The 57,671-nt window shown below is 45.7% G+C and carries 59 protein-coding genes, 5 pseudogenes and 1 riboswitch; of the genes and pseudogenes, 59 read left to right on the forward strand and 5 right to left on the reverse strand.

All coding sequences use genetic code 11. The features are described from left to right. Nucleotides 1–232: 232 nt before the first annotated feature. A complete protein-coding gene (locus BQ7367_RS09345) occupies nt 233–565 on the reverse strand; it encodes a transposase (RefSeq protein WP_072524275.1) in 333 nt (110 codons plus the stop codon). 117 nt (nt 566–682) lie between these two features. Here BQ7367_RS09345 and BQ7367_RS09350 point away from each other — a divergent pair. The 7 genes and pseudogenes from BQ7367_RS09350 to BQ7367_RS09380 form a co-directional block, all read left to right on the forward strand. Next, nucleotides 683–952 (forward strand): annotated as a pseudogene (locus BQ7367_RS09350) (DEAD/DEAH box helicase family protein); the annotation flags it as partial. Between the two features lie 709 nt (nt 953–1,661). Beyond that, nucleotides 1,662–2,918, forward strand: a complete 1,257-nt coding sequence (locus BQ7367_RS09355; RefSeq protein WP_072525201.1) for a hypothetical protein — start codon at nt 1,662–1,664, stop codon at nt 2,916–2,918. Continuing rightward, nucleotides 2,919–3,437, forward strand: a complete 519-nt coding sequence (locus tag BQ7367_RS09360; RefSeq protein ID WP_072525202.1) for a hypothetical protein — start codon at nt 2,919–2,921, stop codon at nt 3,435–3,437. Then, complete coding sequence (locus BQ7367_RS09365; RefSeq protein ID WP_072525203.1) at nt 3,425–5,353, forward strand: AAA family ATPase; 1,929 nt, start codon at nt 3,425–3,427, stop codon at nt 5,351–5,353. Before BQ7367_RS09360 ends, BQ7367_RS09365 begins: the two co-directional genes overlap by 13 nt. A 451-nt stretch (nt 5,354–5,804) precedes the next feature. Further along, nucleotides 5,805–6,128, forward strand: a complete 324-nt coding sequence (locus tag BQ7367_RS09370; protein ID WP_072525204.1) for a helix-turn-helix domain-containing protein — start codon at nt 5,805–5,807, stop codon at nt 6,126–6,128. 49 nt (nt 6,129–6,177) lie between these two features. Continuing rightward, complete coding sequence (locus BQ7367_RS09375) at nt 6,178–6,990, forward strand: ImmA/IrrE family metallo-endopeptidase (RefSeq protein ID WP_159431647.1); 813 nt, start codon at nt 6,178–6,180, stop codon at nt 6,988–6,990. After that, the gene (locus tag BQ7367_RS09380; protein ID WP_072525206.1) at nt 6,983–7,474 is read left to right on the forward strand and encodes a hypothetical protein; all 492 of its coding nucleotides are present in this window, start codon (nt 6,983–6,985) and stop codon (nt 7,472–7,474) included. Before BQ7367_RS09375 ends, BQ7367_RS09380 begins: the two co-directional genes overlap by 8 nt. Here BQ7367_RS09380 and BQ7367_RS09385 read toward each other — a convergent pair. Continuing rightward, nucleotides 7,450–8,319: an IS3 family transposase gene (locus BQ7367_RS09385; RefSeq protein ID WP_235837510.1), complete on the reverse strand. Its 870-nt coding sequence runs from the start codon at nt 8,317–8,319 to the stop codon at nt 7,450–7,452. The genes BQ7367_RS09380 and BQ7367_RS09385 overlap by 25 nt on opposite strands. Nucleotides 8,320–8,348: 29 nt before the next feature. Continuing rightward, complete coding sequence (locus BQ7367_RS09390) at nt 8,349–9,026, reverse strand: helix-turn-helix domain-containing protein (RefSeq protein WP_072523737.1); 678 nt, start codon at nt 9,024–9,026, stop codon at nt 8,349–8,351. A gap of 90 nt (nt 9,027–9,116) precedes the next feature. Between BQ7367_RS09390 and BQ7367_RS09395 the strand changes: the two genes are divergently transcribed. The 43 genes and pseudogenes from BQ7367_RS09395 to BQ7367_RS09600 all read left to right on the forward strand — a co-directional run bounded on the left by BQ7367_RS09395 (nt 9,117) and on the right by BQ7367_RS09600 (nt 48,233). Beyond that, complete coding sequence (locus tag BQ7367_RS09395; protein WP_143142978.1) at nt 9,117–9,368, forward strand: hypothetical protein; 252 nt, start codon at nt 9,117–9,119, stop codon at nt 9,366–9,368. Nucleotides 9,369–9,425: 57 nt separating this feature from the next. After that, the gene (locus BQ7367_RS09400; RefSeq protein WP_072525208.1) at nt 9,426–9,620 is read left to right on the forward strand and encodes a hypothetical protein; all 195 of its coding nucleotides are present in this window, start codon (nt 9,426–9,428) and stop codon (nt 9,618–9,620) included. A 406-nt stretch (nt 9,621–10,026) separates the two neighbouring features. Continuing rightward, nucleotides 10,027–10,296 (forward strand): annotated as a pseudogene (locus tag BQ7367_RS09410) (DEAD/DEAH box helicase family protein); the annotation flags it as partial. A gap of 175 nt (nt 10,297–10,471) precedes the next feature. After that, nucleotides 10,472–11,698, forward strand: coding sequence for a hypothetical protein (locus tag BQ7367_RS09415; RefSeq protein WP_072525210.1), 1,227 nt, complete (start codon nt 10,472–10,474; stop codon nt 11,696–11,698). A gap of 125 nt (nt 11,699–11,823) precedes the next feature. Then, nucleotides 11,824–12,651 (forward strand): ParA family protein, encoded by an 828-nt coding sequence (locus BQ7367_RS09420; RefSeq protein WP_072525211.1) that lies wholly within the window; start codon nt 11,824–11,826, stop codon nt 12,649–12,651. After that, on the forward strand, nt 12,605–13,543 hold the full coding sequence (locus BQ7367_RS09425) for a ParB/RepB/Spo0J family partition protein (protein WP_072525212.1): 939 nt from the start codon (nt 12,605–12,607) through the stop codon (nt 13,541–13,543). Before BQ7367_RS09420 ends, BQ7367_RS09425 begins: the two co-directional genes overlap by 47 nt. 226 nt (nt 13,544–13,769) lie before the next feature. Continuing rightward, nucleotides 13,770–17,984: a SpaA isopeptide-forming pilin-related protein gene (locus tag BQ7367_RS09435; RefSeq protein ID WP_235837584.1), complete on the forward strand. Its 4,215-nt coding sequence runs from the start codon at nt 13,770–13,772 to the stop codon at nt 17,982–17,984. Nucleotides 17,985–18,136: 152 nt separating this feature from the next. Continuing rightward, the gene (locus tag BQ7367_RS09440; RefSeq protein ID WP_235837625.1) at nt 18,137–18,346 is read left to right on the forward strand and encodes a hypothetical protein; all 210 of its coding nucleotides are present in this window, start codon (nt 18,137–18,139) and stop codon (nt 18,344–18,346) included. Next, nucleotides 18,343–18,609, forward strand: coding sequence for a hypothetical protein (locus BQ7367_RS09445; protein ID WP_072525216.1), 267 nt, complete (start codon nt 18,343–18,345; stop codon nt 18,607–18,609). Before BQ7367_RS09440 ends, BQ7367_RS09445 begins: the two co-directional genes overlap by 4 nt. Continuing rightward, entirely contained in the window at nt 18,596–18,952 is a 357-nt protein-coding gene (locus BQ7367_RS09450) for an LPD28 domain-containing protein (RefSeq protein WP_072525217.1), read from the forward strand. The genes BQ7367_RS09445 and BQ7367_RS09450 overlap by 14 nt, the downstream gene beginning before the upstream one ends. Nucleotides 18,953–19,823: 871 nt before the next feature. Next, on the forward strand, nt 19,824–20,177 hold the full coding sequence (locus BQ7367_RS14610) for a TnpV protein (protein WP_072526160.1): 354 nt from the start codon (nt 19,824–19,826) through the stop codon (nt 20,175–20,177). A gap of 1,460 nt (nt 20,178–21,637) precedes the next feature. Then, nucleotides 21,638–26,467 (forward strand): annotated as a pseudogene (locus tag BQ7367_RS09460) (N-6 DNA methylase); the annotation flags it as partial. Nucleotides 26,468–26,565: 98 nt separating this feature from the next. Then, the gene (locus BQ7367_RS09465; protein WP_072525219.1) at nt 26,566–26,934 is read left to right on the forward strand and encodes a hypothetical protein; all 369 of its coding nucleotides are present in this window, start codon (nt 26,566–26,568) and stop codon (nt 26,932–26,934) included. A 78-nt stretch (nt 26,935–27,012) separates the two neighbouring features. After that, nucleotides 27,013–27,348 (forward strand): DUF6664 family protein, encoded by a 336-nt coding sequence (locus BQ7367_RS09470; protein WP_072525220.1) that lies wholly within the window; start codon nt 27,013–27,015, stop codon nt 27,346–27,348. Between the two features lie 342 nt (nt 27,349–27,690). Continuing rightward, complete coding sequence (locus BQ7367_RS09475) at nt 27,691–28,236, forward strand: type III toxin-antitoxin system ToxN/AbiQ family toxin (RefSeq protein WP_072525221.1); 546 nt, start codon at nt 27,691–27,693, stop codon at nt 28,234–28,236. A gap of 123 nt (nt 28,237–28,359) precedes the next feature. Continuing rightward, nucleotides 28,360–28,485, forward strand: coding sequence for a hypothetical protein (locus BQ7367_RS14895; RefSeq protein ID WP_268874769.1), 126 nt, complete (start codon nt 28,360–28,362; stop codon nt 28,483–28,485). Between the two features lie 34 nt (nt 28,486–28,519). After that, the gene (locus tag BQ7367_RS14835; RefSeq protein ID WP_235837585.1) at nt 28,520–28,648 is read left to right on the forward strand and encodes a DUF6019 family protein; all 129 of its coding nucleotides are present in this window, start codon (nt 28,520–28,522) and stop codon (nt 28,646–28,648) included. A gap of 93 nt (nt 28,649–28,741) precedes the next feature. Next, entirely contained in the window at nt 28,742–29,257 is a 516-nt protein-coding gene (locus tag BQ7367_RS09480) for a YcxB family protein (RefSeq protein WP_072525222.1), read from the forward strand. A gap of 156 nt (nt 29,258–29,413) precedes the next feature. Beyond that, on the forward strand, nt 29,414–30,385 hold the full coding sequence (locus BQ7367_RS09485) for a DUF3991 and TOPRIM domain-containing protein (protein ID WP_171900602.1): 972 nt from the start codon (nt 29,414–29,416) through the stop codon (nt 30,383–30,385). 14 nt (nt 30,386–30,399) lie between these two features. Then, nucleotides 30,400–30,804, forward strand: a complete 405-nt coding sequence (locus BQ7367_RS09490) for a hypothetical protein (protein WP_072525224.1) — start codon at nt 30,400–30,402, stop codon at nt 30,802–30,804. A 176-nt stretch (nt 30,805–30,980) separates the two neighbouring features. Then, nucleotides 30,981–31,097 (forward strand): DUF3789 domain-containing protein, encoded by a 117-nt coding sequence (locus BQ7367_RS09495; RefSeq protein ID WP_083582483.1) that lies wholly within the window; start codon nt 30,981–30,983, stop codon nt 31,095–31,097. Between the two features lie 93 nt (nt 31,098–31,190). Then, nucleotides 31,191–32,168, forward strand: coding sequence for a DUF5688 family protein (locus BQ7367_RS09500; RefSeq protein ID WP_072525225.1), 978 nt, complete (start codon nt 31,191–31,193; stop codon nt 32,166–32,168). Further along, nucleotides 32,165–32,515: a plasmid mobilization protein gene (locus tag BQ7367_RS09505; protein WP_070088312.1), complete on the forward strand. Its 351-nt coding sequence runs from the start codon at nt 32,165–32,167 to the stop codon at nt 32,513–32,515. Before BQ7367_RS09500 ends, BQ7367_RS09505 begins: the two co-directional genes overlap by 4 nt. Further along, nucleotides 32,493–33,974 (forward strand): relaxase/mobilization nuclease domain-containing protein, encoded by a 1,482-nt coding sequence (locus BQ7367_RS09510; RefSeq protein ID WP_235837586.1) that lies wholly within the window; start codon nt 32,493–32,495, stop codon nt 33,972–33,974. The genes BQ7367_RS09505 and BQ7367_RS09510 overlap by 23 nt, the downstream gene beginning before the upstream one ends. Then, a complete protein-coding gene (locus BQ7367_RS09515; protein WP_072525226.1) occupies nt 33,958–34,872 on the forward strand; it encodes a PcfB family protein in 915 nt (304 codons plus the stop codon). Before BQ7367_RS09510 ends, BQ7367_RS09515 begins: the two co-directional genes overlap by 17 nt. Nucleotides 34,873–34,877: 5 nt before the next feature. Next, complete coding sequence (locus BQ7367_RS09520; protein ID WP_072525227.1) at nt 34,878–35,912, forward strand: hypothetical protein; 1,035 nt, start codon at nt 34,878–34,880, stop codon at nt 35,910–35,912. A 16-nt stretch (nt 35,913–35,928) separates the two neighbouring features. Further along, nucleotides 35,929–36,132, forward strand: coding sequence for a hypothetical protein (locus tag BQ7367_RS09525; protein ID WP_072525228.1), 204 nt, complete (start codon nt 35,929–35,931; stop codon nt 36,130–36,132). Next, nucleotides 36,119–37,942, forward strand: a complete 1,824-nt coding sequence (locus tag BQ7367_RS09530) for a VirD4-like conjugal transfer protein, CD1115 family (RefSeq protein WP_072525229.1) — start codon at nt 36,119–36,121, stop codon at nt 37,940–37,942. The genes BQ7367_RS09525 and BQ7367_RS09530 overlap by 14 nt, the downstream gene beginning before the upstream one ends. Before the next feature lie 49 nt (nt 37,943–37,991). After that, entirely contained in the window at nt 37,992–38,267 is a 276-nt protein-coding gene (locus BQ7367_RS09535; protein WP_442855401.1) for a glutamyl-tRNA amidotransferase, read from the forward strand. Between the two features lie 76 nt (nt 38,268–38,343). After that, a pseudogene (locus BQ7367_RS09540) lies at nt 38,344–38,574 on the forward strand (hypothetical protein); the annotation flags it as partial. A gap of 436 nt (nt 38,575–39,010) precedes the next feature. Then, complete coding sequence (locus BQ7367_RS09545; RefSeq protein ID WP_072525231.1) at nt 39,011–40,051, forward strand: AAA family ATPase; 1,041 nt, start codon at nt 39,011–39,013, stop codon at nt 40,049–40,051. Between the two features lie 425 nt (nt 40,052–40,476). After that, on the forward strand, nt 40,477–41,442 hold the full coding sequence (mobV, locus tag BQ7367_RS09550) for a MobV family relaxase (RefSeq protein ID WP_072525232.1): 966 nt from the start codon (nt 40,477–40,479) through the stop codon (nt 41,440–41,442). A gap of 8 nt (nt 41,443–41,450) precedes the next feature. Next, nucleotides 41,451–42,305, forward strand: a complete 855-nt coding sequence (locus BQ7367_RS09555) for a ParB/RepB/Spo0J family partition protein (protein WP_072525233.1) — start codon at nt 41,451–41,453, stop codon at nt 42,303–42,305. Nucleotides 42,306–42,349: 44 nt separating this feature from the next. Then, entirely contained in the window at nt 42,350–42,574 is a 225-nt protein-coding gene (locus BQ7367_RS09560) for a YdbC family protein (protein WP_072525234.1), read from the forward strand. A gap of 22 nt (nt 42,575–42,596) precedes the next feature. Beyond that, nucleotides 42,597–42,788, forward strand: coding sequence for a hypothetical protein (locus BQ7367_RS09565; protein ID WP_072525235.1), 192 nt, complete (start codon nt 42,597–42,599; stop codon nt 42,786–42,788). Further along, the gene (locus tag BQ7367_RS09570) at nt 42,789–44,477 is read left to right on the forward strand and encodes a recombinase family protein (protein ID WP_072525236.1); all 1,689 of its coding nucleotides are present in this window, start codon (nt 42,789–42,791) and stop codon (nt 44,475–44,477) included. After that, nucleotides 44,452–44,619, forward strand: coding sequence for a hypothetical protein (locus BQ7367_RS14615; protein WP_173829251.1), 168 nt, complete (start codon nt 44,452–44,454; stop codon nt 44,617–44,619). The genes BQ7367_RS09570 and BQ7367_RS14615 overlap by 26 nt, the downstream gene beginning before the upstream one ends. Nucleotides 44,620–44,633: 14 nt before the next feature. Further along, nucleotides 44,634–45,023: a TnpV protein gene (locus BQ7367_RS09575; protein WP_072525237.1), complete on the forward strand. Its 390-nt coding sequence runs from the start codon at nt 44,634–44,636 to the stop codon at nt 45,021–45,023. Between the two features lie 82 nt (nt 45,024–45,105). Continuing rightward, nucleotides 45,106–45,221: riboswitch (FMN riboswitch) on the forward strand. Nucleotides 45,222–45,320: 99 nt separating this feature from the next. After that, nucleotides 45,321–45,965 carry an ECF transporter S component gene (locus tag BQ7367_RS09580; RefSeq protein ID WP_072525238.1) on the forward strand — a complete coding sequence of 215 codons (645 nt, stop codon included), beginning with the start codon at nt 45,321–45,323 and terminating at the stop codon, nt 45,963–45,965. 9 nt (nt 45,966–45,974) lie between these two features. Next, nucleotides 45,975–46,721 (forward strand): riboflavin kinase, encoded by a 747-nt coding sequence (locus BQ7367_RS09585; protein WP_072525239.1) that lies wholly within the window; start codon nt 45,975–45,977, stop codon nt 46,719–46,721. Between the two features lie 108 nt (nt 46,722–46,829). Beyond that, on the forward strand, nt 46,830–47,420 hold the full coding sequence (locus tag BQ7367_RS09590; RefSeq protein ID WP_072525240.1) for a TetR/AcrR family transcriptional regulator: 591 nt from the start codon (nt 46,830–46,832) through the stop codon (nt 47,418–47,420). Between the two features lie 11 nt (nt 47,421–47,431). Then, nucleotides 47,432–48,019, forward strand: a complete 588-nt coding sequence (locus tag BQ7367_RS09595; RefSeq protein WP_072525241.1) for a nitroreductase family protein — start codon at nt 47,432–47,434, stop codon at nt 48,017–48,019. Between the two features lie 40 nt (nt 48,020–48,059). Further along, nucleotides 48,060–48,233, forward strand: a complete 174-nt coding sequence (locus BQ7367_RS09600) for a cysteine-rich KTR domain-containing protein (protein WP_072526162.1) — start codon at nt 48,060–48,062, stop codon at nt 48,231–48,233. Here the strand turns inward: BQ7367_RS09600 and BQ7367_RS14620 are convergent. Beyond that, nucleotides 48,214–48,408, reverse strand: a complete 195-nt coding sequence (locus BQ7367_RS14620) for a hypothetical protein (protein ID WP_072525242.1) — start codon at nt 48,406–48,408, stop codon at nt 48,214–48,216. The two genes, BQ7367_RS09600 and BQ7367_RS14620, sit on opposite strands and share 20 nt — an antisense overlap. A 454-nt stretch (nt 48,409–48,862) precedes the next feature. Between BQ7367_RS14620 and BQ7367_RS15015 the strand changes: the two genes are divergently transcribed. The 3 genes and pseudogenes from BQ7367_RS15015 to BQ7367_RS09625 all read left to right on the forward strand — a co-directional run. Continuing rightward, nucleotides 48,863–49,126, forward strand: a complete 264-nt coding sequence (locus BQ7367_RS15015; protein ID WP_442855373.1) for an RNA polymerase sigma factor — start codon at nt 48,863–48,865, stop codon at nt 49,124–49,126. 86 nt (nt 49,127–49,212) lie between these two features. Further along, nucleotides 49,213–49,686, forward strand: coding sequence for an RNA polymerase sigma factor (locus BQ7367_RS09620; protein ID WP_072525244.1), 474 nt, complete (start codon nt 49,213–49,215; stop codon nt 49,684–49,686). Nucleotides 49,687–49,749: 63 nt separating this feature from the next. Next, nucleotides 49,750–50,367, forward strand: a pseudogene (locus tag BQ7367_RS09625) (hypothetical protein); the annotation flags it as partial. 25 nt (nt 50,368–50,392) lie between these two features. On the opposite strand, the gene BQ7367_RS09630 reads toward BQ7367_RS09625, so the two are convergent. After that, a complete protein-coding gene (locus BQ7367_RS09630; RefSeq protein WP_070088305.1) occupies nt 50,393–50,773 on the reverse strand; it encodes a hypothetical protein in 381 nt (126 codons plus the stop codon). A 98-nt stretch (nt 50,774–50,871) separates the two neighbouring features. Here BQ7367_RS09630 and BQ7367_RS09635 point away from each other — a divergent pair, with 98 nt between their 5' ends. From BQ7367_RS09635 to BQ7367_RS09660, 6 genes are all read left to right on the forward strand, one after another. After that, nucleotides 50,872–51,279: a PrgI family protein gene (locus tag BQ7367_RS09635; protein ID WP_070088304.1), complete on the forward strand. Its 408-nt coding sequence runs from the start codon at nt 50,872–50,874 to the stop codon at nt 51,277–51,279. Beyond that, complete coding sequence (locus BQ7367_RS09640) at nt 51,230–53,593, forward strand: VirB4-like conjugal transfer ATPase, CD1110 family (protein ID WP_072525245.1); 2,364 nt, start codon at nt 51,230–51,232, stop codon at nt 53,591–53,593. Before BQ7367_RS09635 ends, BQ7367_RS09640 begins: the two co-directional genes overlap by 50 nt. Nucleotides 53,594–53,662: 69 nt before the next feature. Then, a complete protein-coding gene (locus BQ7367_RS09645; RefSeq protein ID WP_072525246.1) occupies nt 53,663–54,070 on the forward strand; it encodes a DUF6075 family protein in 408 nt (135 codons plus the stop codon). 12 nt (nt 54,071–54,082) lie between these two features. Beyond that, nucleotides 54,083–54,862 carry a DUF6674 family protein gene (locus BQ7367_RS09650; RefSeq protein ID WP_072525247.1) on the forward strand — a complete coding sequence of 260 codons (780 nt, stop codon included), beginning with the start codon at nt 54,083–54,085 and terminating at the stop codon, nt 54,860–54,862. Nucleotides 54,863–54,878: 16 nt separating this feature from the next. Continuing rightward, a complete protein-coding gene (locus BQ7367_RS09655) occupies nt 54,879–55,658 on the forward strand; it encodes a class B sortase (RefSeq protein WP_143142979.1) in 780 nt (259 codons plus the stop codon). Between the two features lie 29 nt (nt 55,659–55,687). Further along, nucleotides 55,688–57,472 carry a lysozyme family protein gene (locus BQ7367_RS09660; RefSeq protein WP_072525248.1) on the forward strand — a complete coding sequence of 595 codons (1,785 nt, stop codon included), beginning with the start codon at nt 55,688–55,690 and terminating at the stop codon, nt 57,470–57,472. Nucleotides 57,473–57,671: the final 199 nt, after the last annotated feature.

A 57,671-nucleotide genomic window follows, 5' to 3' on the forward strand; every position in this document is an offset into this window, starting at 1 on the left:
TCCGGCTGCTTCAGCAACAGCGCCTGATACATCCGGATCCGTCCATAAGTATCGTTACATTCATCCTCACTGATGATTTCTTTCATGGCATCCGCCAGATCCTGGTACTTCCATGGACGGTCTTTGTTTGCGAGATATTTATAGAAGCCCTGCCGGCTGATACCAAGCATCCGGCAATAAAATGAAATTTTTCCGGTAATCCTGCCGTCCTCTGTTTTCAAAGCGAGAAAGATCATTCTCTGGTTTTTGCTGACTTCCGACGGCTGGCGGCGAAAAAAGCGCTGGCTTCCTCCAGAAATTCATTTTCTTCCTTCAGGCGGCGGATTTCTTTATCCTGCTCCTTCACCCGCTTACGCAGCATGGTAATTTCTTCTGACAGGCTCATTGCACTGGCAGGGGTATGGGAACCTTCCCCAACATCCAGCTTACCAGCTCTTACAGCTTTCAGCCATGTATGGATGGTTCCTTCAGGGATTCCTAATTCTTTAGCAGCCTTAGCGCCGCCGATTTCTTTGGCAAGTTTCACTGCCTGTACTTTGTATTCATGGTCATATTTACGTGCCACTTTGAATACCTCCTTATTCTCTTGGTTTTATTATGAAATCCTTGAGAATAAGCTGTCAACTTTTTTTATACCACACCATATTGAACGTATCAAAAGTCACAAAGGAGAGATTTTGCTATGGATAAATTCGTTTTAAAGGCCCCGTATCAGCCCACAGGTGATCAGCCGCAGGCAATCGAGGCGCTTGTAAAAGGGTTCAAGGAAGGCAATCAATGCCAGACTTTACTAGGGGTTACGGGTTCTGGAAAGACGTTTACGATGGCCAACGTGATCGAGCAGTTGCAGAAACCGACACTGGTCATTGCCCATAATAAAACACTGGCCGCTCAGTTGTACGGAGAATTTAAGGAGATGTTCCCTGATAACGCAGTGGAATATTTTGTCTCCTAGTGTGCCGGAGCCGGAAAATGAGGTATATTTAGTACTTTTTCGTGCTATTAAGTCCGGATTTTGTGGACAGAATAGGACGAGACGGAATGGATGATTCCAGGCGGACAAAATGATTTTGTGACTTTTTCTGTAAAAAAATTCGTAATGGGATTGCAGTAGAATAGATAATTGGAAAATATAGAAACCATTTAAAAATATAAAAAATCTAACATCTACTGAGTGAAGAATTGGTAAAAGAATAAAATCAAGTTTTATGATGACGTTTATTCTTGATTAAAGTATACGGCTTTTTTATGCCTATTTTTAATACATAGTAATTTCTCAGCGCAGGAAAATAGCTATTACATTTTCAAAAAGTAGGAAACTGTTATCTCTAATTGCAAAGCTAATCTACAAGAATAGTATTTAACTAGTATGGCTTCGAACGATTATGGGTGCTGAAATGTCCGTTTTATCTATATTTTTCGTATAATTCGGACTGAAAAACACGAGGTGGACGGAATAACACGAATTGGATTTGTGACCTAATTTCGTGTAAGGATATATATGAAAGATAATGATTAGATTTGTGAAGGGCGTTTTAGAAAAGAATATTTATTCTATTGATATAATTGGCATTATGATGGATTCTTTTTGTTTATGATTTATGGTATGATAAAAATAACATAGCGGAACAGTGAAGGTATGTACATATAAAGGTGAGAAGATGATTAAGGAAGTACTTCAGACAGACCAGATTAATACAGATGCAGATTCAAGTATTAAAGGCATTGGTTTGCAAAAGATACGTGCTGCTGAGAGATTGTTAGGAGCCCTTTTAGAGAATAAGAGGGCTGTGTTTTGTACTATTGAACATGTTGATGATGTCTTAGAAATTGATGTAGAGCATGAAACTACTAATTATACGGCGGAACAAAATAAATCGTATTCTACAGATTTTTCAATAAATAGTCATGAAGTAAAGAATTCTTTAAGAATTTTCTTTGATACTTGGTATGGTACAGTTGAAGTATCTGAGAGTATCAAATTTGTTTTTTACACAAATACAAATATTAAAAAAGAAAATAAAGTTGGCGAATTAAAAAAAATAAAAGAGACGTTACCAGAAGAACCGTTAATTCAATTGTTGTGTGAAAAGAGATATGATGAAGCGTTTCCTTTCGTTTTGCCTGTTTTTAGGGCATATTATTTAGAACAACATAAAAAGCATATCAACAAAGAAGAAGATATAGAACTTTTTGAAAAAATATTAGATTCTATGGATAAAGAAAAATGGAAAAAATTTTTTGATTTGATAGAATGGAATTTTGGAAAGGCTGATGAGATTGGAATAAGGAAAAATGTTGAAAGATTAGTGGGAGAGATATGTCTTAAATATAATGTGAATGAAAAATATATACCTGCAATCGTTGCACAAATGCTAGATATGATAGAATCCAGAAAGTTTGAAGATGATTTTTTATGTCGTATTGTACATGTGGCGGAGATTAAATCTTTATTTTTGGAATTTGCACAAGAGGCTAAAATACAAGAGAAATTAGATCCAATGTATGAAAAATGGGATGATATACAATGTGACGATGTAAGAAATATAAATGAAAAGTTTTTATGTGTATGTCCAGATTTTGAAAAAGATTCTTTGGAAGAACTGGAAGAGGAATATATTGATGGTGCATATGAGCAAAGCCATCATCAAAATCATAGACAAGTAAAGGCGTATAATTACAGAGTATATAAAGTGTGTCAGAAGAAAATAAAGAAATTCTTGAAGGAGCGAAATGGTGCTTTTACACAAGATGAAATAGAAGTGTTTATTGAAGAACTAACATGTGAAGCGTATAAGCTCATCCAAGATAAAGCTAAAACATACGATATAGCATTTGAAGATCAGGATATGATAAGAAAAACAATAATTATATTGTTTCAAGAGTGCTATCTGGCATTAGATGAAGGGGGAACGTAAATGGATAGTAAAAAAAGAATGATGTTCATTCTTGAAGAAGATTATTACTTTATTACAATAAAACTCCTTTCAATTTTAAAGGCTCTGGATTGTAACAAAAAACCATTTGAAGACTATAGAAAATTAGGAATAGTATTAGAAGCTATAAAGAGTGAAGAGAATATCAGATTTCTACAGAAATTAATACATCATAGTCAACTAAATATTTTTGATAATGATAAAGTGATTAAGTTTTTTTGCGATTCAAGATTAAATGTTTCTATAATAAAGCGAGTTCTCTTTTTTTTGGAAAAACAAAATATGGTTGAACTGACCAGAAGTGTTAAAAATAGTAATATTGATGTCACTTTAAAAGAAAGTAAAGCATTTAATGATCTGATAGAAATGAAAATATTGGATGAGGATTTAAATAGATGTTTTACTGTAAGAAAACTAATTCCCAGAATAAGAAGTTTGAAATTGGAAACATTGCAAAAAAAGGTGTTCGGATATGATGAGGTGTCAAAATGGGAAGATTAGCTATTAGAAGAGTTGTGTATAGTGGAGATAAATATAGTTTCGAATCGCCTTATTTGAATGATGGAATCGTAATAATGGAAGGCGTAAATGGGCATGGGAAAAGCACGTTCATGAATTTGATTTATTATGGATTGGGAGGACGAGTACAAGCATTTAATAAAAATGATGATAATGATTTCCAAAAACATAATGAGATATTTTATGATACAAATAACTATGTTGAATTACTAATTGAAATTGATGACGAAAAGTATGAACTAACGCGTTATATAGGAGACAACTTAATATTTGTAGTTGGAGAAGATGAGAAAGTCAGTGAAACTTGTGTATTAAGAAGTCAAAGTGATGAACATACTATAGTTTTTTCTGATTGGATATTAGAGAAATTAAATATAAAGGTTTTTGACATTGTACAAGGGACAAGAAGCTTCAAACTTAATTTTACAGATTTAATGAGATTGGTTTATCATGATCAAGAAACCGGGGTTGATAAAGTTTATAAAGAAGCGGATAATTCTAATTTTTTGTCAGATTCATTGGAGATTAGGAAAGCAATATTCGAGATTTTGCTTGGGAAGACATACAATGATTATTATTCAGCATTGGGACAGTATAAATTAACACTGAAAGAGCTTGAGAAAGCGCAAGCAGTTATGGATAGTTATGATGAATTCCTTGGAGAGGTTTTAGACTATGATTTGGCGAATGTTGTTCATATTAATTCAATGATATCAGAGAATCAGGAAATGATAGAGAAAGTTCAAATAGAACGAGAAATTGCGTCAAGAGAACAAAGTAACTCAGATGAAATTTGGAAACTAATAGGTCAACAAAAAAATGAGTTGATGTTAAACCAACACAAATTGGAAGAGTGGGAATCTGCAAAAAATTTAACAACACAATCTATTGATAAAATTTTGTATTTGATTGATGAATCGGAAAAAGAACTGAGTGAAATTGAAAAAATTAGGCTTGTTAATAAAAAATTAAAATTGTTTACTCCTAATACGTGCCCTTACTGTTTAAGAGAAGTAGAACGTGAAAAAGGGAAATGTATATGTGGAAACGACATTGAAGAAGAACAGTATGAAAAATTTTTTTATACAGATGAAGAATATTTAGACATTTTGAAAGTAAAGAAAAAATCTATTCAGTCGCTTGAACAGTTATTAGAAAGAAAAAGTCAACGATTGAAAATAATAATTGGTCATATTGAAAAAACAGAACAATCTATTGAAAAAATAAGGCTTTATATTAATGAATTGACGAAGGATATTGCAACAAATTATAATTCAGCATATATTCGTCAACTTGATGATCGAGAACGAGAATTAAATGAAATAGTATTGGAGTTGCAGCAGGCAGAAGATTTGGCAAAAAAAAGAGAAACACTTGCTTCTCAGGTGATTCAGCTAAGAAATAAAGTAGAAGGCTTAAAAATAAGGGTAGATTCTTTTCTTAATACAGCAAGGGAAGATATGTTGAATAAGAAGAAGGACTTTGATGAAGTTTATTTTAGTCTAATGGAACGTGCTGATGAACATTGTTATTCTGCGTATATAGGAGATGATTATATGCCTCATATAAATTGGGGAGCCTATCGTGAAAGAAGTGCAGCCGTTCCCAAAAGGTTAATGTATTTTTTGACATTGTTGATTGAAAGTTTAAAAAATGAAGCTAATTTTCCAAGATTTTTAATGATTGATACACCAAATAAGGAGGGAATTGATAAAGAAAATTTAATTAAAAATATTGGTTTATTAGCAGAGGCTGATAAATATACGGAAGAAATGAAAACCCAATATCAAATAATATTAACAACTGGAATAGATACATATCCAGAAGATTTCAAAAATAAAGTTTTTTACAAGTTGGAAGGTGAAAATTATTTATTACAGGAGAATAATGAGAAATAGGAAATCTAAGCAAACTGTTTGCTTTACGCAGGTAGCCTAAGTTTCATTTGACAAAATTATACTTGCAATAATTATTATTTAATATGTAGGAAGAAATCAATCTATACATAGGGAGTTTATCACTGCTCATAGGTGTGTAGGCTCCCTATTTTTGGACAAAACTCTAAAGATTTCGCTACACGCTCTTATTTGACGCTTACGAAATAAAGAGTGGAGAAGTAGCGAAAGCTACCTCTTTTACATAAGATAGTAAAAGAGAATTATCTTCGTGAATGAATTAAAAAAAATTGTTAAAAATATTTGAAGCCAATTGCTTTTCAAGCAACTTCAATGTATAATTAAATCGCAAAAATAGAGGGAAAACATTGACTGTTATTGATTAGAAATGTATAATAATTAGAATGTGCACATAATAGTTGATTAATGGGTAGATGTAACGAGGAGGTAGATTATGGCTAACACAGGAAGGAAGATTGGCGTTAATATCTTTACGTTAATGCAGAACGCTGGAATTAGTCGAGAAGATTTGGCTGAAAAGTTGAACTATTCATATAGAGATATGTGTAGGATTCTCGAAGGCAAGCTGATGCTACCACCTGCAGAAGTGAGAAAGATTGCAGAATTTTTTGGTAAAACAAAGCAAGAATTAGTTCACTATGAAGCTGATAGATTTGTTCCAGAATTGCAATATATGAAAGAATTTAGCGATACAAACAATTTAGACAAGATTTTAGACTTGTTGGATGAATATGTAGATTTAAAGGAAGCTATGTAATATGAGGCTGTACGGTTTTCGTGCAGCCTTTTCTTCTAGAGGTGGTATTATGGATTGGAAAGAAATTGACAAAGTTATTCAGAAAATTGTTTCTGATATAAAAGACAAATGCATTGTTAAGAATGTAGCTATTAGGGATAATATTTTTGGCATATTAGAAGATAATTGCACAGTAATCTACTATCCATTAGAGAATGAGAAAAATCGTGGCTTTCATATTAAGAGAATAGTAAAAAATGAATTAGAAGATTTTGTGTATATAAATACTGCAAAACCAATTGCAGAACAGATTTTTGCTGCTGCACATGAATTTGGACATATTTTTGAAGTATCTGATAAAGTTTGGAAGATGATGGAATATTCTGGATTCCCGACAGAAGAAGATGAAGAAAATATTACAAACAGATTCGCTGCAGAACTTCTCATGCCTGCCGAGGTATTCAAGCAATCTTTTTTGGAAAACATGAAGGAATCGGGAATAAAAAGCGGAAAGGTGAAAGTAGATGATTTGGTTCGTGTAATGGTAATGCAGATGAATGCGTTCATGGTTCCATATGAAGCGGTCAGAAGAAGATTAGTAGAAGTAGGACTCATGCAACAGAGTGCAGCGGACTTTTTGGAATCTAAGGAAGAAGAAATATTACATTTAGTGGAACTGCTGACTCAGTATCAAAATTCCTATCTGGAAAAGGGAACAGGAAGAAAGACCATTTCTGGAATTAGAGAATTAATAGAAGAGGCTGAAACACAAGAAAATATAGATGATTTTTTAGTAAAAAGAATCAAAAGAGATTTAGAAATCGTGGATATGCCTGAAACAGATGAATTGGAGATTAATATAGGGGATAAGGACAATGAGTAAAAAGGAAGCAATAGTTGACACATGCTTTTTTAACAAGTTGTCTAATAATGGAAAAAACATTGAAGCTTTTAAAAAGGTATTAGTGGATTTAGAATACAAACCAGTCGTTCACCCATATATTGCAGAGAAAGAATTAGATGTATTCCCTCATTTTAATAAATTGATAGAGGAAGGATTTATTCGGAAAGCGGAGTACAGCGAATTCATAGAAGATGAGGACGATGCTGAGCTGTATGAACAATATTTTCCAGAACTGTATGAGGAAATGAGGGAATATCTTGAAATAAAAGGGGAAAAAAAGCGAATTGAAAAGCTGGCAATACCAAAGGGTCAAACGATATACACATATCGTCGAGCTGGTATGAGTTTGGGAGACGTTCATTGGTGTGCTACCCGTCAAGTAGACAATGAAAAAAATATAAAATTTTTGTGTTGCCCGGCTTGTGCCGGGCAATCTTTTTATGCGGCTAATAACCGTTCATGAAATTCAAACGGTGTTAATACATCAAGGCCCCTTTGCGGGCGGTCATTTATGTAATAGTCTATATATGCCGTTATCGCTTGTACAAGTTCCTCTCTGGTATGATACTTCTTCCCATAATACATTTCGCGTTTTAGTATCCCCCAGAATCCTTCCATAGGTCCATTATCCGTACAGTGTGCTACTCGGGACATGCTCTGTGTCATTCCCGCGTCTATTAGCTTTTGGTGAAACGCGCGGGAGGTATATTGGAAGCCCCGGTCACTATGAAAGATTGGATGAGCTCCCGGATTGTTCTTTACTGCCTGATCGAAAGTATCAAATACCAATTGATTGTTATTGTGATCACTTAACACATATGCAACTGGACGATGATCACATAAGTCCAGAATCACACTCAGGTATAGCTTATGGATATGATCAAATGAAGTGCCATACTTAAACTCTGTTACATCAGTTACCCATTTCTTGTTCAGACCATCTGCATGAAAGTCTCTGTTTAAAACATTTTCTGCTATAAAAGCCGGATTTTTTGATGGCCGGGTACAGCCGTCATAACGATATCTCAAGTTTGATCTTATCTGCTGTTTTCTGCATATGCGCAGGATTCTTTTGTCATTTACTTTGATGCCGTTATCGTGACGGAGCTTGTCATTTAATCTCCGATATCCCATGTCAGGATGTTCTTGATGGATTGCTTCCAACCGGTCAGAAATCTGTTTGTTCAGCCGGTCATTTGCTGTTTCTATACGGTTCAGCCATTTGTAGTAAGCCGCTCTTGTAATGCCGCCAAGTTTACATAAGGATCGGATCGAGTAATGGTGTTCTTCATGTTCCTCTTTGATCACCTGATAAATGTGTTTGTTTCTTTGCCGGCTCAGCCCCGCCTCCTTTCGATTTCTGCAAGTTTTTTTAGGAAGTCCGCCTCCATTTGCGCGTGTTCTTTTTCTGCCCGCAAAATCCGGTTTTCTGCCCGCAGCTTTTCGAGTTCTGACATTTCCGCTTCTGGTTTTCGTTTTCCACGTCTGTCACGAAGAGCCTCCACTCCCTGCTTCTCGTATTTTATAGTATAATTACGTGCCTGTTGGTAAGAAATCTTAAACTGTTCTGATGTCTTGGCATAATTATGATCATGGGCAATGCAGTATTGCACGATTTCGACCCGTTCATCGAAAGTGGTTTTTCTTCCTTTGGTCATGATAGCATTTCCTCCTGTTCCGGAAGCTTTCAGCTTCTCATGTCCATTATACCTCAAAACCCACTTCCTGATTGTATCTTCGGAAGGAATGTTATAGGTGACTGCCAGTTCCCTGTAAGATCCTTCTCCGTTTAGATACGCTTCAACAACATCTTTTTTAAAGGAGGCTGAATAGGATTGATTGTGCCCTGTTCTGAGGAAAGCGGATTCTCCAAATGCTTTATACTTGTTAACCCATCTTCTAAAAACGGTTTCATTCACTCCAAGTTCGCTGGCGTGTGATAGATAGGATCCGTTTCCTGAAATGTAATCTTTTACAGCCTGCAGCTTCACTTCTGGTAATATTCCTCTAGGCATAATAAAACTCCCCTCCAGATAAACAGTTTTATTATTTCAACTGTCTACCTAAAGGGGAGCATATCACATATGACATTGATGGCCTTTTTTATGAGATTACCGATCATTCTTTCAGAGGATGGAGATATTGAATTTCTTCGTTCTGTTGCGAAAAGAAAAATATCGAGTAATTCCTACAATTTGGATATATATAATGTTATGGACTTGATTATGATGATTGCACAAAAGGAAGATACTACATTTTCTAAAAAGGAATTGGAAAAAGTGGTTTTAGAGGTTAAGGAGAGGGCAAGATTATCTGAAGTCAAGCAAGCATGGAATGAGACCCATTCAAATGCATAATGACATATGAACAATAGGAATAAAATTGAATAGTAGTACATAGTAGTCATATCGCATATGTTAGGGCATTCAAAAGAGATTATATCAGCAGACGTCTATGGGGATACTGCTGAAATCATTGAAGATTGCTTATATGCTATCGAACCATTTATGGAAGAAGTTCTTCCGGAAAGCCGGGAAGAGAAATACTATGATTACTCCGATCTGAAGGAAATAGACGAGGCAGCCGAGGAATATTTAATGGCGGCATGACAACAATATAAGGAAGAAAGTATAAAAAAGTACAGATGTACACTCGAACATTTGTACTTTTTTTACTTTTCATCCTATATACTTTTATCATTATCTTTGCTATAATGTCCGAAAAGGGCAGAGACAGATATTTGCAAGGCAGACTGTCATGCTTGCATGAACAGTCGGTATTGCATATATCTGACGAGCGAAGCGACCGAGGAAAACCGAAGGTTTTTCGAGGTGCTCTGCCCGTTAGTGTTACTTCGTGTTATTTAGTCCTCGAAAAAGTGTTTTGTGACTTTTGCCTTTCTGGATTCGTAATGGAGTCCTATAAGGCTATTATTTTGACATTTTCGTTACGAATGAATTTTTTGAGGGTGGCTGATATTGAACGTATCAAAAGTCACAAAGGAGAGATTTTGCTATGGATAAATTCGTTTTAAAGGCCCCGTATCAGCCAACAGGCGATCAGCCGCAGGCAATCGAGGCGCTTGTAAAAGGGTTCAAGGAAGGCAATCAATGCCAGACTTTACTAGGGGTTACGGGTTCTGGAAAGACGTTTACGATGGCCAACGTGATCGAACAGTTGCAGAAACCGACACTGGTCATTGCCCATAATAAAACACTGGCCGCTCAGTTGTACGGAGAATTCAAGGAGATGTTTCCTGATAACGCAGTGGAATATTTCGTCTCCTAGTGTGCCGGGGCCGGAAAATGAGGTATATTTAGTGCTTTCTCGTGCTGCTTCGTCCAGATTTTGTGGACAGAATGATACTAAACGGACTGGATGATACCAGGCGGACAAAATGATTTTGTGACTTTTTGCAAGAAAAATTCGTAATGAAATTTAGAAGGGGATAATAGAAAATTTGAAATATAGAGATCGTAAGAATAAGGCGTTTAAATTATTTGACTCTTCATATGGTTCATATATTCCAGCCTTTGCTTTAATTGAAATAGAAGATATTATTGATTTTCAGAATTTTGAAAATAATCATGATGAGCTGAAAGGAACTTTTATTCATGAATATTGTCATTATTTACAGGATGTTTCAACAACCTATGGATTCATCAATTTCATATACAGTTTACAAGAATTATTTTTGAAATTGGGAATGGTTATCAATCTTCATAGAAAAGATCTTCAATATAATAGAGATATTTTTGGTCTACTTCGTGGAGATGATGAGATAAAGAACGATATATTTTATATCAACAAGATAGAAATAAAACCACATGAGTTTTTACAAGACTATCCAGAAGAAGAGGTCAAATGTGTAATAGTAACTTATAATGGAAAGTTGACATTTTGTTTTGGAAGCCTTTGTATTTCTGAAAGCATGGCATATCTTGTAGAAAAAAGATTGTATAAAATATGTGAGAGGGAAAGTGAATTTCCCTATAATGTATGCGAGATGATATGTGATAAAGAATATCCTGAATTTGCGAAGAATGAATTATTCGTATTGGCACTTTGTGAAATATCACTGTTAGAAAGAAACGCTGGAATATTCTTTATAACAGCATTAAGATTGATGAAGAAAAAGAATTTTCTTCCTCAAAATATTTTAGATATGGAGAAATTTCTTGATAAACATTTTGAAGTTGGATTTCGAGGATACAGAAATCAAATAGACGATATATTAACGGATTTGTATCCAGGTAAAAATGAAGAATTTGTAAAAGTAAGACAATGGATAATTTCACGATTTGAATTGGGGTGTATATATAGAGAACAAAGCAAAATGTTTATTAGCTTATCCCTTAGTTCTGAGAACATACAAGAGCGATATGGTAGGTGGCAATATATTATGAATCATTTTGGATGCCCTATTGTAATTGTTAAGGGGAGAAACGTTTTTGAAGGTGGGTATCTGGAAGGAAAAAGTATAGATTTACGATATATGTTGGGACCTTGGGCAATAGAAACAGCATTTGCTCGTGGAGGCAAAAGTTGCCCATTAAAAGAAATATGTAAAATGGATCAGGATAAGAAATATAGTTCTTTATGTGAAGAAAGATTAAAAGAAAAATTGAAAATAGATAATAATTGCTTTTTAGGATTGTTCTTTAAAGCTTATAACATCGAAATTTAATTACATAGCCGGAAGGTTTTCAATTTGCGAAAATCCTCCGGCTTTTTTCATGCCCATTTTTATACATAGCCATTTCCTCTACACGGGAAGATGGCTATTAAATTTTAGGAAAGGAGGGAAACGTTATGGCGAATTGCAAAGTAATTGCGATTGCCAACCAGAAAGGCGGAACGGGGAAAACTACCACAACCGTCAACTTAGGAATCGGGCTTGCCAGAGAAGGGAAAAAGGTACTTTTAGTAGACGCTGATCCACAGGGCGATCTGACAACCTCACTGGGATGGCCGGAGCAGGATAACCTTTCTGTGACACTTGCCACACAGTTAGAGGGGATTGTGGCTGACCGGGAAATGGATAGCCACGCCGGGATCTTACACCATGAGGAAGGCGTTGATCTGATCCCGTCCAATATTGAACTGGCAGGATTGGAAGTTATGCTTGTCAATGCCATGAGCCGGGAACTCACTCTGAAAAATTATCTCAATGAAGTGAAAAGCGGGTATGACTATGTGCTGATTGACTGTATGCCGAGTTTGGGTATGCTGACGATCAATGCGCTGGCGGCGTCTGACAGTGTGATTGTACCGGTACAGGCCCAGTATCTTCCGGCAAAGGGAATGACACAGCTTATGAAAACAATCGGGAAAGTGCAAAGGCAGATCAATCCGGCGCTGAAGGTGGACGGTGTACTTTTGACACTTGCGGATATGCGGACAAATCTGGCTCGTGTGACCGCAGAAAGTATCCGTCAGAATTACGGGCGTATGATTAAGGTTTACCAGACTGTCATTCCGGTTGGCGTGAAAGCGGCGGAAACGAGTGCCGCAGGACAGAGCATTTATCGTTATGACAAAAACGGAACAGTGGCAAAAGCCTATGCGTCATTTACAAGGGAGGTGGTACGGGATGGCGAAAAGCAGAGAAATAAAGCTGAACCTTCCCGCAGCCGATGACCTGTTCAGCACACAGGAGGAACGTGACGAGGCAAAACGGGAGTATGTAGCAGATATTCCTCTGACGGAGATCAGCGACTTTCCAAATCATCCGTATAAAGTAAAGCAGGATGAAAGTATGCTGGAACTGGCAGCAAGTATCCGGGAGAAAGGCGTGGTCAATCCTGCTCTGGTGCGCCCGAAACCAGAAGGCGGTTTTGAAATGGTGGCAGGACACCGGAGAAAATTCGCCAGTGAGCTTGCAGGGAAAACGGTCATGCCCTGTATTGTGCGAAATCTGACAGATGATGAAGCTACAATTATCATGGTGGACTCTAACCTACAAAGGGAGAAAGTCTTACCGTCAGAAAAAGCCTTTGCCTATAAGATGAAACTGGACGCAATGAAACGACAGCAAGGATTCAGAAGTGATTTAACTTCTGCAACACTGTTGCAGAGGTCAGAGAAAAAATCCTCAAGACAGCTTTTAGCAGAGGAAGTGGGAGAAAGCCATGAACAGATAAGAAAATATATCCGTCTTACTGAACTTATCACACCTATTCTGGATATGGTGGATGAGGGAAAGATTGCCATGCGTCCAGCGGTAGAACTTTCTTACCTGCCGAAAGAGCAACAGCAGGTGCTTTTTGACACAATGGAATTGGAGGACTGTACGCCCAGCCACGCACAGGCGATTAAAATGCGGAAGTTTGCAGAGGCAGGAAAGCTGAATGAAGATGTGATTCTGTCGATCATGACCGAAGAAAAGCCGAACCAGGTGGAGCAGTTTAAAATCTCGAAAAAGAGGATTGACAAATATTTCTCTCCGGGAACCACGCCAAAGCAGATGGAGGACACGATCATTAAGGCGCTGGAACTGTACCGCAGACGGGAGAGAGGACGGGAAAGGTAAGGAGACGCCAAGGGGAAAGTGGGTTCCCTTGTGATTTCTCTTTTCCGGGTTCTCCGGTTTCCCCTCCCCACACCCTACCCCTTCCGGATTACCAGCAGTTTACCAGCCGAAAAGAAGAATAAGGAGCCGGTGGCTATCCACATTCCGCCGGATCAGTACCCAGCCCTGCCCGCAAGCAGGGATTTTTTTATGTGGGCCGAAAGGCCCAGAAATGGAGGAGAATGAAGTGAAAAAAATCAAACAGTTATTCAGGAAAGGAGTCGCATTGGCATTGGCGGCGGTCACGACACTGTCCGTCCTTCCGGCCGCCACGGTATCGGCTGCGTCCCAGCGGGCAACGATCACGTTCGCCTACTGCTATGACGGAAATGGGAATACCATCCGTTATCAGCAGACTGCGTCTCATAACGGAGTCACGTTCAGCCATGCGGGAGAGGCCAGAACCCGGATCTATGCAGACGGGGATAATGCCTACTGTATCGAGCCGGGAATCTCCCTGCATACCGGGAACACACTGGAGAAGGACGCTTCTGTGGTGTGGAACAACTTAGGAAAGGCAAAACAGGACGCTGTAAATCTTGCCCTGCTGTATGGCGCACAGGGTAGCATGGGCGGTCTGTCCGGCACGGAAGATGAAAAGGTGCTTGCGACACAGATGGTTATCTGGGAGATTGTGACCGGGTGCAGGAATGCCACCGCCCCGTATGCTCAGACGGACGCCAAATTTTATAACAGCCTTTGTGTAGGCGGGGCGAACAGCGGGATAGCGGCAGCATACAACCAGATCATTTCCGGCATGGTCAGCCACGGAACCATCCCCAGCTTTGCGTCCGGAAGTACAGACAGCGCTCCCCAGGAACTGAAATGGGACGGAAAACAGTATGTATTGAAACTGACAGACAGCAACGGTGTTCTGTCAAAATTCAATTTCACATCATCCAACAGTGATGTGAAAGTCAGCACGTCCGGAAATACACTGACCATCACATCCAGCAAAGCGATTGCCGGGAACGTGCAGTTATCCGCAACCAAGAAGATCCCCACCGTGAGCAGCAGCGCCAAGCTGATCGCTTATGGAGATCCGTCTTTGCAGGACATTGTCACGGGCGTGGAGAATACCGCAGCCGTGAAAGCGTATCTGAATGTGAAAATCCCTTATGGGCATATCCAGATTGTGAAAACTTCCGAGGACGGTGTGGTAGCCGGATTGAAATTTCAGATCACTGGAAACGGGATTGACCAGACCGTGACAACCGGGGAGGATGGAACCATTAAGGTGGAAAACCTTCAGCCGGGAACCTATACGGTAACCGAGCTGACCGAGAACAGATATGAACCGCAGAAAGCGCAGACTGTGGAAGTCAAAGGCGGGGAGACCGCTACCGTGGATTTTTCCAATATCCTCAAGCGTGGCAGTCTGAAAGTGACCAAGACTTCTGAGGATGGTCTGGTAGAAGGCATGAAGTTCCACCTTTATGGAACCTCTCTTTCTGGTATCCCGGTGGATGAGTATGCGGTTACGGACAGCACAGGTGTTGCCACGTTTTCTGATATTCTGATTTCCGGCGATACACCATATACACTGGAGGAAGTCGAGACAGCAGAGCGATACGTGGTTCCGGCGGCTCAGAACGTGACTGTCAACTGGAACGAAGTGACCAATGCCACTGTCCATAACGTACTGAAAAAGTTCCGGGTAACGGTTATAAAGACAGACCGGGAGACAGGAATTCCGCAGGGAGACGCTACACTGGCAGGTGCGGTATACGGGATCTATAACGGGGACACATTGATTGACACCTACACCACAGACAGCAAGGGCAGCTTTACCACAAAATATTATATATGCGGCGATGACTGGACAATCCGGGAGATTGCTCCGTCCGAAGGGTATTTTCTGGATGAGACTTCCTACCATGTGGGTGCGGAGGCAACCCTTTATACGGTAGAGCTGAACGATACTTCCAATGATGTGACTGAGCAGGTCATCAAAGGGAAAATCTCTATCATTAAACACACAGATGATGGCAGTACACAGATTGAGACACCGGAGGAAGGCGCAGAGTTCCAAGTGTACTTAAAGAGCGCAGGCAGCTATGACAGTGCAAAGGACAGTGAGCGGGATACTTTGGTGTGTGACGAGAACGGATATGCCGAGACCAAAGACCTGCCTTATGGTATTTATACCGTCCACCAGACGAAAGGATGGGAAGGCCGGGAGATGATTGAGGATTTTGACGTATATATCAGCAGTAATGGAGAAGTTTACCGCTATCTCATCAACAACCGCCTGTTTGAATCCTATATCAAAGTGGTCAAAAAAGATGCAGAAACCGGAAATACCATTCCTCTTGCGGGAGCTGGGTTCCAGATCTATGACGAGGCCGGGAATCTTGTGACCATGAAGTATACCTATCCGGAGGTAACAGAACTGGATACTTTCTATACAGGAAGTGATGGTTATCTCATTACGCCGGAGGTTCTTCCTTACGGAAATTACACATTGGTAGAGGTGCAGGCTCCCTATGGGTATGTACTGGACAGTACGCCGGTTCCATTCACGGTATCCAAGGAACAGTCCGGGGAGGACAATGGAGTGACCGTGATTACAGTGGAAAAAGAGGATATACCGCAGAAAGGCAAGATCCTTGTGACAAAGACAGGGGAAGAATTTTCCTCTGTGCAGGTATCCGGAGACGGTGTGGTAGACAAAGACGGGAATCTTGTAGAAGGAGAAAACATTTATACTCCTGTTTACGAAGTAACTGGACAGGCCGGGGCGGTATATGAAGTGGTTGCTGCCGAGGACATTGTAACACCGGATGGAACTGTGCGGGCAGCCGCCGGGGAAGTAGTAGATACCATTACCACAGATGAAGAAGGAAAGGCTGAGACAAAAGAACTGTATCTGGGTAAGTACCAGATTGTGGAAAAGACAGCGCCGGACGGTCTGGTGCTGAATACCGAAACCCATGAGGTGGAGCTGACCTATGCCGGACAGGAAGTATCTGTAACAGAGGCGGACACCGCTTTCTATAATGAGCGGCAGAAAGTGACGGTTGACCTTACAAAGACACTGGAACAGGATGAAATCTTTGGGATCGGAAATGCGGGAGAGATCCAGAACGTGGCCTTTGGCCTGTATGCCGCAGAGGATCTGACGGCAGCAGACGGTTCCGTGATCCCGGCGGACGGTCTGATCGAGATCGTGTTCTGCAGTACAGAGGGAACTGTCACATTTCAGACGGACCTGCCGTTTGGCAAGTATTATGTGAAAGAAGTTGCCACGGATCAGCACTATCTTCTGTCAGAAGAAACCTATCCTGTGGACTTTACCTATCAGGGGCAGGATACCGCTGTTGTCCACATTTCCGCAAATGAGGGAAATGCCATTGAGAATGAACTGATCCGGGGGAAAATCTCCGGTAAGAAAGTAGATACGGACGGGGAGGCACTGGAAGGCGCAACGATTGGCCTGTTTTCCGCAGGTACAGAGGAATTTACGAAAGATACTGCCTTAATGGTAACTACTTCTGATGAGGACGGAGCCTTTGCATTTGGGGATGTACCCTTTGGCAGATGGATCGTCCGGGAGATCGCAAGCCCGGAAGGATATGTGTTGAATGAGGCCCTCCATTATGTATCGGTTACAGAAGATGAGGAAGTGATCGAGGTGGAGTTGATCAACAAACTCATTGAGGGCAGTGTCCGTCTGACGAAAGTGGACGCAGAATATCCGGCGAACAAGCTGACGGGTGCTGTATTTGAGTTGTATGCAGATACGGACAAAGACCAGAAACTGACCGGAAAGGATGAACTTGTGGGAGAAATCCCGGAAATCTCAGAGGGCATTTACCAGACGGACGGTCTGCTCTACGGAGGATATTTTGTGAAAGAAAAGACTGCCCCGGAAGGCTTCAAGCTGGATGAGAATGCTTATTACTTTGAGATCAGTGAGGACGGAAAAATCGTAGATGTGGAAAATGAGGCAGGCGTTGGCTTTATCAACCAGCCGATTACCGGAAAACTGGAGCTGACCAAGACAGATGTTGCGGATGGAAAACCTCTTCCAAACGCCGGGTTCCGCATTAAGGACGAGGATGGAAATATTGTCGCAACAGGTGTGACAGATGAGAACGGGATCGCCACCTTTACCCTGCGGTACGGGAAATACACCTATCAGGAATACAATGCGCCGGAAGGATATGAGATTGATGAGTCCGAATACGCCTTTGAGATCAAGGAGGACGGACAGATCGTAAAAGCCACGATGACCAATGAGAAGATCCCGGAGGAACTGATCACGACACCAAAGACCGGGGATGACAGCAGGCCGGGCCTGTGGATCGGGTTATCTGCCCTGTCCGGTGCGGGAGTAGCAGCTTTTGGCATTCTGACCGCAGTAAAAATGAGGAAAAGGAAGGAGGAAGATAAGGCGTGAGTGCAAAGATTTTGATAACAGTTGCCTTAGTGGTATTTATCGCAGGGGCATTGATCTGGCTGAACCTGCGGAACCGGAAGAAGTAGACAGAACGTGACAGGAGGCGGCGGGAAGCCGCCTCTTTACATAACAGGCGAAAGGAGATGAAAAAATTGGCACAGATTAACCATAAGGCTGTCCGCTCCCTCTCAAAGCTGATGGAAGCGGGATTTGACAGCGAGAAAGCAGTTTTAAATATGACGATGGATGATATTTTATCCCTACCGGGGATCACAGTGGCAGAAATCGGGATGATCAATGCAATCCAGAAAGCAGTAAAAGCCGGAAAGATCATCACATTTTTGGGAGGCGGGGAGATATGAGCAGTGGAAAACTGATCTGCTTTACGGATAGCCGAGGGAAATCGCTTTTTTCGCTTCCGGACAGTTCTTTTTTGTGTCTGGAGTATGGGAACGGGGACAGCTCCTGTGCGTTCTGCCGTTACCACAGCGAGGAACAGGTGGAAATAGACGGAAAGTGCAGAAATATCCGCCAGTTTGCAAAGCAGATGGAGAAGAATGGAATCCAGTATCGGCCCATGAGTGAGAAAAAGCATAAAGGAGACAGAACGTATGGCAAGATATAACGCAATGGAAGAAACCTTTACAGAAGTCCGGGTGTTAGGAAAACCGGCTCTTTTCCATGATCTGAGGATTGACCGGAGTACCGTACCAAAAGGACTGTATTTATATGAAGTGCGGTATGACGATGAAGGACTGGGAGATCCGGTACAGATTGCAAAGGGGATCATGGTCAATCATTTTGGTTCCATCATTACCCGTGAACCGATCAGACTTCCGCCAGACGGATATTTAGAGATTGATCCAGAGAAAGACTGGGATTTTTGCGACGGGGATTGCCGCACGGTCCAGAAGTTTATGGAAAAATACCCGCCTGCCAGACAGAAAGAAAAAGAACAGGAGCGATAGGAGGACAGAGTTGTGGCAAAGAAGAAATATGACCTGATCACAGACTTGTATGCGGAGGCAGTGAAGGAAGTTACGGACAGTCCGGGAAACTGGATGTCTTTCCTGCGCTCTGCCTGCCGGAATTTCCGTCTGCCTTTTGATGAACAGATTTTAATCTATGCGCAGCGCCCGGAGGCGTCCGCCGTGCTGCCTATGAAAGTTTGGAATGAGAAGTTTGGACGGTGGGTAAAGAGGGATTCCAAAGGGATTGCCGTTTTTGACAAGGACAGTCCGAAACTGCGGCTGAAATATTATTATGACGTTTCTGATACGCAGGAAGGGCGTTTCCGCCGCCTGCTCCGGCCAGTGCCTTTGTGGGAAGTGCCGGAAGAATATCAGCCGGATGTGAGGGAAACCCTTGTCAATGCCTTTGGCGTGGATGACACAGTAACAGGATTTGCGGAAACCATACTGGAGGCGGCAAAGATTGCGGCAGAAGATAACCTTACGGATTATTTGTCGGATCTGCTTGCAGGACGGAAAGGCAGTTATCTGGAAGAAGTGGATGAGTACAACGTAGAGGTGGAGACCCGTCAACTTTTAGCGGCCAGCACTGCTTACATGGTCATGGTACGGTGCGGCGTGGATACCGACCTGTACCTGGACACAGAGGACTTCCGGAGTATCACGGATTTTAATACGCCGGAAATGATCAACCTGTTTGGCGTTGCGGCCAGTGATGTGGCGGAAATGGCATTATCTGAGATTTCCGATACGGTCAATAAGCTGAGAAAAGCAGAGAGAAGGAAAAATCGCACCTTTGCCGGGAGAGAGACAGGCCGATATAATGAAAGCGAAAACAGAGGACAGATTACAGAAAGGGGCGTTACACATGAGAGCGATCACATACAGCAGACAGGGCGATTATCTTCTTCCGGATCTGACCGTGCCGGACGGACCGGAAGTACACCTTGGGAAGTACGCTTCCCTGCGTCAGACGTATCTGAAGGAACACCGATACGGGATTTATCTGAATCTGCTGACGACAGGGCAACTGAGCAGCCATCTGAACGAAGTACAGAGGGAGGCGCAGGAGCGGATGGAAGTGCTGACCGGGCAGATGAAAGCAGCCTGGGGCGTGACGGAAGAGCTGAAAGCGAAAGACCAGATGATGTGGGTACAGCAGATGAGCAATATCCGGCAGGCAGCGGAAGAAATCGTGATGAGGGAGCTGATCTACAGCTAACCGGACAGGAACCGCCGCAGGAAGAGGAAAGGCAGGAACCAACTGCAGAGCCACAGCCAACGGTGGCAGAACAACAGACATTTTTGGAAGAACTGGCAGGAGAGGAATCTCCTGCTTTTTCTATGCCACAGGAAATCATCGACCATGCGCTGCAGTCCGGCTCTCCCTTTGAACATGGGAAATACAGAATTTACTCCTATTTTCTGCAAGGACACAGCAATAAGGAGAGAGCAGATTTTTTAAAACAGGAATACGGGATATGGGGATCAGGATCGGACTATTTAGGAGAAAAATTTAACCGGGGAACCAGTGCAAAAGGGTATTTTATCAAATGGAAAGACTATGAAACTACCCTGAAATGGACAGCGGTTGCAAAACGGATCGAGGAACTGATTTCTGTCGGACGGTATATGACAGAAAAGGAACTGGAGTATATCCCGGAGTATGAAAAAGGAGTTCTGTCGAGAGGTATTTATAACTTTTTCTATCATCAGCCGGAGACGTTTTTACGTCCGTATCCGTATGGCTCAGATTATCATAGAGCGATAGACCAGATCCGTCCGCAGCTTGATGATCCAAACCGGGTAAAAGAAATCCTTTCCATGATGGAAGAGGTTCTTGCGGGAACCGCAGATTATGATCAGCGATACCCGTCCATGAAACAGGCATATAAAGACCTTACAGATTTCCGGGACGGAGCGTTTAGCTTATTTACTCCAATACCAGCCGAAAGAGAAAACACGCAGGCTCCCCCGGAGCCTGTTCCGGCACAGAGCCGGGAAGAGGTTCTGGCCGGACGTCTCAATGCGTTTTACCAGTCATATGACTGGTATGAATATCAGGATACAATTGAGGCAGGAGAGGCACAGGAAGATGTTCTGCGCCAGTTGCAGGAACAGTTGGAAGATCCCCAGTCTGTGCAGGAAATTTACAGTTATCTGATCCGTGTCCGGGAAGGGATGGACACGGAGGATGAAAACTATTCCGAAGTGTCTGAACTGATCGTCGGGATTGCAGACTTACCTGCTATGAATCCGCCTTATGATCTGCAGGTGGATACGATTGTCACAATAGGCACAAAGGAATATTCCATTGACTTTATCTCCGATGAGATGGTGGTTCTGCGTGACCAGATGTATCCGCTCTTCACAGAGAAAATGCCAAGAGAGGTGTTCGACCGCCGGGTACGGGAAAATCCGGCGAATGATCATCTGAAGGTATACAGGAAACCATCAGAGGAACCAGCCGAAAAAGACAGGGAGGAACCGGCTCCCACACAGGAAATGGCGCAGGAGCAGGAGGACGGATTTACCGGGATAAAACCGGAGGACAATCCTTTTGAGAAGGAACCGGAAGAAGTTCTGGAGGATCTGGCCCCGGCATGGACACAGAAGAAACCTGCCGGGAGGGTAAGAGGGTTTGATCTGCACCCGGAAATTCCCCAGGAGAGCCGCAGCCAGTATCGGATCACGGATGAGCATTTGGGGGAGGGCACCGCTAAAGAGAAGTTCCGTGCGAATCTCATGGCGATCCAGCTATTGAAGAAGTGTGAGGAAGAAAACCGCTTTGCTACGCCAAAGGAACAGGAGATCCTTTCCGGATATGTTGGCTGGGGCGGCTTATCTGACGCTTTTGACGAGACGAAATCTTCCTGGTCAACGGAATATCTGGAATTAAAGACGGTCCTGACAGAGGAAGAGTATGCTGCGGCGAGACAGTCCACGCTGACCGCCTTTTATACGCCGCCGGTGGTCATCAGCGCCATGTATCAGGCGTTGGAGAACATGGGATTGAAATCCGGGAACATTCTGGAGCCAAGCTGCGGAACGGGAAATTTTATAGGACGGAAACCGGAGAGTTTGTCTGACTGCAAGGTTTACGGTGTGGAGATCGACAGCATTTCCGCCCGGATCGCACAGCAGCTTTACCAGAAGTCCACCATCGCTGCTCAGGGCTTTGAGGACGCAGATCTGCCGGACAGCTTTTTTGATGTAGTCATAGGAAATGTGCCGTTTGGAAGTTATAAGGTGTTGGACAGGAAATACGATAAGTACAACTTTCTGATCCACGACTATTTTATCGCAAAATCCATTGACAAGACGAGGCCGAAAGGTGTGCTTGCACTGATTACGTCCAACGGGATCAGCGGCGGGACAATGGATAAGCGGGATGACCGGGTGCGGAGATATATCGCCCAGCGGTGCGACCTGTTAGGTGCGATCCGCCTGCCAAACAATGCTTTCCTTGCCAATGCCGGTACAGAGATCAATACGGATATTCTCTTTTTCCAGAAGCGGGAGACGCCGAGAGAAATAAATGTGGATCTGCCGGATTGGGTGGAAGTGGAGAAGATCTATGAAAATGACCATTTGAATGAACAGGGCGAAAGCCGACACCGGGTGGTCAGTATCAATCCCTATTTTCAGCAGCACCCGGAAATGGTACTGGGCGAGCAGGAGATCGTGTCCGGCCCGTATGGGCCACAGCTTGTATGCAAGCCTTATCCAGACAGGGATTTAAAGGAACTTCTGGAGCAGGCAGTGGAGAACCTTGAGGCGGAGATCACGGATTATGAGGCGGAAGAGTTGGTGGAGGAAGAGGACCATTCCATCCCGGCTGATCCGTCTGTGGCAAACTTTTCCTATACGGTTTATGACGGGAAGATCTATTACCGGGAAAACAGCCGCATGAAACCGGTGGAACTATCCGTGACAGCGCAGAACCGTGTGAAAGGCATGATTGCTATCCGGGACTGTACCAGGGAGCTGATCGCTTACCAGACCGAAGGGTATCCCGATGAAGAGATTGAAAGACAGCAGAAAAAGCTGAACCATTTGTATGATCTGTTTCAGAGAAAGTATGGACTGCTGAATTCCAGGGCAAACAGTATGGCGTTTTCTGATGACAGCAGTTACCCTCTTCTCTGTTCCCTTGAGATTGTGGCAGAGGACGGAACGCTGGAACGGAAGGCGGATATGTTCACGAAACGGACCATCAAGCCTCACGAGACGGTAACGAAAGTGGATACCGCAAGTGAGGCTTTATCTCTGTCCCTTTCTGAGAAAGCTTGCGTGGACATGGAGTATCTGTGTTCCCTGACCGGGAAAAGCGCCGGCGAGGTGGAAGAAGAACTAAAAGGCGTGATCTTCCGTCTGCCGGAGTCTGAGGGCATGGAGCAGCCCCGGTTTGTATCTGAGGACGAGTATCTTTCCGGCAACGTGCGAAAGAAACTGCGGGAGGCAAAGCAAGCAGCGGAAATCTCGGAAACATACCGGAGCAATGTGAAGGCACTGGAAAAAGTACAGCCCAAGGATCTGACCGCTTCTGAGATCAGTGTACGATTGGGAGCCACATGGATACCGGAATCGGATATCGCAGATTTTATGTTTGAACTGTTGCAGACGCCGAACTATTCCCAGTGGAAGATCAAAGTCCATTTCTCCCGGCATACCGGGGAATGGAATATCGAAGGGAAGAGCATGGACAGGGGAAATCCCCGTGTTACCAACACCTATGGAACAAACCGGGTAAATGCCTATAAGATCATAGAAGATACGCTGAATCTGAGGGATACCCGTGTGTTTGACTATGTGGAGGATGAAGAGGGGAAACGTAAGCCAATCCTGAACAGAAAGGAAACCGCTATTGCGCAGGGAAAGCAGGATCTGATCAAGCAGGCGTTCCAGGAATGGATCTGGAAAGATCCAAAGCGCAGGCAGCGGCTGACCGAAGATTATAATGAGCGGTTCAATGCGATCCGCCCACGGGAGTATGACGGGAGCCACCTGCATTTCTATGGTATGAACCCGGAAATTACTTTGCGGAAACACCAGAAGGACGGCGTGGCCCGGATCATTTACGGCGGGAATACGCTGCTGGCCTATGTGGTGGGCGCAGGAAAGACCTATACGATGGTGGCGGCTGCGATGGAGTGCAAACGGCTGGGGCTGTGCAGTAAATCTATGGTTGTGGTGCCAAATCACATCATCGAGCAGTTCGCCGCTGAGTGGCTCCAGCTTTATCCGGCAGCCAATATTCTGGTGGCAACAAAAAAGGATTTTGAGAAGAAAAACCGGAAAAAGTTTTGCGGCAGGATCGCTACCAGCGACATTGACGCCGTGATCATCGGACACTCCCAGTTTGAGAAGATCCCGTTAAGCGTCGAGCGGCAGGAACGTATGCTGCAAATGGAGATTGACGAAATCATTGAAGGGATTGCAGAGGCAAAGAAGATCCAGGGAAGCCGATTTACGGTAAAACAGATGGAGCGGGCCAAAAAGTCTTTAGAGACACGGTTGAAACGGCTTCATGACCAGAGCCGGAAAGATGATATGATTACGTTTGAGGAACTGGGCGTGGACCGACTGTTTGTGGATGAGGCGGACGGTTATAAGAACCTTTATCTGACAACCAAAATGCGGAATGTGGGCGGGGTCGCACAGACCGAAGCGCAGAAATCCTCTGATATGTATATGAAATGCCGCTATCTGGATGAGATCACGGGTGGAAAGGGCGTGATTTTTTCAACGGGAACGCCGGTCAGCAATTCTATGGTAGAACTCTATACTATGCAGCGCTATCTGCAGTATGGAACATTGGTGGAGAAAAACTTACAGCATTTTGACGCATGGGCGTCCACTTTTGGGGAAACTGTGACCGCTCTGGAGATTGCGCCGGAGGGGAACGGCTACCGTCTAAAGACACGGTTTGCCCGGTTCTACAACCTGCCGGAACTTATGCAGATGTTCCGGGAAGTGGCAGATATCCAGACGGCAGACATGTTGAATCTGCCTGTGCCGGAGGCAGAATACCGGGTGGTAAAAGTAAAACCTACCAAATTGCAGGAGAAAATGGTGGAGGAACTGGGAAACCGTGCGGAGAGGGTGCGGAACAATGAAGTCAATCCGAGGGAAGACAACATGCTCAAGATAACCAATGACGGGCGGAAACTGGCCCTTGACCAGAGGCTTTCCAATCCGCTTCTGCCGGATGATCCGAGGAGTAAGGTCAACGCCTGCGTGGAAGAAATTTACCGCCACTGGGAAGACGGAAAAGAGAAAAAGCTGACGCAGCTTGTGTTCTGCGACCTGTCCACACCAAAAACAGACGGTACATTCAGCGTGTACAATGACATCCGGGATAAACTTCTGGCAAGGGGAATCCCGCCGGAGGAAATTGCCTTTATCCATGACGCCAATACGGATGTGCGAAAAAAGGAACTGTTTTCCAAAGTCCGGCGGGGCGCTGTCCGTATCCTTATGGGCAGTACGTTTAAGATGGGCGCAGGCACGAATGTGCAGGACCGGATCATTGCCAGTCACGACCTGGACTGCCCGTGGCGTCCACGGGATCTGGAGCAGAGAGCGGGCAGGACCATCCGGCAGGGAAATCAGAACCCGAAAGTAGAGATCATCCGGTATGTGACAGAAGGAACCTTTGACGCATACCTCTATCAGACCATTGAGAATAAGCAGAAATATATCAGCCAGATCATGACGTCCAAAAGTCCGGCCCGGAGTGTGGAGGACATAGACGAAGTGGCTCTGTCCTATGCGGAGATCAAGGCGCTTGCCACCGGAAACCCGCACATTAAGGAAAAGATGGATCTGGATATACAGGTATCCAGGCTGCAGCTATTAAAGCAGAGTTTTCTAAATCAGAAATATGAAATGGAAGATAAAGTTGCGAAATATTTCCCGGAGAAGATACGACAGCAGGAACTTCTGATCCGCCAGTATGAAGAAGACATCCGACAGGTCAAGGCGCATACGCCGACAGACCGGAAGGCATTTCCGGTCATGCAGATCGGGGAACATTTTTATACGGAGAAAAAGGAGGCAGGTCAGGCGATCATTGACGCCTGCAAAGCCATGAAATCCCCGGAGCCTGTGCCTCTAGGAAGCTACCGTGGGCTGTCTATGGAATTGTCTTATTCCTCTGTCAGTCAGGAATTTGTCATTGCGTTACATGGGAAAGGCACTTATAAAGTGCCGCTTGGAACAGATATTTATGGAAATATCACAAGGCTTGACAATAAGATGAATGAGCTGCCGGACAATCTTTCCCGCAGCCGGGAACAGCTTGAAACAGCGAAAAGCCAGTTGGAGACAGCGAAAGCGGAGGCGCAGAAAGAGTTCCCGCAGGAGCAGGAGCTGGCAGAGAAGGTGGCACGGCTGGGAGAACTGAATGTGCTTCTGGATATGGATAAGAAAGACCGGGTTGTAATGGAGGAAGAACCGGAAACAGAGGAGATTGAGCCGGAACGGGAAAAAGCGGCCTGGGTACGGTAAGAAAAGCGGTATCGGGAGACTGATACCGTGGTACATAGCCTGCCTGATGTGCGAGCAGCACAAACGCACAATCGCCGGGAGAGGCAATCTCTGCTATAGTGGCAGAGGAAGGGAGGGAAAGAAAGGCTAAGAAGATAGCAGAGATTGATACGGATGATCTGCCGATCTGGATGTGTGCTGTCGTAGATTCCGTCAGCGAGAACTGCAAAAAGCGTCTGAAAACATCCCCGCAATACAGCCGGATTGTAGAGGAAAGCGACAAACTTCTTTTCCAATATCCGTTCATTTCTACACTGATCGACCGGGATAAAATAGAAACGCCAATGAATCTGACGTTGGAACAGACAAAAGCGCTGTCCAGATTTCTCGCACTGGACGCAGACCGGGAAGATTATGAACGGATACAGTTGTATCTCATGGGATGTCAGCATACCATAGAAATGCTGCAACTACTGGAACTTTTATAGGAAACAGCAGACTGGATTGTAGAAAGTTTCAAAACTGGATATAGTAAGATAAGAAAGCAGATTAACAGAACAGAGAGGATGGGCGGTTTGGAGAAGACAGATTTTTATGATCTGGCAGAGCGGATCAAAGACAGTTTTATGGAGATTGACAGCGATATTATGGTGGATCTGAAAAAACAGGACGAGGACTATGCCAATATGTGCCAGGAGCTGGGAGAGATGGAAAGCAGATATCCGTTTATTTTGGAAGTGACAGAAGGGAGCGGAGCCATCAGCCTTACAGCCGAGGAACATGAGATTGTGAGGCAATATATGAGCAGGATGTTTGAGAAAGAGACGATAGAGCGTTGCCAGATCTATTTCCGGGGACATACGGACGGATATGCGTATCTGAAAAAGATCGGGGCAATCTAAAAAAGTCTTGTAATTTTTAAATTATCGCATATACTATTATATACACGCAGACACAAGTAGGAGCAGCGAGGGTATCTTGACATCAATATGAAAGCGTGTATAATTATAATTAAAGAAAGGCGATTCCCTGCCTTAGTAATCTTTGAGATTATGAAATGGGAGACGATAAAGAAGTAATGAGCGTGGTCCTGCTTAGTGGACGATTCAAAATGAGCGTGGTCCTGCTTAGTGGACGATTCAAAATGAGCGTGGTCCTGCTTAGTGGACGATTCAAAATGAGTGTTTCCCTACTTAGTGGGAAAAAGATAGCCGCTGACAAGCGGCTATTTTCAAAGGAGATAAATGAGATTATTAGAAGAGGACATAAGAAAAACCACACCTATTTTATGTGAGATTCAACGGGATTATATAAAATATATGCACGATGCGGACTGGCGTGTCAGCGTCAAATATAACAACAGAAAATTTGTAGGTTTAGCAGTACAAATTAATGGTAGAATGTTTGTAGTTCCATTAACATCACAAACAACAAAGGAAAGAATTGCAAGAGGAAAGAAGAAAAGAAGCGCTGCCATTACTACCTTTCTCAAGGTGGCAGGCGAGGAGATAGCAAATTTACTGCACAATAACATGTTTCCAGTACCAGACGACCAGATAAAACCCATACAGATCGATCCAAAAGTCGATACATATCTGGCAAATGAGGAACGACAGATAAGAAAGAAATGGGTTGAAATAAATACTAAGTCTATTGCAGTTTATCGGGAGAGATACGATAAAGAATCAAGAAATTATTATTTTTTTAATAAGACATGCTGTGATTTTAAAAAATTAGAAGTAGAGTGCGATAGGTGGGAAAGAGAACATAATATATCTTCTACGTTATAGTTTTATTTATGTAAAGTAATTACATAGCCGGATGGTTTTCAAAAAAGCAAGTAGCAAAAATAGAGTCAGCGACAAATGATAAGTTATAGAACAGAAAAGTGGAAATTCAGGAGGCTCTCGCATATGAAATGGTATAATGATATGACTAAACAAGAAAAACGAAGTTTTAAAAAAGTAATTGTTGTATGTGTAGTAGGTGCGATTTTAATTCTCATTGTTCCCATGGTTTTTATGCTGATTTCTAAGTAAGAGATAACTTCAAAGTTTATAGGAGGATAGATGAATGGAATGGTTACCACTTGCTGTAATAGGCATACTAATTATTATATTGGGTATATATTTTATTGTTAAATGGGCTGTGAAAGATGCACTAAAAGAATATTTTAACGATAAGGAAAATAATAAACCCTAATTTATATGAATTTTCTATGTATGTAATGGTGTCCAATACAATTATTTGATAGAATATAGGTATCGCAGAATAAGAATATCAGGTGGTGATTTAGTGGTCAAATATCGTTTGGACTTGAGTGATGAAAAGAAAGAAGCTACAATTCAAATTGCCTTGGAAAGTGAAAGGAATGTTCGTAAACGTAAAATTGCAACTCCGATTCTATTAATTTTGGGCATACTTGAAATTATTTTAGCAGTATATTTTTTTACTAATTCCAGGTTCGTATCTGGACTTAGTTTTTTAGTAATCGGAGCATTGATAATACTTCTTGCATGGAAGACAAAATCGTTTCAAAAATTTGCATTGAAAAAGTCAGAAATACTTTTAGATAAGTCTTTCCGTACAGGAATAGTGGAGTATACTTTCGATACGGAAGGAATAGAAGTTGTTTCACAAACTGGTTATGGCAAAAACTATTGGAGTTCATTTAAGAAATATGGCACAATGGGGCAGTATATATACGTCAAGCGAAAAGATAATAAATTGGTTTTGGTAGATAAAAATGATTTATCAAAAGACGAGACGGAAGAATTAATGCAGTTATTATCAGAGAATATTAAACATTAATCTTAATTTGCCGACATGCTCAAACTCATATTGCGATATATATTTACATAGCCGGATGGTTTTCAAAAAAAGAAGATCATCCGGCTATTTTTATGCCCGGATATAAGAAATGAGTTATGGAATATCCAATCATGGGCAGGAAAGGAGATGAAGTTTATGCCTTATGTTGCGCCGGAAGTGGTGCAGAGAGTGAAACAGATCGACCTTCTGACTTATCTGAAAACCTATGAACCTTCTGAGCTGGTGCATTTCTCTGGGAATGTTTATACCACCAGATCTCACGACAGTTTGAAGATTTCCAACGGAAAATGGATGTGGTGGAGCCGGGGGATCGGGGGCAGAAGCGCACTGGACTATCTGATTAAAGTGAGAGGATATGATTTCGTGCAGGCGGTACAGACCATAGCGGAACAGGCGGCGATCCAGCCGCCTGTTTCCGTACCAGCCGAAAAGAAAACAGAGAAAAAGCTGATCCTTCCAAAGCCTTACCGCTATCAGACGTATGCGGTTTCCTACCTGCAGAACCGTGGGATTGACATGGAACTGATCCGGTATTGTCTGAAAACCGGACAGATTTATGAGAGTGAGAACTACCATAACGTTGTTTTTGTAGGGATGGATCAGAGCGGGATTCCACGTTATGCGGCTCTGCGTGGGATCGGTTCAGACTTTGTCGGGGAGGCGTCCGGGAGCGACAAAAACTATTCTTTCTGTATCCCGGCAGAAGAAAAATGCTGCGAAGTCCATCTGTTCGAGTCGGCGATTGACCTGTTATCTTACGCCACAGAGCAAAAACTAGACGGGGGAAATTGGAGAGAAACGCACCTGTTATCCCTTGCGGGCGTGTACCAGCCTGCCAAAGAAATCGAGAAAAGCAAGGTTCCGGCGGCGCTGACACGCTTTCTGAAAGAACATCTGGAGGTGGATCGGGTGGTGTCCCATCTGGACAATGACCGGACAGGAAGGCTTGCGACACGGGCCATTCGAACGGTGCTTCCGAAGAAATACCAGACAAGAGATGAGCCGCCAAAGCAGGGGAATGACTGCAACGACAGCCTTTGTATCCGGCTGGGAATCCGGCAGACAAAGCGGGAAAAAAGACACAGAGGGAGAGACTTTGAACGGTAGAAAGAGAGGATTTTATGAAGACAGTTCAGTATGATCTGAGGATCATTCACAGAAAAAAGGTTGCGATAGGAGCTATAAACCGGAAAGAAATTGACCGGATTCTGCAGGATATGATCACGTCCGGAGAGGCTCTGAACATGGAAGGAGGCGAAGTGGTCGGCATTGTGGTTGAAGAAAAAGGGGAGCGGGATTGTCCTGGAGACTGTGACCATTGTCCCTATCTTTGCCCGGAAAATGAGGACTGCATGATGGACGATCTGGAAGATCGGTGCCGGTCCTGTGAGTATGGCTGTGAGAAATGCGGCCTTTGCAGTCTGATTGACTATGGTGTCTGCGGAGATGAGGAGTGTGAAAGCTGCCATTGGCGCTGCCCGGAGTGCGGCGGATGTACCCATCCGGAAGGAGAAAAACAGCCGTGACAGCTTTTCTTGTCGGCAGGTAATGAACCGCCGGAGGCGGGAACGGAGCGCAGGCGGAGTAGGATACACAATACCAGCAAGCAACGCCTTTGGATTGCCAGACTGTCATCCGGCAGTCCTGCGGCAGCTTGTCAGGGAAAAATCCCTGAAACCCTTTAGAAAATACGGAGGTAAGAATGAAGATGATCCAGTTTATTTGTGGAACAATGGTGGGCGGTATGATCGGCGTGGTTATGATGTGCCTTATGCAGATCAACCGTCTGTACAGGCATGACCGGGAGGTGGAAGAATGATACGGATGGAAATGATCAGAACAGGAAAAGACGCTGTGGAAAACAGATTGAAAAAGTATCAGCAGATATTAGCAGGAAAGGGGGCTGGACAGCATGAGCAGCACGGTAGCAGTGAAGGCGTTCGCAGAGGGCGTGACACAGCAGATTAAAGATTACCTGCCAGAAGAATATCAGGACATGCAGTGTGAGATTTCAGAGCAACAGAAGAATAATGGAGTAGTGCTGACCGGAATGATCCTCAACATGCCGGGACAGAAGATTGCCCCGGTTGTCTATATGGAACCTTTTTATGACCAGGTCCGAAAGGGAGAGCCGATGGATCAGATCATGAATCGGATTGCCGATGTGTGCAGACAGTCTTTGTCTGTGCGTGAACTGCCGGAAACGCTGGACTTTACGGACTATGATTCTGTGAAGGATCATTTAACCGTACAGGTTATCAATACGAAAGCGAATCAGCGGATGTTATCCCAGGTTCCGCATAAGCAAATGGAAGACCTGTCTGTCATCTGTCGGATTGAATTCCCTTCGCCCGCCGGGGAGGGAGTTGGGAGTGTCAAAGTAACCCATGAAATGCTGAGTCAGTGGGGAGTACACCCGAAGGAAGTTTACCAGAAGGCGGTGGAAAATGCAGTCAAGAGCAGTCCGGCTGTACTGATGAGCATGGACGACCTGATGATGGAGATGATGGGCCTTCCCTTTGAGACAAAAAATCTGCTTCAGTTAAAAGAAGGGGAGGAGTTTCCTAAAGATGGCATGTACGTTCTGAGCAACCCCATGAGAGTAAATGGTGCTTCTGTCCTTGCCTATCCTAATCTGCAGGAGCAGTTGGAGTCCGTATTCCCACAGGGCTGTTATCTCCTTCCTTCGTCTCTGCATGAGATGATTATCATTCCAAAAGATCTCGGTATGACACCGAAAGAAATGGGAGAGATGGTGCGCGAAGTGAATCAGAAAGAAGTAGCCCGTGACGAAATCCTGTCAGACCGGGTATATGAGTTTGACAGAGAGAAACGGCAGTTGCGTCAGATACCGGAATCCATAGAAAAAGAAAAGGAGATGGAGCGATGAGAAAACGAAATGTGGCGATCTTGTTCCGTCTGAACCGGAAAGAGGCGGAGATCCTGGATAAAAAAGTAAAAAAGAGTGGTCTAAGCCGGGAGGCATATCTCCGTCATCTGATCAGCGGCGTGGTTCCGAGAGACGCCCCGCCGCCGGATTACTATTCCATGATGAGGGAACTCCACCGGATCGGGAATAACCTAAATCAGATCGCACAGAAGGCACACACTTTAAATGTGATTGATGTGCAGCGGTATGACCGGGATATGCGGATGTTTGAAGATACTGTAAAGAAGATTACGGAGGCGGTGATCCTGCCGGAACCGATGAAAAATGAAAACCGGAGAGGAGTGTAAGGTGGCTACCACATCCATCTGGAGTGTAAAAGGTTGGCTGGGGAAAGTCGTGATCTATGTAGAGAACCCGGAAAAGACCACCGCTCCGGAGATCGCAAAATTTCCGAGATATGAAAACGAAGGGGCGGTACAGCGTGAAGAAAAAATGCAGAGCCTTTCTGATGTGATCGCCTATGCGGTCAATGCAGAAAAGACCAGACGGAAAGGGAAAAAGGGAGAGGAGGGGATCGTCAGTGAGACGGAGCAGATCATGCAGCAGTATGTTTCCGGGATCAACTGCACGCCCGCCACCGCGCGTAATGAAATGATAGCTGTTAAAAAGCGGTATGGAAAGGATGAGGGGATCGTGGCATTTCACGGGTATCAGTCCTTTGCTCCGGGAGAGTGTACCCCGGCATTGGCCCATGAGATCGGCGTCCGTCTGGCACAGGAATTGTGGGGCGGGCGTTTTCAGGTATTGGTGGCCACCCATCTGGACAAAGCCCATCATCTTCATAACCATTTCGTGGTCAACTCTGTTTCCTATCTCGATGGGAAACGGTATCACAGAACCAACCGGGACTACCGGGATATGCGAGCAACCTCTGACCGGCTCTGCCGGGAGTACGGTCTGTCCGTGATCGAACATCCTCATCCGGGAATGTCTAAGCAATATGGAGAATGGCGGGCAGAGCAGGAAGGCAGGCCCACCTACCGCAGTATCGTCCGGGAGGACGTGGATGAGGCGATCACACAGGCAAGGACGGAAAAACAGTTCTTCCATTATCTGAAAGAGAAAGGGTATTCCATCAAGTTTGGGAAAGACATCACGCTCCGTCCGGAAGGGCGGGAACGGGGGCTGAAACTGAAACGGAACTTTGGAGAGGAGTATTCACTGGAGGCAATCCGGAGGAGGATACTGGAGGAAGATCCGCCTGCCATCCCGCAGGAAACACGACTGCCGGAGAAAAAGCGGTATGTGGCGCATGTGCGGGGAAACCTGCCGAAAAGAAAGATCGGAGGACTGCGGGGGCTGTATCTGCACTACTGTTTTCTCTTAGGTATCCTGCCGAAAAACCGCCCGCCTGTATCTCCGAAACAACTTCATTTCCTTCTGCGGGAGGATCTGGCGAAACTGGAACAGATCTCCAGAGAGACAAGGCTGCTCTGCCGCTGTCACATTGACACGGACGTGCAGCTTTTTTCTTACAAAGAATCGCTGCAGGAGCAGATGACACAGCTATCGAAAGAACGTCAGAAGCTGCGGTATCAGTGCCGCAGTATCCGGGAAGAAGACCATCTGGCGGAAGTAAAAGTAGAAATTTCCAGACTGACAGCCCGGATCGGGGAACTGAGAGAGGAGGTGGTGCTTTGCGACGGGATCGCCGCACGTTCCGGCCTGATCCGGCAGAAGATCCAGATCGTGCGGCAGGAAAAGAAACAGGGAAAGGAGGAAGTAAGCCATGAACACATCAGGTGAGGCCGCTGACCAGGTGGTGCGGATGTCGCTGGAAGTAGGCGAAGCGGCCCTAAAGATCACAGGAGCCGGGGCAAAACAGCTTGCGGTCATTCTGTATGCGGTACTGAAAGAGCAGAAAAAGACCAAGGGGCGGGCAAGGCTGGAAACGCTTGTCCGTTCCGGGAAACCGCTGACGGTGTATTCCGTGAAAGAGAGCGACTTGAAACAGTTCGTCACAGAGGCGAAGCGGTACGGGATCTTATACTGTGCGGTGCGGAATCCGAAAGGGAGCATAGACGGGATGGTCGATGTGGTGGTCAAGGAAGAGGACGCTCCCCGGATCAACCGGATCGTGGAGCGGTTCAAGTTTGCTTCTGTTACAGAAGCGGCGCAGATCAGGACAGAGATCGAAAAGAGCAGGGAGGAAAAATCCCACGGAAAGAGCCGGGAGACGTCCCCTGTGAAAGAGGGACCGGATACCGGAAAGAAAAAGCAGAGGGCGGAACAGCCATCGGATTGGAGAGAAACATCCGGAAAAGCACCGGCAACCCCACAGCAGGAGCGTCCGGAAAAGTCACAGGAGGACCGGCTCATGGATGAACTGTTTGGAGAGCCGGTAAAGAAAGAGGGAAAACAGCAAAACCCCTCTTTGGCAAAGACAGAGAAATCCCGTCTGTCCGAGCCTATCTCCGTGAGGCCAGACAAAACCGCCGAGGGTACTTCTAAGCTGTATGCCCCGTCCGTACCGAAAAAGCCGTCCGTGCGGAAAGAGCTTAGGAAAATCCAGGCAGCGAGGAAGAAAGAGGCGGAAAGCAAGGGAAAAGAGCCAATTTCAAAAGAGAAACCCGGCAGGACGAGGCAGACGCAGCATACGCAGCCGCAGAACCGGAAAAAACCAAGAAAATCGAAAGAGAGGTAGAGAGTATGGAGAACAACTTTGATTCCATGTTGAATGTATCGGCAGTGCCGCAGGACGACAAAAAAGCCGCTTTTATTGCGAAGAGTAAAAACAATCGGAACCGCTGCTATGAGCTGTCTGAGCAGATCACGAATGAAGTGGCGGCAGACAGCGGGAAGTTTCAGCAATATCTGGACGTACAGGCCCGGTTTGACCGCTATACCGCCAATAATGCCCTGCTGATCCTGGCTCAGAGGCCGGACGCAGAGCGTCTGGGAGATTATGGATACTGGAGGGAACAGGGCGTATTCGTGAAACGTGCGGAGCGGCAGAACCCGGTTCTGATCATGGAGCCGGGAAAGGAATATGAACGGGAAGACGGAAGTATCGGGACCTACTATAATGCCAGGGAATTGTATGATATTTCCCAGACTACCATGAAAGAACGTCCGCAGCCGCAGACAGAGATGGATGAGCGGCTTCTGATCCGGGCGTTGATCAACAACCCTCCCGCCAGTATCGTAACGGCGGAGCCGGATCAAATGCCGGAGGATAAGGGCGCAATCTTTGAACCGGAGGAAAACTGTATCTATGTGCGCAAAGGGATGAACGCACAAGAGATCTTCCAGTGCCTGACGCCGGAACTGGCTCTTGCCGGGTTTGCGGACGGAGACCCGGAGTATGACCGGGATGAGGACGCTTTCCATGCCTACTGTGCGTCTTATCTGCTCTGTAAAAAGTATGGGATCGATACACAGGCATATGACTTCCGTTACGCTCCGGATTTCTTTGAGGGGATGGAGCCGCAGGAAGTGCGGGCGGAGCTGTCGAAGGCCCGTGACGCAGCAAATCAGATCTCTTCCCGTATGGCGAAAGTGTTTGAGCAGAACCGCATGAGCCAGAGACAGCAGGAACAGGCGGGGCAGAGGCAGGAAGGAGAGCAAAACAGGGAGAACGGACCGGAAAGAGAAAGCGGCCAGAACTGGACGCATATGCAGGGCCGGGAACCCGGACAGCCACGGGGAAACTGGCAGCGCCGGGAGGCGGCACAGGAACGATAGGACGGAGGTGTGAAGATTGAGTGAAGGCAGAGTAACTCTGGAACTGGATAAATACGAATGCGGCGTGATCTTCCATTCCCTGAAAGATAAACGGAACCAGATGTTAAAAGAGGAGCGGCCCACGGACGCCGTGGACGATGTTCTCTTAAAGGTTATTGAAAAGATGGAGGTGCCGCCGGAGAAACCACGAAGGGGGCACAGACACCATGAAGAGCGGTAGCAGGAAAAACACATGGATTTTTGCCATTCTCGGCATTTTCCCCGTTATCTGGTCTGCTCTGTTGACAGCGCCCTATCTGTCCGGCGGACTGATCGGAATCGTGAAAGGGCTGCCGAAGGCTATGGAGCACCCGTTTTCTATGGAACTCTGTAAGGACAGTGTAAAAACTGTCCTTCTTTTTTTACTGGCGTATGGACTGGGGATCGGAATCTATCTGTCCACCCGGAGAAAGTACCGCAGGGGAGAAGAACATGGTTCCGCTGTGTGGGGAGACGTCCGGGAAATCAACCGGAAATACAGTGAGAAAAATTTTCTGGCCAATAAACTGATGACGCAGAACGTGCGGATCAGCTATGACAGCCGGAAACACCGGCGGAACCTGCTGACCATTATCATCGGCGGGAGTGGAGCGGGCAAGACGAGGTTTTATGCGAAACCGAATCTCATGCAGGCGAACACTTCTTTCGTAGTGCTGGATCCGAAAGGGGAAAATCTCCGGGATACCGGATTTCTGTTAAAAGCGAAAGGCTATGATGTCCGGGTGCTGGATCTGATCAACATGGAGAAAAGCTACTGTTACAATCCTTTTGTCTATCTGAAGGATGACAATGACGTGCAGCGGCTTGTGACCAACCTGTTTAAAGCCACCACGCCGAAAGGGAGCCAGAGCAATGATCCTTTTTGGGATACGGCGGCGTCCATGCTTCTTCTGGCGCTGATCTTTTATTTGAAATACGAGGCTCCGGAAGAAGAGCAGAATTTCCCTATGGTTATGGAGCTTCTGCGGGCGGGAGAAGTGCATGAGGACAATGACGAATATCAATCCCCTCTGGACGAACTGTTTGAACGCCTGGAAATGCGGGAGCCGGAGCATATCGCCGTAAAGTATTACAAGGATTACCACTCCGGAAGTGCGAAAACGCTGAAATCCATCCAGATCACACTGGCAGCCAGACTGGAGAAATTCAACCTGTCCAGCCTTGCGGCGCTGACCGCTACAGACGATTTGGATCTTCCTTCTTTGGGAGAAAAGAAAGTGGCGCTCTTTGCCCTGATCCCGGACAATGACACCAGCTATAACTTTCTGGTGTCAATTTTGTATACCCAGTTATTCCAACAGCTTTTCTATCTGGCAGACCACAAGTATGGGGGCAGGCTGCCCGTCCATGTCCATTTCCTGATGGACGAGTTCGCAAACGTCAGCCTGCCCGACGACTTTGATAAGATCCTTTCTGTCATGCGGTCCAGAGAAGTCAGCGTCTCCATCATCCTGCAGAATCTGGCGCAGCTAAAGGCATTGTTTGAAAAACAGTGGGAAAGCATTATGGGAAATGCGGATGAATTCCTATATTTGGGCGGCAATGAGCAGGGAACCCACAAATACGTCAGTGAACTGCTGGGGAAAGCCACCATTGATACCAACACCTATGGAAAGTCTACCGGACACTCCGGGAACTATTCCACCAATTATCAGATCACGGGTCGGGAGCTGATGACACCGGATGAAGTGCGTATGCTGGACAACCGCTACGCACTTCTTTTTATCCGGGGAGAACGTCCGGTCATGGATGAAAAATTTGATATCTTAAAACACCCGAACATTGCTCTGACCACAGACGGGAAAGGAAGACCCTATCTGCACGGAGAAGTGACGCAGGCAGTGGCGAGCATTACGTTGGGAGACAGTCTGGAGGGCGAGATCGCAGAGGTCCCGCCGGACACAGAAGGCTATGAACTCTTATCCGATGAGGATTTAGAGGAACTATTCAATAAGAACGAGGAGGATTCAGACAATGAAACAGAGAGATGAGAAAAGAGAAACCCGGAAACTTCCCATGAGCCGCAGAGGAAAGCGGCTCATGGTCATTTATGCGGCGCTGGTGCTGATAATGACGGCAGGAGCCACAACTGTATTTGCAGCGGATGATCCGCTGACCGTGATCAATAACCTGTCCGAATTTATCTTTGGGTTGATCCGTGCTATCGGTATGATCCTGCTGGGATTTGGTATCGTGCAGATCGGACTGTCTTTAAAATCCCATGATCCGTCGCAGCGGGCGAATGGATTTCTGACACTGGCCGGAGGCGTGATCATCACGTTTGCAAAAGAAATCCTGACATTGATCGCAGGATAAGAAACATCCAGTAACCGGGCAGAGAGGCAGGCCGGAAACGGTCTGTCCTGCTTCTGCCGGAAAGGAGGAATGTGTTTTGAGTGATAACTGGGTGGTTCAGAACCTTCAGAACGCCCTGGACACATGGAACAGCAAACTGGCGGAAATCTGGCAGATCATTACCCAGTCTCCGGAGAATTTCAAAGGCGGAGACATCTGGAATGTGATCGCCAGTATCCACGGTGCGCTGCAGGCAATCGGGTATGCCCTTCTGGTGTTGTTTTTCGTGGTGGGCGTGGTCAAGACCTGCGGAAGTTTTACAGATGTGAACTTCTGTTAGAGAACATATACAACTGAATACGGATTTATCTGATGGCAAGCACTTGCAACTATCCGAGAAAAGAACGGATATATGCAGGTGCTTTTCTTTTTCAAAAAATCAGAACACAGTGTCCAAAATCGGCTATCCGCACGGGCTGTAAGGTAGGGGGCAAGTCTGCCCGTCCGTACCTTGACAACTTCACAGCAGCCGCCGGAGAGATACCTGCCGCAACGGACAGTGCCGCCATGATACGAGCGCACCCATTGCTTAATCCATGCACAGCATAGGCAGTGACAACGCCGCTTTGGGAAAGCGTGGAACCGTATGGAATGGCTGTGCTTACATATCCCCGTCCTTGTGGCAGGGATATAAAAATTTTAAGGAGGTCGAATGCCTATGGACAAGTATGCAACAACCAGACGAAAGCGGAAGGAGGACACCCATGCAAAAGCTGAACATGGTGGACGCAGATACCCTGCTCTATCAGCCGCTTGACAAGCCACGCTTTGTGGTGGACGGTCTTATTCCCACGGGGCTGATCCTGTTCTGCGGCTCACAGAAAATCGGCAAAAGCTGGCTCATGCTGAAACTCTGCTTATGCGTTTCGGCGGGACTGCCATTCTGGGAGATGGAGACACGGGCAGGCGATGTGCTGTACCTGTGCCTTGAGGATACCTTTTTCCGCATACAGGACAGGCTTTTCCGATTGACGGACGAGGCGGACAGCCGCCTGCACTTCGCTGTGGCGAGCTGCAAGCTGACGGACGGGCTGATTGTGCAGTTGGAGGACTATCTGAAGGAGTACCCCGACAGCAGGCTCATTGTGATTGACACTTTGCAGAAGGTACGCACCGCCTCAAAAGACAACGCCTATGCCAGTGATTACGGGGACATTTCCCAGATTAAGGAGTTTGCCGACAGACATTCCATTGCGGTCATCGTTGTCCACCATATCCGCAAGCAGAACGACAGTGATGTGTTCAACAAGGTATCGGGGACAACGGGACTGACGGGGAGCGCAGACGCCACTTTTGTACTGGAAAAGGAAACCCGTGCGTCCGATACCGCAAGGCTCTACTGTGTCGGCAGGGATATTGAGTATCAGGAGTTTGTCCTGCGTTTCAGGGAGTGCAGTTGGGAAATGGTGGAGCGCAAGGGGCAGGAGCAGCTTGCGAGGGAAAGCATACCGCCTGTCCTTTTTCGGCTCGTAGAGTTTATGCAGGATAAAGAAAACTGGTGCGGCACAGCTACGGAACTTCTGGCGGCGATGGCGGAAACAGACACCCCGCCCACGGTCATTACGAAGTGGCTCAACGAATACCGCACAACCTTTTTAGCAGACAACCATATTGGCTATGCGTACCGCAGGAAGAAAGAGGGCAGGCTGATTGCGCTCATGCGTCAGGCGGGTGACAGTGATGACGGTGGTGACGGCGATGTCGGGATACCCCCTGCGTCTGTCACTGACGACACAGCAAAGTGAAATCCGGCGGTCTTGCCCTTCGGGTGGCAGGCATGGCGGCGATGGCAATGCTTCTCCATCTGCGCCCTGCCACCCTGCGGGAGAACACCCCGCAAACGCTCCGTGCAGGCGTGGGCTTTTCTCGCCTCTTTCGGCTCGTAAAGCCACCCCTGCGGCTGAAAAAACCGTCCCGGTTTTTACAGCCCGCTTTTACAGGGTGTAACACACTACACCTTGCAAGCAAGGAGCGTGTGCCAGACTTTCCCTCTGGACTCCCTTTATGCAGGGCTTGCGCCCTGCTCCCCGCCGCCTGCGGCTGCGGGGAAAGGCGGTGCCGGTGACAGTGCCGCACAGGTTTAGGGGGCATCCCAAAACCACCGTCATCACTGTCACCACCGTCACCGCCTAAAGAACACCCGCCGAAAAAAGAAAGGAGTTGAACGCTTATGCCTTACGCAATCCTGCGTTTCCAGAAACGCAAGGCAGGCTCTGTGGCTGCCTGTGAACGCCACAATGAACGGAAGAAGGAGGCGTACAAGAGCAATCCCGATATTGATCTGGAACGCTCCAAGCACAACTATCATCTTGTGTCGCCGCCACGCTACACCTACAAAAAAGAGATCAACCGCATGGTGCAGGCGGCAGGCTGCAAGGTACGCAAGGACAGCGTGATGATGGTGGAAACCCTCATTACCGCCTCTCCCGAATTTATGAACAGCTTACCGCCAGAGGAACAGAAAGCCTACTTTGCTATGGCTTTGGACTTCATAGCGGAGCGTGTGGGAAAACAAAATATCCTCTCTGCTGTGGTGCATATGGACGAGAAAACACCCCATATGCACCTTTGCTTTGTGCCGATTACGCCAGAGGGAAAGCTGTCTGCCAAATACTTTTTAGGCAACCAGAAGTCATTATCCGAGTGGCAGACCGCCTACCATGAGCGCATGTCCGCACGGTGGAATGAGTTGGAACGGGGGCAGTCCTCAATGATTACGGGGCGAAAGCATATCCCCACATGGCTCTTTAAGTTAGGCGGCAGGCTGGATAAACAGTATGAGGAAATCGTGGCGGCGCTGTCCGATATTAACGCCTTTAACGCAGGGAAGAAACGGGATAAGGCGATCTCCCTGCTTTCCGCATGGCTGCCGGAGGCAGAAAAGTTTTCACGGGAGATTGGAAAACAGAGCGCCTATATCGACAGCCTCAAAAAGAAAATCGGGCAGGAAACCGACTATGCGGGGCGGCTGCGTGACGAGAAATACGCAGAGGAATTAAAGGTGCAGAAAGCCAACCAGAAGATATTTGAGTTGCAGCGCACTAATCAGCAGTTGGAACGCCTGCTGAGGAAAATCCCGCCCGAAGTGTTGGAAGAATTGCAGAAATCGAATAGAAACAGGTCAAGAGAAAGGTAGGAAAGCTATTGAAAAAACAGGATTTTACAATGCTGAAGATTGAGGATTTACACCCGTTCCCCGATAACCCGTTCCGTCTGGTGGAGGACGACCTGCTGATGGAACTCTCTGAGAGTATCAAGGAGTTTGGTGTGGTAACGCCTATTATAACCCGCCCGAAAGAGGATGGGAACGGGTACGAAGTCATCGCAGGGCAGCGGCGTGTCCGTGCCTCACAGCTTGCAGGGATAGAGACAATCCCTGCTTTTGTTTTGCCCTTAGACCGTGACCGGGCGATTATTACCCTTGTGGACAGCAATATCCAGAGGGAAAATATCCTGCCAAGCGAGAGGGCTTTTGCCTACAAGATGAAGTTGGAGGCGATGAAAAGGCAGGGATACCGCACGGATTTAACTTCGTCCCAAGTTGGGACGAAGTTGCGGACGGACGAAACGGTGGCGCAGGGCTTTGGTATTGGAAAGACCACCGTACAGCGATATATCCGCCTGACCGAGTTAATCCCGCCGATTTTACAGATGGTGGACGAGGGGCAGATTGCCCTTACCCCTGCGGTGGAACTGTCTTTTTTGAAGAAGGACGAGCAGGAAAACCTGCGGATCACGATGGAAAGTGAGGACGCTACTCCCTCTCTTTCGCAGACGCAGCGCATGAAAAAATTAAGCCAGATGGGGCGGCTTGATATGGATACCATCTTTGCGATTATGACTGAGGAAAAGGCAAACCAGAGGGAAACCGTGAAAATCGGTATGGACAAGCTGCGGAAATATTTCCCCAGAGGCACAACGCCAAAACAGATAGAGGACACCATTCTCCGACTTCTGGAGCGTGAATTACAGAGAAAACAAAACCGTGACAGCCGATAATCTTCTTTTCTCGGCGGGTAACAGACAGAAAGGACAGGTCTTTGATGAAAGAAATCCAGTATGAAATCGTAAGGGAAATCGCTGTCCTCTCCACGGGCGACAGCGGCTATACAAAGGAAATCAACCTGATTGCGTGGAACGGGAACGAGCCGAAGTACGACATCCGCAGCTTTTCCCCTGCCCGTGAGAAATGCGGCAAAGGCATTACGCTGACAAAGGCAGAGGCGGAGAAACTCCTTGCGGCTCTGAAAAAGGAACTGGAACAATGAGATTTTGAAGGGAGGTATGCCTATGGCAAAGACAACGGTGCGCCCGAAAATCATCGTGCAGGCGGCTTACACGGGCGGCGCAGATATGCGGGAATTATTTATTTCCCTGCTTGTAAACGAGGTGCGGAGGGGAAAATCCTCTCCCCGCACCTTTGAGATAATCAAACTTCCGCAATACAATGAGGGCAGTACAGATACAAAGGAGGCGAGCTGAATGGCAATGTTAAGGGCGGCTCTGTACTGCCGCTTATCAAAGGACGATATGCTGCAGGGCGACAGCGAGAGTATCAAAACGCAGAAAGCCATGCTGACGCAGTACGCAAAGGAGCATGGCTTTCTGGTGGTGGAGATCTATGTGGACGATGGGTATAGCGGATTGAATTTCGACCGTCCGAGTTTTAACCGTATGCTTGATGACATCGAGGCGGGAAAGATTGATGTAGTCATTACGAAAGACTTATCCCGTCTGGGGCGTGACCATCTGAAGGTCGGACACTTCACGGAGATTTACTTCCCGATGAAGAATGTGCGGTATATCGCAGTCAATGACGGTGTGGACACCGCCAACAAGAACAACGATATAGCGGCTCTGAAAAATGTGATGAACGAGTTTTACAGCCGGGATAATTCCCGCAAAATCCGTTCCTCTATCCGTGCGAGGGCAAAGGCGGGGCTGTACCGTTCGTCCTTTAACCCTATCGGCTATCGCAAATCCCCCGATAACCACAACAAACTGATCGTGGACGAGGAAACAGCGTGGATTGTGAAACGGATATTTGAACTTGCCAACGCAGGCATGGGAGCGCATAAAATCGCTACCGTATTTCGTGAGGAACAAGTACCCTGCCCGTCATGGTGGCTGCACAGCCGGGGCGAAAAGGACTACTCCAAGCGGTTTGAAAATCCAGAGAACAAGTATGAATGGTCGCACACCGTCATACGCAATATCATTTCCAATCCCCTCTATCTGGGGCATTGCGTGATGTGCAAGACCGAGAGTATCTTCAAGGTCAACGCCTCAAAGAAAGTACCGCAGGAGGACTGGATTACCGTAGAAAACACCCATGAGCCGCTTGTGACGCAGGAGGTGTTTGACGGGGCAAACGAGAAGATTTTGAGCCGCAGGCGGGATACCACCGATAACTTTGTCTCTCCCTTTGCGGGGCTTGTGAAGTGCGGCACTTGCGGAAAGGCGTTAGGCTTGCGCTACTGGACGGGGAAAAGGCATAGGATTTATGTGTGTACCACTTACGCCCACGACACTAAAGCCTGCACAGACCACCGTATTTTCTATGAGGATTTATACAAGGCGGTGCTTGCGGATATTCAGTACCACGCCCGCCTTGCCTATGAGGACAGGGAGAAAGCGGTGGCTCTGGCAGTGAAGATGAACGCCAGAGCAGACGGGAGCAAGGGGAAAAACAATGCCGACAGACTGAAAGCGGCAAAGAAACGGTATGAGGAAGTGACGAGACTGTTTGACCGTCTGTATGAGGACAGTGTATCGGGGCGTATCTCCCATGACAATTTTAACCGTCTGATGGATAAGTATCAGACCGAGCAGGAGCAGCTTTTAGGGCAGATACAGGCTTTAGAAACCGCCATGCAGGAGGTTAAGGACAATCAGCAGAACGCTGTCAGGTGGGCGGAACTGATGGCACAGTATGTGGGGATACAGGAGTTGACTGCTGAAAATCTTAATCTTCTTGTGGAGAGGATTGAGGTCTATGACCGCACGGAAACCAATGCCGGGGCAGAACAGATGATTAAAATCTGTTACCGCTTCGGCGGCTACATAGGGGAACGGGTATTTTCCGCAAAGGTGCTGAAACACCCTTGCAGGAAAAAAGCCTGCCCTCTCAAAGAAAGGAAAGGCTATGGGAAAATATCACTTGTATCTTAGCGAGGAAGAAAGGCAGCTTGTTCTCCACGCTCTGATCGACTTCCGCAACAAGCTGATTGCGGCGGGCAGATATACGGACTGCGTGGACGAGCTGCTGATAAAGGTCATGTACGCAAAGACGAAAAAGATAAAAATACGGTAATGGAGGAAATGACAATGGCAAAATCAATCTTTGAACAGTTGGGCGGCACTTATGAACAGCAGGGAGATTATCTTCTCCCCTGCCTCACAGTACCAGACGAAAAAGAACAGTCCATAGGCGTATGGGGGCAGCGGCACTTGCGGTATCTGAAAGAATACCGCAGAGCCACCTACATAACCCTGCTCACAAGCGGCAGGCTGAACGCTTACCTTGCCGACATCGACAGGCAGGCACAGGAGCGCATGGAAAGGCTCACGGAGCAGATGAAACGGGCTCAGGGTATCACGGAACAGCTAAAGGCGGAAAATGCCTTAGAATGGGTACAGAGAATGAATAACATACGGGCGTGTGCAAGGGAGATTGTGGAGAGGGAGAGGATTTCTACATCAGTAAAAAAAATATAACTTCCGAAAAGTTTCCGAAATCTTTTTAAACCGTTGTTGCTCAAAAGTGCAAATGATATAATTAAACGGAACAACAAAATAGATGTGTCTTCAGGGCAGGGTGAAATTCCCGATTGGCGGTAAAGTCCGCAAGCGTTTTTCGCATGATTTGGTGTAACTCCAAAACCAACAGTATAGTCTGGATGAAAGAAGATAAAATATATTTCTCACAGTTTTTTCTGTGGTTTACCAAACACTTAACACCTGAAAGGCATTTCCTTTTGGGTGTTATTTTTATAATTGCGGAGGAAATTGAACATGAATAGTAAAACAAAAAAACTTACAACAGTTGCTATGCTTTGCGCTATTACTTACGTTGTAATGGCTGTTGGAAGAATACCGATTGTGTTATTCCTAAAGTATGATCCGTCAGATGTTATTGTTACATTAGGTGGGTTTATTTGGGGACCGATGACTTCTTGCATTGTATCAGTTGTTGTGGCAGTAATCGAAATGATTACGGTAAGCGAAACAGGAATTTTGGGATGTATTATGAATATCGTGCAGACGCTTTCGTTTGCGTGTACTGCTGCTGTAATTTATAAGAAAAAACACACATTGTCCGGCGCAGTTATCGGTTTGGTTTCAGGGTGGATAATAAGCGTATTTGTCATGTTACTATGGAATTATCTTGTAACACCCCTCTATATGGGGTATTCAAGAGAGGTTGTAGCAGAAATGCTACTCCCGGTTTTTCTTCCATTCAATTTGCTAAAAGGTGGATTAAATGCTTCTATTACCTTTTTACTCTATAAACCTGTAATCACTGCGTTAAGAAAGAGTGGCTATGTTTCCAGCGTAGAAAATGTGACAAGGCGCAAGCATATAGGACTTATATTACTCGCTTTTTTGATTATTATTACCTGTGTGCTTTTTATCCTGTCGATGAATGAAATTATATGAGGGCTGATAATGGATACAAGTGATAAAGAGAAAGTTATTTACAAAACAATAACAGAAACTGTCATACATGGGCGAGGAATTGGGAAACACGTAGGGACGCCTACTGCAAACCTAAAAGTTGAAAAGCAGATTGATTTGTCAGAGACAGGTGTATACTTTTCAACAATTTTATTATGTAACCAATTTTTTTATGGTGTAACCCATATAGGCACACGTCCTACTCTTGACAATGATAAGGAAATCTCTATAGAAACTCATATCTTAAATTTTGATAAGGACATATACGGATGTACGATTACGATAGCCTTGTATAAAAGGATTAGAGAAATTCAAAAGTTTGATAATCTCTCTTTACTGTTGAAACAAATTCGGAAAGATTGTGTCGCCGCACAGAAATATTGGAGAATAAAAAATCAAACAGCTATATTAGTTATGGATAAAGAAACACATTGCGCCATGATAAATAGTCAAAACATATACTTATCAAGCAAAGAATTTGATGTTTTATATATGCTTTATTCTAATCCGATGTCTTCTTTCACAAAAGAACAAATTTATAAAGCTGTGTGGAATGAGTTACCCGTGGGAGGAAACCATGCTGTAGAAAATACAATATACCAAATAAGAAAAAATGTAAGTGTATTGTTCAAAATCAGGATTTTATTAAGACTATTGTGGGTTACGGATATAGATTCAATGAATAACATACGAGCGTGTGCAAAGGAAATTATGGAGAGGGAGATTATCTTTGCATAGGCGTACTAAAAAAATCTTATCGTCCCCAAATATGTCTATTGACAAAATGACACACGTGTCATAAAATAGATAAATGACACGTGTGTCATTTTCTGGAGGTGTTAATATATGGCGGACAAGTCGTTAAAAAAACGTAATTTAATTTTAGACTGTGCAGAGAAGGTGTTTAGTCAAAAAGGATTTTCGGTAGTTACTATGAAAGATATTATAGAAGCCTGCAATATTAGTCGTGGAGGGATATATCTTTATTTTAGTTCCACTGACGAAATATTTATGGAGGTAATTAAATCACATCATCAAACTTATCTAAAAAAAACACAACACAATATTGATGAAGTCAAGGATTTCCAAGTAATTGTCGAAACATATTTTGAAAATTTAAAACAGGAAATGCTAAATATAAAAGGTAGTTTAAAATTAGCTATGGTTGAGTTTTTTATAACGCATAAAACAGATACAGAAAGCGAATTTTTTATAAGTGCAATGAACGGATTAAAAGCGCCTATATCTGAGATATTGTTATTAGGGAAAAAGCAAGGAAAAATTTCTTATGATAATTTATCAGATGCGGCAGATTTGGTTTTTTATTGGCAAATAGGTCTTGAGGAAATTATGCTTTCTACAAATGTACCAATGGAAAGCTTATATTCACAAATCGACTTAATGAAGAACATGATTTTATCAGGACATTTAGATTAGGAGTTATTTCGATGAAAGAAATATTAGAACGTAGAAGTATACGGAAATATGAAAACAAAGCTCTCTCTTTAGATTTACTAAAGAAAATCATTGGTGCAGCGCTAAAAGCGCCATCAGCAAAAAATAGACAACCGTGGAAATTCATTGTTTTGGTTTCTGAGGAAAAAGATAAATTTGTGCAAGTAATGCGTCAAGGAATAGAAAGAGAGCGTGTTACCAAAGTTCTTCTTCCCAACAGTAGTAATTATATTTCAGCGGCAAAGCATACTGCTACAATTATAGAGCAGGCTCCCGTATTGATTGTAGTATGTAATCCGTCAGGACATTCGTTATATGAAGATTTAACACCAGAAGAAAAAATTTATGAACGTGCTGATATGCAATCTATTGGTGCAGCAATTCAAAATATGTTGTTAGAAGCGACATCATTAGGCATTGGAACATTATGGATTTGTGATACTTATTTTGCGTATGACGACTTAAAAGATTATTTCTGTGATAAAGGAGAAATAATTGCCGCAGTAGCGTTGGGATATCCTGCGGAACATCCTTCTGAACGCCCAAGAAAGGATTTTGATGAAGTAGTAGAGTTCCAATAAGTCTTTATACGGGATGGATGTGTTCGATAGAAAGCAGGCGATGAAAGTAGAGAAATGGTTATTATGTCCTTTTTGCAATAATAAGACACGAATAAAACTACGGACAGATACAGAATTAAAAAACTTTCCTTTGTTTTGCCCAAAATGCAAACGGGAAACTTTAATCAATGCGAAAGAATTACATATAACTGTCATCAAAGAGCCAGACGCATAGACGCAGAGCCGATGAACTTGTGAGTTACCTCACGGATCATCGGCTCTTTTTTTCGGATAGTGCTAATCAGTCCGCCATATAAAAAAACGGAGTTTTGACGGACTGTATAGTTATGCCCTAACGCTCCCTCTAAACCCGTTTTGAGTTTGGAGGGATTTTTTGCGTCTTTCTTCATTTCCTATCCTGCCGCTAATCCGTGCGGCGTTCTACATATTACCAGACAGGAACGAGGATAGTCTGTTAAAAAAATCTTTGTTCTGATAAGGCTCTCTTATGCACTCGAAACAGAGGGCAAATATCTACATAAAAGAGCTTTTACTTCTTATAGCCGCAATGGTCTGATAGCCTTTGCGGTTTTTCTTTTGTCGCTTTTTGTCAAGAGACAGGACAAGCCTGTGTCTGGCATTGGGTGTCGCTCTCCGCCTGCCAATCTGAATTTTCAAAAAAATTCAGATTGGAGGTAAAGAACAGTGGCATACAACCACGGAAAGGCAGAGCGCAGATGGCGGCTCTGGAAAGAGAAAGAAGAATAGATTTTACGGGAGTGCGGAGTTGATGAAGAAACGATTGAGGAAATCCGTACTTTTGATAGGGAAGAATTTAATTCCGACAGACGGTTTTATACACGCTTGAATGATGTTGGGGAATACATAGCGGAAACTGCTATGCAGGAGCCGCCTATGGAGGTCAACACAGTCTGTGATATGCTGAATGAAATCGAGGATGAAACTCTGTACCGTGCATTACTTACGGTGGACAAGCGTACTCTGCAAATTGTCCTGCTGAAAATGCAGGGATATTCTCTAAAGGAGATTGCGCCGATGGTCGACTTATCGGCGGGCGCTGTCTATGCAAGGTTAGACCATCTGCGGAAAAAGCTGAGAAAACTCTAATAGTATCTAAAGCCCTGCTGTTTCCTGCGGGCTACTGGGTGAGAGGACAACCCCTCTCACCCATTTTTTAGCAGGAGGACAAGGCAATGGCGATACCTAAACGGTCATACTGGCTTCGGGAAGTAGTGACAGAGGCAGGAACAAGCTATCATATCAGTTTTCGTGACGGGCAGGGAAAAATCCAAAAACTGTGTGTATCCTATGACTTCTACATGGCGTTTCGGAGACTGGAACTTGATGAACGGAAATTAGAAGGTTGGGATTACCGTCACAGAGAGTTTTCGGAGATTATGGAGGAAACCTTGAACTGGCGGGCGATAAGACAACCTAAAAGCATTGAGGAGGTTATTCTTGAGGAGGAACGGGCAGAACTGCTCCAGAGGATTATTAGCAAGCTGCCAGAAATGCAAAGGCGGCGTTTTCTGCTCCACTATGAGTATGAAATGACTTATAAGGAGATAGGGAAAATCGAGCATTGCAGCCAACAATCCGTTGGTCGTGCTGTAACTGCCGCAAGAGAAAAGATAAAGGCAGAGATGAAGAAATACCTAAACGCATGACCGTTAAGCATACCCTTGTATCTTTGGATATGAGGGTATTTACTTTGTGTTCTCTAATGGAGCTTCACAGAAGTGAAAAAGCCGGAACACGCACTGAAACTGTTTATCCGTTTCGCTCTGGCAAAAGGCGTGATTACCTATGGTCTGGAACTGATGATGGCGCTGTTCCGTATTGTGCAGGGGATTGTCAGCACCATCATGGACGCTGCCGGATTTGGGAGCGCACAGGAGACGGTGCTGCCGCAGGAGATCATTACCGCAGTGGAAGACTGCGGATTTTTTGAAAGTATCCCTCTATGGGCGGTCACGCTGATCGGAGGTCTGTTTATCACAGTTTTGAGCTTTATTATGATCATGAGCGTGTACGGGCGGTTCTTCCGGCTGTATCTCTATACCGCTATCGCCCCGGTTCCCTTGTCTACCTTTGCCGGGGAGCCGACACAGAACGTAGGAAAGAGTTTTTTGAAATCTTATGCGGCGGTGTGTCTGGAGGGAGCGATTATCGTCCTGGCCTGTATTATTTTCTCCGTGTTTGCGTCATCCCCGCCAGTGGTTGATCCGGAGGCAGCGGCAGTTACAATGGTGTGGAGCTACATTGCGGAACTGATCTTTAACATGCTGGTGCTGGTAGGCGCTGTGAAGATGGCGGACCGTGTGGTACGGGAGATGATGGGATTGTAAGAAAAAAGACACGGAATCCCGTGCCTTAGTCTACGATTTCTTTGGTATCTTTGTACCGCATGTTCCCGGCGCTGTCAAAGTACACGGAGTCCATAGAGATTCCATTGTTTCTGGCACATCTGACCTGCCAGCTCATATCCTCTTCCAGAGCCTTGTAATACTTCCGGTCACGGAGGGCGTTTCTTAGAGAAAAGAGCCAGCTTATGACGGAGAGAGCGAGCAGGCAAAAAAGGATTGCAAAAGCAAGCGTCTCATGGGCGGCAGCCCACGGGTTCAGAACCGTGGCGGTCAGGAGAAAGTAAAGGAGCGGCAGAGTCAGCCTGAATTTTCCCGCCAGACGGAAGAGTAAGGAGAGAATGAGCAGGACAGCAGAGATACCGAGAGAGAGAAAAACAGTGTATGGCATATAAAAGCCCCCTTTGCGTTTTTTCTTTGAGTATAACAGGAAGAACCGGGGGAGACAAATGTGCGATTGAGAAATTTTCAGATAAAGGAGGTCATCATTTGGAGATCAAGATCAACCGGGAAATCCGGGAATACACGGAGGCCATGTATTTTGGCCTGTCACTCCGCCAGTTTATCTGTGCGGTTCTGGCCTGCGGTGTTGCTGTGGGCCTTTATTTTTTGCTCCGTCCCCATATGGGGATGGAAACCGTCAGTTGGGTGTGCATGTTGGGAGCGGCTCCCTTTGCGGCCATTGGCTTTATCAAATATCACGGAATGACCGCAGAGAAATTTCTATGGGTATGGATCAAGAGTGAGATCCTCATGCCGAAGTATCTGGTATTCCATCCGGAGAACTTATATTACGAGCTGACAAAAGACGAGATCAGAAAACAGGAAAAGGAGGCGATGGGAAAGCATGTTAAGAACACTAAAAACCGTCATGCGGCAGGACAAGGAGAAGTTTAAGATCCCGAAGAGCGTACAGCAGGCGATCCCGATCCAGACGATCTGGAAAGACGGGATCTTTCTGGTAGGAAAAAACAAGTATGCGAAGACATACCGGTTTACAGACATTAACTTTGAAGTGGCGTCTGAGGAAGATAAGAAAACGATGTTTCTGGAGTATACCAATATCCTTAACTTCTTTGACTGCGGAGCGACCACCAAGCTGACTGTCATTATCCGCAGGCTGAACAAAGAGGAACTGAAAGAGGCAGTTTTTATCCCGAAGCAGAATGACCGTCTGGATAAGTACCGGGAGGAAGTCAACGATATGCTTATGGAAAAGACAGTGGGAGCCAACGGCATGATCCGGGAGCTGTATGTGACGATCTCTGTATACCGGAAAAACGTGGAGGACGCAAGGAATTATTTCCTGCGTACCGGAAACGGGCTGATTTCCCATTTCAGCAACCTGGGTTCCAAGTGCGAGGAACTGGACGCACAGGAAAAACTTCATGTACTGTACAGCTTTTACCGGGCCGGAGAGGAAAGTCATTTTTGTTTCGATCTGAAAACGTCCGCAAAACTGGGGCACAGCTTTAAGGACCATATCTGTCCGGATACGATGGAATTTGAAAAGGATTATTTCAAAGTAGGGGAGCGGTATGGCAGGGTGCTGTATCTGAAAGACTATGCTTCCTATATTTCTGATGAAATGGTGTCGGAGTTTGCGGACATCAACCAGAACATGATGATCAGCATTGATATTATCCCGATCCCCACAGACGAGGCGGTCAATGAGGCGCAGAACCGGCTTTTGGGCGTGGAAACAAATATCACGAACTGGCAGCGGCGGCAGAATGCCAACCAGAACTTTTCCGCTACCGTACCCTATGACATGGAACTGCAGAAAGAGGAGAGCCGGGAGTTTTTGCGGGATTTGACTACAAGGGATCAGCGGATGATGGTGGCTGTCGTGACTTTCATGCACACAGCGGAGAGTAAGAAACAGTTGGACGCAGATACCCATACCATCCTGTCTCTTGCGAGAAACCGGATGTGCCAGATGGCAGTGCTGAAATTCCAGCAGATGGACGGGATGAATACAGCACTCCCGATCGGCGTGAGGAAGATCGACAGCATGAGGACGCTGACTACGGAAAGTTTAGGCAGCCTGATCCCCTTTAGGACGCAGGAAGTCATGGACAAAGGCGGAATCTACTGCGGGATCAATGCGATCTCCCACAATCTGATCTTAGTAAACCGTGGGCTTCTGCTCAATCCGTCCGCATTTATCTTAGGCGTACCCGGAAGTGGAAAGTCCATGCTGACCAAAATGTTTATCCTGTTGATCATTCTTTCCACCTCAAAAGATCAGGTGCTTGTGTATGATCCGGAAGGAGAGTATGAACCTCTGGTGCAGGCGCTGGGCGGCGTGAGCCTGCCGATCTGTGCAGGGAGTGATATTCACTTGAATGCTATGGATATGGTAAAAGGTTACGGCGATAAGAACCCGGTTGTGGATAAATCCCAGTTCGTCCTCTCCCTGTATGAGAGGATCACGGATGACCGCTATATGATTGGGCCGAAAGAAAAGAGTATCCTGGACCGCTGCGTGGAGCGTGTGTATTCCCGGAAACGCCAGTACGAAATCCCGACCTTCTTTACGCTGCGCCGGGTACTGCAGGAGCAGGATGAGCCGGAGGCGAAAGATCTGGCTCTGATGTTGGAACTGTTCACAGACGGTACGCTGAACAATTTTTCCCATCCCACCAACATTGAGACGGAAAACCGTCTGATCAGCTTTAATACACGGGGCATGGTGGAAGATATGAAAGACCTGGGGCAGCTTGTGATCACGGACCATATGATCAACCGGGTATCCCAGAACTGGGAGAACGGCGTGAGAACCCATATCTTTCTGGACGAGTTCCATACGCTGCTGCAGCATAAGTACAGCGCAAACTTCTTTGACAGCGCCTACCGGCGGTTCCGTAAGAGAAACGCATGGACGACCAGCCTGACGCAGAACGTGGAATATGTGCTGGACTCCCTGACCGCAAGGACCATGCTCTCCAACTCGGAATTTATTGTCATGCTGAACCAGTCTGCCTCTGACCGGGAGCAGTTGGCGGAACTTCTTCATATTTCCGGGGAACAGATGAAATATATCACAAATGCCAGAGCCGGAAACGGACTTGCCAGGATCGGCAGCGCCCTGGTTCCCTTCTATAACCAGATGAGTAAGAACTCTGAGATCTATAAGCTGATGTCCACAAAACCGGAGGACTTCGAGAAAACGTGGGGTAGTGGGGGAGCTGACATTACAGAATCATAATAAATATCATGCCAGGCAGTCTGTGAGGAAAGAGATTTCCCGCAGGCTGTTTTCTAATGGAGGGATCATATGAAAACAATCAGATTTGAATCACAGGAACATGAAAATTTCTTTTATTCCATGCTGAAAAGAACCGGGAACACGGACAGCTATCATCAGGCGTTTTTCTACTGCGTGGGGATTTCCGACACTACCAGAAGAAATGTGGAGCGGATTTTTGACTTTAAGCAGGGGCATATCCGGCCGGAGGGCCTGCACGAAGGGTGGCAGACAGGCGGCTCCATCCGTCTGACAAGGCTTGCCTTCAATCTTTGGAACGGATATGCAGAAAAGGGAGATGAGCGGATGTCCACCCCGTATGAGATATTTGACTGTGGGTACGCTCCCTACTTCTTTGAGGCGATCCGGCTGAAATATCCGGATTACTGCCGGGAACTGCCCGCCATGAAACCGCAGACCGCACAGAGAGAGCGATAGGAGGGAGCGCAGATGGAGACAGCAAGACAGACGGCGTTGATGGAACAGCCGGAGATCGTGGAACTGTTCCGGGTATTGGAAGGGAATGGACTTACAAAAGAACAAAAGGAAGTGGAATCCCTTGTAAAGTATCTGGACGGAATGGAAGTCCAGTTTGGGCAGGTATTGGAGGAATTGCGGGATGTGAAGGAACAGTTATCCCAGATCCAGGACGGAGGCGTGAGAGCGTCCGTCCTGCGGATCGTGGAACAGGCACAGGGAAAAGTGCAGGAAGTGGGCGTACAGTTAAACACGGTGCGGAAAAATCTGATCCAGTCCGCAGGAAACGCTTTGCAGATCTATAAAGAGAAAGGAAAGGACGCTTTGCGGAAAGCTGTATCAGCCATGAAGATCCCGTCTGCTCTTGCACGGATACAGGAAGGGCTTCACGGGGCAGTGGAGAGCATGAACCGGCAGGCGGATAAAATGGAAGTTTTAAACGGGGAACTTCACGCCGCAGGCGGACACATCAAAAACGTGGGCAGGATTTTCCGGGGGAAAGAGCAGAAGAAAGTTGAACCACAGGCCACAGACAAGGGGATTACAGCGAAGATCCGCAAGTCATTTTTGACGATCAGCGGCAGGCTCTCCAGCATGGAGCAGACCACAGAGAACCTGCGTCGGCATCTGGAACAGTTCGTGCAGAAGGAGGAAAAGAAACCGTCTGTGAAAGTGGAACTGAAAAAGCTGAAAGAGGAGAAGAAAATGGTTCCCCAGTTGCCGGTTCCAGTCAAACAGCAGGCAAGAGAATAAGGAGGAGAATTGCAGAATGAAACATCAGAAGATCAAAGGGAAATGGTATCTGGCAGGACTGGCGGTATGTGTCCTGCTGTTTGGCGTGTCGCTGTTTCAAGTGATCAGCCATTATGCGGGCGCACAGAAAGCGGAGGAAGAATTTACCAAACTGGCGGAGATCGTGGAGCAGACAGAAGATACGCCGGAGGAAGAACCGGCAGGAGAGGAGCAGGAAGTGATTTCTCCCTTAGAGTGGTATGCCGAACTGTTTTCCATGAATAATGATATGGCCGGATGGATCAGGATTGCGGATACGCCGATCAACTATCCGGTCATGTATACGCCGGACAACCCGGATTATTATCTGAAACACAATTTTTACAAGGAATCCAGTGCTTATGGTGTTCCCTATATCGCAGAGCATTGTGATCCGATGGAACCCAGCGACAATGTGATCATCTACGGACACCACATGAACAACGGTTCCATGTTCGCCGGACTGATGAACTATGAGGACCGGGATTTCTATGAGCGGCATAAAACGGTCCGTTTTGATACGCTGACGGAAACTGCGGAATACGAAGTGATCGCAGTATTCAAGACCACGGTCTATGACGATACCGGATTCAAGTTCTATCTCTTTTCTCATGCAGAGACGGAGAAAGAGTTTACGGACTATGTGGAGCAGTGCAGGGAACTTGCCCTTTATGATACGGGAGTGACCTCCACATATGGAGACAAGCTGCTTACCCTGTCCACCTGCGAATATTCCAATACCAATGGAAGGCTTGTGGTTGTAGCAAAGAAGATCTGAAAATCCCATATCCGAAAGGAGGGCAGGCGATGGGAAGAACGATCAAAACCCGCCACGTCCAGAAGGATATCAAGGTATTGGATAAAACAGTGACAGCGGCGGAGCATATGAAAGGGGCCTATATCCGGACAAGAGACAGCGCAGAGCAGACACAGGTCAAGGAACAGGGAAATCCCGTAGGCTATGCCGAAGATCAGGTCATGGAAAAAGGGGAGAGAGCCGCCCGTGGAACGGTTCAGCAGACAGGAAAACAGGGGGAAAAGATAATCCATGCTGTCCGGGAGAGGGGCAGAGCGAAAAAAGAGGCAGAGGCTTTCCGGGAGAAGAACGGAGAGCCTTCCGCCTCTTCTTTTTCGTCTGGTACAGAAAAGACTTACCAGCCGAAAGAGCAGATGAAAAACTGGACAGGAGCACAGACCGGGCGGACAGTCGGAGAGCAGGCGGGAAAGAAAGGAGCGCAGATCCGGGAACTTCCAAAGCAGACGGTAAAAACGGCTGAACGGGGAGAGAGAACAATCAAAACAGTTAATGCTTCTGTGAAAACTTCCGGGAAAGCGGCAGTAAAAGGCACAGGTCGGACAATCAAAACAGCGGAATGGGCCGGGCGCAGCGCAGTCCGGACTACGGAAGTGGCTGTCAGAACTGCAGGACAGGGAGCAAGGGCTGCGGTGTTGACCACGCAGCGGACCGCCGCTGCCGCAAGACAGGCGGCGATTGCGGCAGTGCAGACCGCAAAAGCGGCGGCAAAAGCTGCCGCAGCCGCAGTAAAGGCAGTCATTGCAGCTACCAAAGCGCTTGTCTCTGCTATCCTTGCAGGTGGCTGGATCGTGGTGCTGATCCTTATAATTGTCATTCTATTTGGAGCGTTGTTCAGCATGGTGGGAGGAAGTAATTCCAGTACCGTTACCCCTGTCAGCGCCGAGGTGGAAGCATATGAGCCGCTGATTCGTCAGTATGCCAGACAGTATGGGATTGAGGAGTATGTGGAACTGATCAAAGCGGTCATGATGCAGGAGAGCGGAGGGCAGGGAAGTGACCCCATGCAGGCGTCTGAGTGTGGGTACAATACCCGTTATCCCAATACACCGAACGGGATCACAGATCCGGAGTATTCCATTGATGTAGGTATCCAGAACCTTGCGGCTTGTCTGCGGGAGGCAGGCGTGGAAAGTCCGGTGGATATGAATCATATAAAACTCGCCCTGCAGGGATATAATTATGGGAACGGCTATATTTCCTGGGCGAAAGAGAATTACGGAGGGTACACCTATGCCAATGCGGTAGAATTCTCTGAAATGATGGCGGAACGGAACGGGTGGAGCAGTTACGGGGATAAGGAGTATGTATCCCATGTGCTGCGATACTATGTGTTTGGACGTATCCCCACGGGAACCGGGAGTCAGGCGATTGTGCAGGTGGCTTTGACGCAGGAAGGAAATGGAGGAGATATCTACTGGAGCTGGTATGGATTTTCCAGCAGAGAGGAATGGTGTGCCTGCTTTGTAAGCTGGTGCGCTGATCAGTGCGGATATATTGAGGCAGGAGTGATACCAAAGTTTTCTTTATGTTCTGCAGGCATGGAATGGTTTGAGAGCCGGGGCCAGTTCATGGATGGAAGTTATGTTCCTGCTACTGGGGATCTTGTATTCTTTGACTGGGAAAATGACGGCAGTGTGGATCATGTTGGGATTGTGGAAAGTGTGGTAGATGGAAACATCTATACAGTGGAAGGAAACAGCGGAGATAAAGTGGCCAGACGGAGCTACCCGATAGGTTATGTGCAGATCGTGGGATATGGAGTGCCGGCATATTAATAAGATCAGGTAAAGGCATAGCTGAATTAAATGCTGTGCTTTTGCCTGAAAATTATATAATTAGATAGATTTGAAAGTAGAGTTGAAAAAGTGATTTTGGTAGAGTATGATGAAAATGCTAATGCTTTTCATGTATGTAAACTTTTATTATTATGTTGCTTTTGAGAACATTGTGGGTGACGTTAAATTTTAAATATTA

The organism is Clostridium sp. Marseille-P3244 (assembly GCF_900120155.1).
GTDB lineage: Bacteria > Bacillota > Clostridia > Lachnospirales > Lachnospiraceae > Mediterraneibacter.

Excerpts from the sequence above, each read along its gene's own strand:
- BQ7367_RS09355 (WP_072525201.1), top strand. The coding sequence starts at position 1,662 with ATGATTAAGGAAGTACTTCAGACAGACCAGATTAATACAGATGCAGAT.
- BQ7367_RS09360 (WP_072525202.1), top strand. The coding sequence starts at position 2,919 with ATGGATAGTAAAAAAAGAATGATGTTCATTCTTGAAGAAGATTATTAC.
- BQ7367_RS09365 (WP_072525203.1), top strand. The coding sequence starts at position 3,425 with ATGGGAAGATTAGCTATTAGAAGAGTTGTGTATAGTGGAGATAAATAT.
- BQ7367_RS09370 (WP_072525204.1), top strand. The coding sequence starts at position 5,805 with ATGGCTAACACAGGAAGGAAGATTGGCGTTAATATCTTTACGTTAATG.
- BQ7367_RS09375 (WP_159431647.1), top strand. The coding sequence starts at position 6,178 with ATGGATTGGAAAGAAATTGACAAAGTTATTCAGAAAATTGTTTCTGAT.
- BQ7367_RS09380 (WP_072525206.1), top strand. The coding sequence starts at position 6,983 with ATGAGTAAAAAGGAAGCAATAGTTGACACATGCTTTTTTAACAAGTTG.
- BQ7367_RS09390 (WP_072523737.1), bottom strand. The coding sequence starts at position 9,026 with ATGCCTAGAGGAATATTACCAGAAGTGAAGCTGCAGGCTGTAAAAGAT.
- BQ7367_RS09395 (WP_143142978.1), top strand. The coding sequence starts at position 9,117 with ATGAGATTACCGATCATTCTTTCAGAGGATGGAGATATTGAATTTCTT.
- BQ7367_RS09400 (WP_072525208.1), top strand. The coding sequence starts at position 9,426 with ATGTTAGGGCATTCAAAAGAGATTATATCAGCAGACGTCTATGGGGAT.
- BQ7367_RS09420 (WP_072525211.1), top strand. The coding sequence starts at position 11,824 with ATGGCGAATTGCAAAGTAATTGCGATTGCCAACCAGAAAGGCGGAACG.
- BQ7367_RS09425 (WP_072525212.1), top strand. The coding sequence starts at position 12,605 with ATGGCGAAAAGCAGAGAAATAAAGCTGAACCTTCCCGCAGCCGATGAC.
- BQ7367_RS09445 (WP_072525216.1), top strand. The coding sequence starts at position 18,343 with ATGAGCAGTGGAAAACTGATCTGCTTTACGGATAGCCGAGGGAAATCG.
- BQ7367_RS09450 (WP_072525217.1), top strand. The coding sequence starts at position 18,596 with ATGGCAAGATATAACGCAATGGAAGAAACCTTTACAGAAGTCCGGGTG.
- BQ7367_RS14610 (WP_072526160.1), top strand. The coding sequence starts at position 19,824 with ATGAGAGCGATCACATACAGCAGACAGGGCGATTATCTTCTTCCGGAT.
- BQ7367_RS09470 (WP_072525220.1), top strand. The coding sequence starts at position 27,013 with ATGGGCGGTTTGGAGAAGACAGATTTTTATGATCTGGCAGAGCGGATC.
- BQ7367_RS09475 (WP_072525221.1), top strand. The coding sequence starts at position 27,691 with ATGAGATTATTAGAAGAGGACATAAGAAAAACCACACCTATTTTATGT.
- BQ7367_RS14895 (WP_268874769.1), top strand. The coding sequence starts at position 28,360 with ATGAAATGGTATAATGATATGACTAAACAAGAAAAACGAAGTTTTAAA.
- BQ7367_RS14835 (WP_235837585.1), top strand. The coding sequence starts at position 28,520 with ATGGAATGGTTACCACTTGCTGTAATAGGCATACTAATTATTATATTG.
- BQ7367_RS09485 (WP_171900602.1), top strand. The coding sequence starts at position 29,414 with ATGCCTTATGTTGCGCCGGAAGTGGTGCAGAGAGTGAAACAGATCGAC.
- BQ7367_RS09490 (WP_072525224.1), top strand. The coding sequence starts at position 30,400 with ATGAAGACAGTTCAGTATGATCTGAGGATCATTCACAGAAAAAAGGTT.
- BQ7367_RS09495 (WP_083582483.1), top strand. The coding sequence starts at position 30,981 with ATGAAGATGATCCAGTTTATTTGTGGAACAATGGTGGGCGGTATGATC.
- BQ7367_RS09500 (WP_072525225.1), top strand. The coding sequence starts at position 31,191 with ATGAGCAGCACGGTAGCAGTGAAGGCGTTCGCAGAGGGCGTGACACAG.
- BQ7367_RS09505 (WP_070088312.1), top strand. The coding sequence starts at position 32,165 with ATGAGAAAACGAAATGTGGCGATCTTGTTCCGTCTGAACCGGAAAGAG.
- BQ7367_RS09510 (WP_235837586.1), top strand. The coding sequence starts at position 32,493 with ATGAAAACCGGAGAGGAGTGTAAGGTGGCTACCACATCCATCTGGAGT.
- BQ7367_RS09515 (WP_072525226.1), top strand. The coding sequence starts at position 33,958 with ATGAACACATCAGGTGAGGCCGCTGACCAGGTGGTGCGGATGTCGCTG.
- BQ7367_RS09520 (WP_072525227.1), top strand. The coding sequence starts at position 34,878 with ATGGAGAACAACTTTGATTCCATGTTGAATGTATCGGCAGTGCCGCAG.
- BQ7367_RS09530 (WP_072525229.1), top strand. The coding sequence starts at position 36,119 with ATGAAGAGCGGTAGCAGGAAAAACACATGGATTTTTGCCATTCTCGGC.
- BQ7367_RS09535 (WP_442855401.1), top strand. The coding sequence starts at position 37,992 with ATGGTCATTTATGCGGCGCTGGTGCTGATAATGACGGCAGGAGCCACA.
- BQ7367_RS09545 (WP_072525231.1), top strand. The coding sequence starts at position 39,011 with ATGCAAAAGCTGAACATGGTGGACGCAGATACCCTGCTCTATCAGCCG.
- mobV (WP_072525232.1), top strand. The coding sequence starts at position 40,477 with ATGCCTTACGCAATCCTGCGTTTCCAGAAACGCAAGGCAGGCTCTGTG.
- BQ7367_RS09560 (WP_072525234.1), top strand. The coding sequence starts at position 42,350 with ATGAAAGAAATCCAGTATGAAATCGTAAGGGAAATCGCTGTCCTCTCC.
- BQ7367_RS09565 (WP_072525235.1), top strand. The coding sequence starts at position 42,597 with ATGGCAAAGACAACGGTGCGCCCGAAAATCATCGTGCAGGCGGCTTAC.
- BQ7367_RS09570 (WP_072525236.1), top strand. The coding sequence starts at position 42,789 with ATGGCAATGTTAAGGGCGGCTCTGTACTGCCGCTTATCAAAGGACGAT.
- BQ7367_RS14615 (WP_173829251.1), top strand. The coding sequence starts at position 44,452 with ATGGGAAAATATCACTTGTATCTTAGCGAGGAAGAAAGGCAGCTTGTT.
- BQ7367_RS09575 (WP_072525237.1), top strand. The coding sequence starts at position 44,634 with ATGGCAAAATCAATCTTTGAACAGTTGGGCGGCACTTATGAACAGCAG.
- BQ7367_RS09580 (WP_072525238.1), top strand. The coding sequence starts at position 45,321 with ATGAATAGTAAAACAAAAAAACTTACAACAGTTGCTATGCTTTGCGCT.
- BQ7367_RS09585 (WP_072525239.1), top strand. The coding sequence starts at position 45,975 with ATGGATACAAGTGATAAAGAGAAAGTTATTTACAAAACAATAACAGAA.
- BQ7367_RS09590 (WP_072525240.1), top strand. The coding sequence starts at position 46,830 with ATGGCGGACAAGTCGTTAAAAAAACGTAATTTAATTTTAGACTGTGCA.
- BQ7367_RS09595 (WP_072525241.1), top strand. The coding sequence starts at position 47,432 with ATGAAAGAAATATTAGAACGTAGAAGTATACGGAAATATGAAAACAAA.
- BQ7367_RS09600 (WP_072526162.1), top strand. The coding sequence starts at position 48,060 with ATGAAAGTAGAGAAATGGTTATTATGTCCTTTTTGCAATAATAAGACA.
- BQ7367_RS14620 (WP_072525242.1), bottom strand. The coding sequence starts at position 48,408 with ATGAAGAAAGACGCAAAAAATCCCTCCAAACTCAAAACGGGTTTAGAG.
- BQ7367_RS09620 (WP_072525244.1), top strand. The coding sequence starts at position 49,213 with ATGGCGATACCTAAACGGTCATACTGGCTTCGGGAAGTAGTGACAGAG.
- BQ7367_RS09630 (WP_070088305.1), bottom strand. The coding sequence starts at position 50,773 with ATGCCATACACTGTTTTTCTCTCTCTCGGTATCTCTGCTGTCCTGCTC.
- BQ7367_RS09640 (WP_072525245.1), top strand. The coding sequence starts at position 51,230 with ATGTTAAGAACACTAAAAACCGTCATGCGGCAGGACAAGGAGAAGTTT.
- BQ7367_RS09645 (WP_072525246.1), top strand. The coding sequence starts at position 53,663 with ATGAAAACAATCAGATTTGAATCACAGGAACATGAAAATTTCTTTTAT.
- BQ7367_RS09650 (WP_072525247.1), top strand. The coding sequence starts at position 54,083 with ATGGAGACAGCAAGACAGACGGCGTTGATGGAACAGCCGGAGATCGTG.
- BQ7367_RS09655 (WP_143142979.1), top strand. The coding sequence starts at position 54,879 with ATGAAACATCAGAAGATCAAAGGGAAATGGTATCTGGCAGGACTGGCG.
- BQ7367_RS09660 (WP_072525248.1), top strand. The coding sequence starts at position 55,688 with ATGGGAAGAACGATCAAAACCCGCCACGTCCAGAAGGATATCAAGGTA.